General features: G+C 70.3%; 51 protein-coding genes, 3 pseudogenes and 1 riboswitch (1 of these 55 cut by a window edge). Of the genes and pseudogenes, 30 read left to right on the top strand and 24 right to left on the bottom strand.

The window, feature by feature from the left end:
* Window positions 1-732 carry the 3' portion of a MocR-like pyridoxine biosynthesis transcription factor PdxR gene (pdxR, locus tag AQJ84_RS30620; RefSeq protein ID WP_053191802.1) on the top strand. 654 nt of this gene lie to the left of the window's left edge, so 732 of the gene's 1386 nt are visible here — the last part of the coding sequence; the start codon falls outside the window, past its left edge; its stop codon occupies window positions 730-732.
* A 392-nt stretch (window positions 733-1124) separates the two neighbouring features.
* Here pdxR and AQJ84_RS30615 read toward each other — a convergent pair.
* Window positions 1125-1937: pseudogene (locus AQJ84_RS30615) on the bottom strand (hypothetical protein); the annotation flags it as partial.
* A gap of 133 nt (window positions 1938-2070) precedes the next feature.
* Here AQJ84_RS30615 and AQJ84_RS30610 point away from each other — a divergent pair.
* The 3 genes from AQJ84_RS30610 (at window position 2071) to AQJ84_RS30600 (ending at window position 5483) form a co-directional block, all read left to right on the top strand.
* Window positions 2071-2454, top strand: a complete 384-nt coding sequence (locus AQJ84_RS30610) for a hypothetical protein (protein ID WP_030043223.1) — start codon at window positions 2071-2073, stop codon at window positions 2452-2454.
* 31 nt (window positions 2455-2485) lie between these two features.
* The gene (locus AQJ84_RS30605) at window positions 2486-3670 is read left to right on the top strand and encodes a glutathionylspermidine synthase family protein (RefSeq protein WP_030043224.1); all 1185 of its coding nucleotides are present in this window, start codon (window positions 2486-2488) and stop codon (window positions 3668-3670) included.
* Window positions 3671-3915: 245 nt separating this feature from the next.
* Window positions 3916-4003, top strand: a riboswitch (ZMP/ZTP riboswitch).
* Between the two features lie 31 nt (window positions 4004-4034).
* On the top strand, window positions 4035-5483 hold the full coding sequence (locus AQJ84_RS30600; protein ID WP_030043225.1) for a glycine hydroxymethyltransferase: 1449 nt from the start codon (window positions 4035-4037) through the stop codon (window positions 5481-5483).
* A gap of 191 nt (window positions 5484-5674) precedes the next feature.
* Here the strand turns inward: AQJ84_RS30600 and AQJ84_RS30595 are convergent, their stop codons facing one another.
* From AQJ84_RS30595 to AQJ84_RS30585, 3 genes are all read right to left on the bottom strand, one after another.
* A complete protein-coding gene (locus AQJ84_RS30595) occupies window positions 5675-6448 on the bottom strand; it encodes a hypothetical protein (protein WP_225877377.1) in 774 nt (257 codons plus the stop codon).
* Window positions 6449-6546: 98 nt separating this feature from the next.
* Entirely contained in the window at window positions 6547-7527 is a 981-nt protein-coding gene (locus tag AQJ84_RS30590; protein ID WP_053192528.1) for a hypothetical protein, read from the bottom strand.
* A complete protein-coding gene (locus AQJ84_RS30585) occupies window positions 7514-8116 on the bottom strand; it encodes an RNA polymerase sigma factor (protein ID WP_198536376.1) in 603 nt (200 codons plus the stop codon). Before AQJ84_RS30585 ends, AQJ84_RS30590 begins: the two co-directional genes overlap by 14 nt.
* Window positions 8117-8216: 100 nt before the next feature.
* Here AQJ84_RS30585 and trpS point away from each other — a divergent pair, with 100 nt between their 5' ends.
* Together trpS and AQJ84_RS30575 are read left to right on the top strand one after the other, a co-directional pair.
* A complete protein-coding gene (gene trpS / locus AQJ84_RS30580; protein ID WP_030043228.1) occupies window positions 8217-9230 on the top strand; it encodes a tryptophan--tRNA ligase in 1014 nt (337 codons plus the stop codon).
* Window positions 9231-9368: 138 nt separating this feature from the next.
* Window positions 9369-9947 carry a 2'-5' RNA ligase family protein gene (locus tag AQJ84_RS30575; RefSeq protein ID WP_030043229.1) on the top strand — a complete coding sequence of 193 codons (579 nt, stop codon included), beginning with the start codon at window positions 9369-9371 and terminating at the stop codon, window positions 9945-9947.
* A gap of 65 nt (window positions 9948-10012) precedes the next feature.
* Here AQJ84_RS30575 and AQJ84_RS30570 read toward each other — a convergent pair whose 3' ends face one another.
* Together AQJ84_RS30570 and AQJ84_RS30565 are read right to left on the bottom strand one after the other, a co-directional pair.
* Window positions 10013-10768, bottom strand: coding sequence for a decaprenylphospho-beta-D-erythro-pentofuranosid-2-ulose 2-reductase (locus AQJ84_RS30570; protein WP_030043230.1), 756 nt, complete (start codon window positions 10766-10768; stop codon window positions 10013-10015).
* A gap of 45 nt (window positions 10769-10813) precedes the next feature.
* The gene (locus AQJ84_RS30565; RefSeq protein ID WP_030043231.1) at window positions 10814-12169 is read right to left on the bottom strand and encodes an FAD-binding oxidoreductase; all 1356 of its coding nucleotides are present in this window, start codon (window positions 12167-12169) and stop codon (window positions 10814-10816) included.
* A gap of 133 nt (window positions 12170-12302) precedes the next feature.
* Between AQJ84_RS30565 and AQJ84_RS30560 the strand changes: the two genes are divergently transcribed.
* Genes AQJ84_RS30560 through AQJ84_RS30545 form a run of 4 tightly spaced genes read left to right on the top strand, consistent with a single transcriptional unit; the run spans window position 12303 to window position 15175 of the window.
* On the top strand, window positions 12303-12812 hold the full coding sequence (locus tag AQJ84_RS30560) for a phosphatase PAP2 family protein (protein ID WP_030043232.1): 510 nt from the start codon (window positions 12303-12305) through the stop codon (window positions 12810-12812).
* Window positions 12805-13797: a decaprenyl-phosphate phosphoribosyltransferase gene (locus AQJ84_RS30555; protein WP_063753166.1), complete on the top strand. Its 993-nt coding sequence runs from the start codon at window positions 12805-12807 to the stop codon at window positions 13795-13797. Before AQJ84_RS30560 ends, AQJ84_RS30555 begins: the two co-directional genes overlap by 8 nt.
* Window positions 13794-14267 (top strand): GtrA family protein, encoded by a 474-nt coding sequence (locus tag AQJ84_RS30550; protein WP_051870149.1) that lies wholly within the window; start codon window positions 13794-13796, stop codon window positions 14265-14267. The genes AQJ84_RS30555 and AQJ84_RS30550 overlap by 4 nt, the downstream gene beginning before the upstream one ends.
* Complete coding sequence (locus tag AQJ84_RS30545) at window positions 14255-15175, top strand: YihY/virulence factor BrkB family protein (RefSeq protein ID WP_030043235.1); 921 nt, start codon at window positions 14255-14257, stop codon at window positions 15173-15175. Before AQJ84_RS30550 ends, AQJ84_RS30545 begins: the two co-directional genes overlap by 13 nt.
* On the opposite strand, the gene AQJ84_RS30540 is transcribed toward AQJ84_RS30545, so the two are convergent.
* Window positions 15123-16445: a D-alanyl-D-alanine carboxypeptidase family protein gene (locus AQJ84_RS30540; protein ID WP_030043236.1), complete on the bottom strand. Its 1323-nt coding sequence runs from the start codon at window positions 16443-16445 to the stop codon at window positions 15123-15125. The two genes, AQJ84_RS30545 and AQJ84_RS30540, sit on opposite strands and share 53 nt — an antisense overlap.
* Before the next feature lie 91 nt (window positions 16446-16536).
* Here AQJ84_RS30540 and AQJ84_RS30535 point away from each other — a divergent pair, with 91 nt between their 5' ends.
* The 3 genes from AQJ84_RS30535 (at window position 16537) to AQJ84_RS30525 (ending at window position 19845) form a co-directional block, all read left to right on the top strand.
* The gene (locus AQJ84_RS30535; protein ID WP_030043237.1) at window positions 16537-16776 is read left to right on the top strand and encodes an SCO4848 family membrane protein; all 240 of its coding nucleotides are present in this window, start codon (window positions 16537-16539) and stop codon (window positions 16774-16776) included.
* Between the two features lie 75 nt (window positions 16777-16851).
* Window positions 16852-18108, top strand: a complete 1257-nt coding sequence (locus tag AQJ84_RS30530; protein ID WP_030043238.1) for a metallophosphoesterase — start codon at window positions 16852-16854, stop codon at window positions 18106-18108.
* Window positions 18109-18291: 183 nt separating this feature from the next.
* Window positions 18292-19845, top strand: a complete 1554-nt coding sequence (locus AQJ84_RS30525) for an ABC transporter substrate-binding protein (RefSeq protein ID WP_053192531.1) — start codon at window positions 18292-18294, stop codon at window positions 19843-19845.
* Window positions 19846-19873: 28 nt separating this feature from the next.
* Here the strand turns inward: AQJ84_RS30525 and AQJ84_RS30520 are convergent, their stop codons facing one another.
* The 4 genes from AQJ84_RS30520 to AQJ84_RS30505 form a co-directional block, all read right to left on the bottom strand.
* Window positions 19874-20632 carry a TetR/AcrR family transcriptional regulator gene (locus AQJ84_RS30520; RefSeq protein ID WP_030043239.1) on the bottom strand — a complete coding sequence of 253 codons (759 nt, stop codon included), beginning with the start codon at window positions 20630-20632 and terminating at the stop codon, window positions 19874-19876.
* A gap of 10 nt (window positions 20633-20642) precedes the next feature.
* Window positions 20643-21167 (bottom strand): thiol-disulfide oxidoreductase DCC family protein, encoded by a 525-nt coding sequence (locus AQJ84_RS30515; RefSeq protein WP_053192533.1) that lies wholly within the window; start codon window positions 21165-21167, stop codon window positions 20643-20645.
* A gap of 4 nt (window positions 21168-21171) precedes the next feature.
* A complete protein-coding gene (locus AQJ84_RS30510) occupies window positions 21172-21579 on the bottom strand; it encodes a hypothetical protein (RefSeq protein WP_030043241.1) in 408 nt (135 codons plus the stop codon).
* A 118-nt stretch (window positions 21580-21697) separates the two neighbouring features.
* On the bottom strand, window positions 21698-22108 hold the full coding sequence (locus tag AQJ84_RS30505) for a VOC family protein (RefSeq protein WP_030043242.1): 411 nt from the start codon (window positions 22106-22108) through the stop codon (window positions 21698-21700).
* Window positions 22109-22237: 129 nt separating this feature from the next.
* Here AQJ84_RS30505 and AQJ84_RS30500 point away from each other — a divergent pair, with 129 nt between their 5' ends.
* Window positions 22238-22678, top strand: a complete 441-nt coding sequence (locus AQJ84_RS30500; protein WP_053192534.1) for a hypothetical protein — start codon at window positions 22238-22240, stop codon at window positions 22676-22678.
* 393 nt (window positions 22679-23071) lie between these two features.
* Here AQJ84_RS30500 and AQJ84_RS30495 read toward each other — a convergent pair whose 3' ends face one another.
* A complete protein-coding gene (locus AQJ84_RS30495) occupies window positions 23072-26551 on the bottom strand; it encodes a DNRLRE domain-containing protein (protein ID WP_059198887.1) in 3480 nt (1159 codons plus the stop codon).
* A 473-nt stretch (window positions 26552-27024) separates the two neighbouring features.
* Here AQJ84_RS30495 and AQJ84_RS30490 point away from each other — a divergent pair, with 473 nt between their 5' ends.
* A complete protein-coding gene (locus tag AQJ84_RS30490; protein ID WP_107082800.1) occupies window positions 27025-34116 on the top strand; it encodes a polymorphic toxin-type HINT domain-containing protein in 7092 nt (2363 codons plus the stop codon).
* 14 nt (window positions 34117-34130) lie between these two features.
* Complete coding sequence (locus AQJ84_RS41505; RefSeq protein ID WP_078632264.1) at window positions 34131-34955, top strand: barstar family protein; 825 nt, start codon at window positions 34131-34133, stop codon at window positions 34953-34955.
* A 114-nt stretch (window positions 34956-35069) separates the two neighbouring features.
* On the opposite strand, the pseudogene AQJ84_RS30480 reads toward AQJ84_RS41505, so the two are convergent.
* The 3 genes and pseudogenes from AQJ84_RS30480 to AQJ84_RS30470 all read right to left on the bottom strand — a co-directional run bounded on the left by AQJ84_RS30480 (window position 35070) and on the right by AQJ84_RS30470 (window position 38285).
* Window positions 35070-36379: pseudogene (locus tag AQJ84_RS30480) on the bottom strand (tyrosine-type recombinase/integrase).
* Window positions 36379-36567, bottom strand: a complete 189-nt coding sequence (locus AQJ84_RS30475; protein WP_030043249.1) for a helix-turn-helix domain-containing protein — start codon at window positions 36565-36567, stop codon at window positions 36379-36381. Before AQJ84_RS30475 ends, AQJ84_RS30480 begins: the two are co-directional and overlap by 1 nt.
* Window positions 36564-38285 (bottom strand): replication initiator, encoded by a 1722-nt coding sequence (locus tag AQJ84_RS30470; RefSeq protein WP_053192538.1) that lies wholly within the window; start codon window positions 38283-38285, stop codon window positions 36564-36566. Before AQJ84_RS30470 ends, AQJ84_RS30475 begins: the two co-directional genes overlap by 4 nt.
* Before the next feature lie 313 nt (window positions 38286-38598).
* On the opposite strand from AQJ84_RS30470, the gene AQJ84_RS30465 reads away from it, so the two are divergent.
* On the top strand, window positions 38599-39015 hold the full coding sequence (locus tag AQJ84_RS30465; RefSeq protein ID WP_225877378.1) for a winged helix-turn-helix domain-containing protein: 417 nt from the start codon (window positions 38599-38601) through the stop codon (window positions 39013-39015).
* 653 nt (window positions 39016-39668) lie between these two features.
* Here the strand turns inward: AQJ84_RS30465 and AQJ84_RS45270 are convergent.
* The 3 genes from AQJ84_RS45270 to AQJ84_RS44415 form a co-directional block, all read right to left on the bottom strand.
* On the bottom strand, window positions 39669-39752 hold the full coding sequence (locus AQJ84_RS45270) for a DUF7848 domain-containing protein (RefSeq protein ID WP_450370795.1): 84 nt from the start codon (window positions 39750-39752) through the stop codon (window positions 39669-39671).
* 279 nt (window positions 39753-40031) lie between these two features.
* Window positions 40032-40223, bottom strand: a complete 192-nt coding sequence (locus AQJ84_RS30460) for a DUF7848 domain-containing protein (RefSeq protein ID WP_225877379.1) — start codon at window positions 40221-40223, stop codon at window positions 40032-40034.
* The gene (locus AQJ84_RS44415) at window positions 40220-40462 is read right to left on the bottom strand and encodes a hypothetical protein (protein WP_404818005.1); all 243 of its coding nucleotides are present in this window, start codon (window positions 40460-40462) and stop codon (window positions 40220-40222) included. Before AQJ84_RS44415 ends, AQJ84_RS30460 begins: the two co-directional genes overlap by 4 nt.
* Before the next feature lie 281 nt (window positions 40463-40743).
* Here AQJ84_RS44415 and AQJ84_RS30455 point away from each other — a divergent pair.
* The 4 genes and pseudogenes from AQJ84_RS30455 (at window position 40744) to AQJ84_RS30445 (ending at window position 42810) form a co-directional block, all read left to right on the top strand.
* Window positions 40744-41454 (top strand): annotated as a pseudogene (locus tag AQJ84_RS30455) (XRE family transcriptional regulator).
* A gap of 11 nt (window positions 41455-41465) precedes the next feature.
* Entirely contained in the window at window positions 41466-41936 is a 471-nt protein-coding gene (locus tag AQJ84_RS30450) for an NUDIX hydrolase (RefSeq protein WP_030043252.1), read from the top strand.
* 131 nt (window positions 41937-42067) lie between these two features.
* Window positions 42068-42400, top strand: coding sequence for a hypothetical protein (locus AQJ84_RS43230; protein ID WP_128092338.1), 333 nt, complete (start codon window positions 42068-42070; stop codon window positions 42398-42400).
* A complete protein-coding gene (locus AQJ84_RS30445; RefSeq protein WP_030043253.1) occupies window positions 42397-42810 on the top strand; it encodes a hypothetical protein in 414 nt (137 codons plus the stop codon). Before AQJ84_RS43230 ends, AQJ84_RS30445 begins: the two co-directional genes overlap by 4 nt.
* Window positions 42811-43270: 460 nt before the next feature.
* Here the strand turns inward: AQJ84_RS30445 and AQJ84_RS30440 are convergent, their stop codons facing one another.
* The 5 genes from AQJ84_RS30440 to AQJ84_RS30420 all read right to left on the bottom strand — a co-directional run bounded on the left by AQJ84_RS30440 (window position 43271) and on the right by AQJ84_RS30420 (window position 47481).
* Window positions 43271-44050 (bottom strand): succinate dehydrogenase iron-sulfur subunit, encoded by a 780-nt coding sequence (locus AQJ84_RS30440; protein WP_030043254.1) that lies wholly within the window; start codon window positions 44048-44050, stop codon window positions 43271-43273.
* Window positions 44050-45804 carry a succinate dehydrogenase flavoprotein subunit gene (gene sdhA, locus AQJ84_RS30435; RefSeq protein WP_030043255.1) on the bottom strand — a complete coding sequence of 585 codons (1755 nt, stop codon included), beginning with the start codon at window positions 45802-45804 and terminating at the stop codon, window positions 44050-44052. Before sdhA ends, AQJ84_RS30440 begins: the two co-directional genes overlap by 1 nt.
* A gap of 23 nt (window positions 45805-45827) precedes the next feature.
* Complete coding sequence (locus AQJ84_RS30430; RefSeq protein WP_030043256.1) at window positions 45828-46322, bottom strand: succinate dehydrogenase hydrophobic membrane anchor subunit; 495 nt, start codon at window positions 46320-46322, stop codon at window positions 45828-45830.
* Between the two features lie 9 nt (window positions 46323-46331).
* Window positions 46332-46712, bottom strand: a complete 381-nt coding sequence (sdhC, locus tag AQJ84_RS30425) for a succinate dehydrogenase, cytochrome b556 subunit (protein WP_078632266.1) — start codon at window positions 46710-46712, stop codon at window positions 46332-46334.
* 190 nt (window positions 46713-46902) lie between these two features.
* On the bottom strand, window positions 46903-47481 hold the full coding sequence (locus AQJ84_RS30420) for a 2-oxo-4-hydroxy-4-carboxy-5-ureidoimidazoline decarboxylase (RefSeq protein ID WP_030043258.1): 579 nt from the start codon (window positions 47479-47481) through the stop codon (window positions 46903-46905).
* Between the two features lie 225 nt (window positions 47482-47706).
* Between AQJ84_RS30420 and AQJ84_RS30415 the strand changes: the two genes are divergently transcribed.
* The 9 genes from AQJ84_RS30415 to AQJ84_RS30375 all read left to right on the top strand — a co-directional run bounded on the left by AQJ84_RS30415 (window position 47707) and on the right by AQJ84_RS30375 (window position 55525).
* On the top strand, window positions 47707-49329 hold the full coding sequence (locus tag AQJ84_RS30415; RefSeq protein WP_225877380.1) for a beta-N-acetylhexosaminidase: 1623 nt from the start codon (window positions 47707-47709) through the stop codon (window positions 49327-49329).
* A 125-nt stretch (window positions 49330-49454) separates the two neighbouring features.
* Window positions 49455-49970, top strand: a complete 516-nt coding sequence (locus AQJ84_RS30410; protein WP_030043260.1) for a hypothetical protein — start codon at window positions 49455-49457, stop codon at window positions 49968-49970.
* A 76-nt stretch (window positions 49971-50046) separates the two neighbouring features.
* The gene (locus AQJ84_RS30405) at window positions 50047-50613 is read left to right on the top strand and encodes a hypothetical protein (RefSeq protein WP_030043261.1); all 567 of its coding nucleotides are present in this window, start codon (window positions 50047-50049) and stop codon (window positions 50611-50613) included.
* Between the two features lie 165 nt (window positions 50614-50778).
* Complete coding sequence (locus AQJ84_RS30400) at window positions 50779-51174, top strand: hypothetical protein (protein ID WP_079022730.1); 396 nt, start codon at window positions 50779-50781, stop codon at window positions 51172-51174.
* Between the two features lie 167 nt (window positions 51175-51341).
* A complete protein-coding gene (locus AQJ84_RS30395; protein WP_030045940.1) occupies window positions 51342-51773 on the top strand; it encodes a hypothetical protein in 432 nt (143 codons plus the stop codon).
* Window positions 51774-51936: 163 nt separating this feature from the next.
* On the top strand, window positions 51937-52566 hold the full coding sequence (locus AQJ84_RS30390; protein ID WP_030045939.1) for an RNA polymerase sigma factor: 630 nt from the start codon (window positions 51937-51939) through the stop codon (window positions 52564-52566).
* Window positions 52563-53453 carry a hypothetical protein gene (locus AQJ84_RS30385; protein WP_107082803.1) on the top strand — a complete coding sequence of 297 codons (891 nt, stop codon included), beginning with the start codon at window positions 52563-52565 and terminating at the stop codon, window positions 53451-53453. The genes AQJ84_RS30390 and AQJ84_RS30385 overlap by 4 nt, the downstream gene beginning before the upstream one ends.
* A 315-nt stretch (window positions 53454-53768) precedes the next feature.
* A complete protein-coding gene (locus AQJ84_RS30380; protein WP_053192542.1) occupies window positions 53769-54431 on the top strand; it encodes an RNA polymerase sigma factor in 663 nt (220 codons plus the stop codon).
* Window positions 54431-55525 carry a hypothetical protein gene (locus AQJ84_RS30375; protein ID WP_030045934.1) on the top strand — a complete coding sequence of 365 codons (1095 nt, stop codon included), beginning with the start codon at window positions 54431-54433 and terminating at the stop codon, window positions 55523-55525. The genes AQJ84_RS30380 and AQJ84_RS30375 overlap by 1 nt, the downstream gene beginning before the upstream one ends.
* Window positions 55526-55760: 235 nt before the next feature.
* Here AQJ84_RS30375 and AQJ84_RS30370 read toward each other — a convergent pair whose 3' ends face one another.
* Entirely contained in the window at window positions 55761-56645 is an 885-nt protein-coding gene (locus tag AQJ84_RS30370; protein ID WP_030045932.1) for a L,D-transpeptidase family protein, read from the bottom strand.
* Between the last annotated feature and the right edge of the window lie 287 nt (window positions 56646-56932).

The following is a 56932-nucleotide window of genomic DNA, read 5'->3' as shown; positions in this document are numbered from 1 at the left end:
CCGCCCCTCCCGTTCGACGCTCTGGGCACCGATCCCTCGCACCTCACCGACGAGGGGGCCGTCCTGCTCACCCCCGCCCACCAGTTCCCCATGGGCGTGCCGCTGCACCGGGACCGGCGGGCCGTCGTCGTGGACTGGGCGCGGCGCACCGGCGGACTGGTCCTGGAGGACGACTACGACGGCGAGTTCCGCTACGACCGCCAGCCGGTCGGCGCCCTCCAGGGCCTCGACCCGGACCGCGTCGTCTATCTCGGCACCGCCAGCAAGTCCCTCGCGCCCGCCCTGCGCCTGGCCTGGATGGTGCTGCCGCCGGATTTGGCGGACGCGGCGGCGCGGGCCAAGGGCGGCATCGACACCTGTGGCGTCCTCGACCAGCTCACCCTGGCGGAGTTCATCACGTCCGGGGCCTACGACCGCCACGTGCGCGGCGCCCGTCTGCGCTACCGCCGCCGCCGGGACGCCCTGGTCAAGGCCGTCGCCACCGAGGCGCCCGACGTCCGGGTCACGGGCATCGCGGCCGGTCTGCACGCCGTGCTGGCCCTGCCCGCCGGCACCGAACAGTCCGTGATGCAGGCCGCGACCTGGCAGGGCCTGGCCGTCTACGGCCTCTCCTTCTTCCGCCACGAGTCGGCGGCCGCCGAGAAACTGGACGCGCTGGTGGTGGGGTACGGGACCCCGCCCGACCACGCGTGGGCGGGGGCGTTGGAGGCGCTGTGCAGGGTGTTGCCGTGAGGGGGCGGAGGACGGTGGAGTGCGGGGTGGTGGCGTGGCGGGCCGTGGGCGGTTCGCGGAGGTGAGCCCTTGAGCGCGGGGGCGGCCGTAGGGCTGCTGCCGGTCGCGCTGGAGCGGCTGCTGTCCGTCGAACCCGACCTCCGAGCGCCCGGCCGTGGCCGTCGTGCGTACGTCAGCGGCTCGTCGTAAGGGGCGGCAGGTCAGTTCCGGGACCTCCGGGTGGAGCCCGGGGAGACCCCGGGGCCGGCCGGGGGAGGGGTCTTCCCGGGTGGGGCTTCGTGGGGTGGGACCTCCTGGGTCTGCGGGGTCTGCGGTGTCTCTGATGTCTGCGGTGTCTCCTGGGTCTCCTCGGTCTGTGGGGTCTCCGGGGTCTGTGGGGTCTGTGGGGTCTGCGGGGGTGCCTCCCCGAACCGCGCCAGCGCCAACGCGCCCGCCACGGCCACGAGGAACCCCAGCACCGCCACCCACGCCATCCCCTCCCGCGTACGGTCGCCCAGCCACACCACGCCCACCGCCGCCGGCCCGATCGTCTCCCCGATCACCATCGCCGCGGTGGCCGTGGTCACCGAGCCGCGCTGCAGCGCCGAGGTCAACGACAGGAACGCGGCCCCGCCGCCCAGCAGCAGGGCGTACGTCGCGGGGTTCGCGAGCAGGTCGGAGGGCGCGAGCGAGTCGATCAGGCGGACCGAGACCTCCACGACCCCGAACCCCAGCCCGGCGCCCAGTCCGAGCACCGACGCCCGCCCGCGCTCCGGCAGCCGCCCGCCGCACAGCCCGAGCAACAGCACGGCCACGGCGGTGGCGAGCATCGCGTACTTCAGTGCCGTCGACCCGGCCCGGTCCCCCTCGGTGCCCGACGCGACCCCGAGCAGTGCGAGTCCGGTACACACCAACGCCACCGCGCCCCACTCGCCGCCGCTCAGCCGCACACGCAGCAGCCGTGCCGCGACCACCGCCGTCACCGCGAGGCTCGACGCCAGGGCGGCCCCGACCGTGTAGAGGGGAATCGACCGCAGCGCGGCCACCTGCAACAGGAACCCCAGCCCGTCCAGCGCCAGCCCGGCCAGATAGCGCCACTGACGGACCGCCCGCAGGAACAGCGCCGCCTCGCCGCCGCCCTCCCCGGTGTTCGCCGCCCGGGCCGCCATCGCCTGCAACACCGTCGCCGTACCGAAGCAGACCGCGGCACCAAGGGCGCACATCATTCCAAAGAGCACATAGCGACTCTAGGGGAGGACATGACAGGTGGGCCGCCCGCACGCCCGCTCTTACCGATCTCTAGGCTGACCGCCGTACAACGCAGCGGGCCACCGGCCCGACCAACGGGGAGACATGAACATGGCAGACGCACGTCGGCAACTCCGCTCGGGCACGGTCGCACTCGGCGGCGTGGGACTGCTCGCCGCAGCCCTGACAGCCTGCTCCTCGGACCCCGACAAGCGTTGCGTCGACCGCGACAGCTACACCGCCTCCAAGGGCTACGAAATCGTCGACGACCGCAACTGCAAGTCCGCCACCACCGTCAACGGCGCCTACTACTACGGCGGCAAGAAGAAGAGCGGCTGGATCAAGGGCGGCTCCTTCACCAAGTCCGGCAAGAAGTCCGGCAGTTCGAGCACGAGCGGCAGCAGCGGCAGCAGTGGCAGCAGCGGGGGCATCGACCGCGGCGGCTTCGGCAGCGGTGACAGCGGCGGCAGCGGCAAGGGCAGCTCCGGCGGCTGACCGACCAACCCCCGAGGAAGCGCAGCGCCGCATGAAACGCCACACCATCGAGCCACGCCCCGGCTGGCAGCAGACCGTCGAGGCCCAGGGCCTCATCTATCCGCTCACCCGTTACCCCGACGACTCCCTGCGCCCCTACTGGGACGAGAGCGCCTACTACTCCTTCACGCTCGCCGAGGTCGAGGCGCTGGAGGAGGTCGTCGAGGAACTCCACCGCATGTGCCTGACGGCAGCCGAGCACATCGTCGCCACCGAACGCTTCGCCGACCTCGGCATCACCGACCCCCGCGTGGCGGAAGCGGTCGCCGAGGCCTGGCACCGCCGCGCCGAACTCCCCTCCGTCTACGGCCGTTTCGACCTCCGCTACGACGGCAGGGGCCCGGCGAGGCTCCTGGAGTACAACGCCGACACACCCACCTCCCTCGTCGAGGCGGCCTCCCCCCAGTGGTTCTGGATGGAGGAGCGCTTCCCCGGCGCCGACCAGTGGAACTCCCTCCACGAACGTCTCGTCGACGCCTGGAAGAAGCAGTCCGCCCTCCTCCCGCCCGGCAGCCCCCTCTACTTCGCGCACTCCTCCGCCGACGAACTCGGCGAGGACCTCATGACGGTCGCCTATCTGAAGGAGACCGCCGAACAGGCCGGCCTCGACACCGACTGGATCTCCATGGAGGAGATCGGCTGGGACCCGCTCTCGGGCCGCTTCGTCGACAACCAACTCCGCTTCATCCGCAGCTGCTTCAAGCTCTACCCCTGGGAATGGCTCACCACCGACCGCTTCGCCGACCACGTGCTCGGCACCCTCGACAACGGCGGCGGCACGGGCAGCACCCTGTGGATCGAGCCGGCCTGGAAGATGCTGCTCAGCAACAAGGCCCTGCTGGCCATCCTCTGGGAACTGTTCCCAGGACACCCCAACCTCCTCCCCGCCTACCTGGACGGCCCGCGCGAACTGGCGACGACGACCGGCTACGTCGCCAAGCCCCTGCTGGGCCGCGAGGGCGCCGGGGTCACGGTCCACGAGCCCGAGACCGCCCCCGCCCCTCGCGAGGAGGCCTGCTGCTACCAGGAGTTGGCCCCCCTTCCCGACTTCGACGGCAACCGCGTCGTCCTCGGCGCCTGGGTCGTGGAGAACGAGTCCGCGGGCCTGGGCATCCGTGAGTCCTCCGGCCTGATCACCGACGAGTACGCCCGCTTCCTGCCCCACGTCATCCGCTGAGCCCACCGGGGCCGGCCGGGGCTGCGCAGGGCCCCGCGGCCCCGGCGCGGCACAGCCCGGCGAGCTGGTGGGCATCGGCAGCGCCGAGCAGCCGGACCGCATGGCCACGAGGCCGTCCCGGCCGTCGCGAGCGGCCTCTCCCGGTGCCTTCGCGAGCTCTCCCCGGCGTGGCAGCGGCCCCCTTCCCGCCGTCGCTCGCATGGTGGACGCGGGAGCCGCCCGCTCCCACCCGCCCGGTAGGCTGACCGGCGGGTCGTGACTGGCGCGCTGGGATGGGACGGACCATCGGGGAGCGGCCCGAGGAACCGAGTGCCGTGCGCCTGGGCCGTACCGTGAACGCTGAACACGACGTCCGGAGGTCCCCATGCCAGCCGAACCCCTCTCCCACGAGTCCACCGCCTTCCGTGCCGCCCTCGACGTGATCCGCGCCGTCGAGCCGCGCGTGGCCGACGCCATCGGCCAGGAGGTCGCCGACCAGCGCGAGATGCTCAAGCTGATCGCCTCCGAGAACTACGCCTCCCCGGCCACCCTCCTGGCCATGGGCAACTGGTTCAGCGACAAGTACGCCGAGGGCACCATCGGCCGCCGCTTCTACGCCGGCTGCCGCAACGTCGACACCGTCGAGTCCCTCGCCGCCGAGCACGCGCGCGAGCTGTTCGGCGCCCGCCACGCCTACGTCCAGCCGCACTCCGGCATCGACGCCAACCTTGTCGCCTTCTGGTCGGTCCTCGCCCAGCGAGTCGAGGTCCCCGCCCTGGAGAAGGCCGGCGTCCGCCAGGTCAACGACCTCTCCGAGGCCGACTGGGCCGAGCTCCGCCGAGCCTTCGGCAACCAGCGCATGCTCGGCATGTCCCTGGACGCCGGCGGCCACCTCACCCACGGCTTCCGCCCGAACATCTCCGGCAAGATGTTCGACCAGCGCTCCTACGGCACCGACCCCGCCACCGGCATCCTCGACTACGAGGCCCTGCGCGCCACGGCCCGCGAGTTCAAGCCGCTGATCATCGTCGCCGGCTACTCCGCCTACCCCCGTCTCGTGAACTTCCGGATCATGCGCGAGATCGCCGACGAGGTCGGGGCGACCCTGATGGTCGACATGGCCCACTTCGCCGGCCTGGTGGCGGGCAAGGTACTGACCGGTGACTTCGACCCGGTCCCGCACGCCCAGATCGTCACCACCACCACCCACAAGTCCCTGCGCGGCCCGCGTGGCGGCATGGTCCTGTGCGACGACTCCCTAAAGGACCAGGTCGACCGTGGCTGCCCGATGGTGCTCGGCGGCCCGCTCCCGCACGTCATGGCCGCCAAGGCCGTCGCCCTCGCCGAGGCCCGTCAGCCTTCCTTCCAGGACTACGCCCAGCGCATCGTGGACAACTCCCGCGCCCTCGCCGAGGGCCTGATGAGGCGCGGAGCCACCCTCGTCACCGGCGGCACGGACAACCACCTCAACCTGATCGACGTCGCCTCCTCCTACGGCCTCACCGGCCGCCAGGCCGAGGCCGCTCTGCTCGACTCGGGCATCGTCACCAACCGCAACGCCATCCCCTCCGACCCCAACGGGGCCTGGTACACCTCCGGCATCCGCATCGGCACCCCCGCCCTGACCACGCGTGGTCTCGGCACTGCCGAGATGGACGAGGTCGCGGGCCTCATCGACCGCGTCCTCACCTCCACGGAGGCCGGCACCACCAGCAAGGGCGCCCCTTCCAAGGCCCAGCACGTCCTCGACCCGAAGATCTCGGACGAGATCTCCCACCGGGCCACCGACCTGGTGGCGGGCTTCCCGCTGTACCCGGAGATCGACCTCGGCTGACCTGGCGGGCGGGTCCTGATCCGCCCCTGTCGTGGTCCCACCCGCGGCGGTCCGGCACCCGGCCGGGCCGCCGCGCGGCGTATCCGCAGCGCGCTCGCCCACGCGGCGGCATATCCACATCCCCTCCCGCCCTCCGTCGTCCCGCCCCGTCCGCACGCCCTGGCCCTGCCATCCCCCCATCTCGTCCGTCCTCACCCGTCGAGCAGCTCCTGCCTCGGTTCCTCCACCCGGCGTGAGCGGTGCGGCGGCCGCCGGGAGGTGAACGGTCGCAGGATGAGTGCCAGCCCCGCCCCCGCCGCCGCGCCGGGAAGCGCCCACCACCACCCGATGCGGTCTTTTGCCCCTGACATCGCCGACGGGGAGGCCGCCGTCTCCGGGCCCGTCTGTCCCGCCGTGCCCGCACTGCCGGTAGCGCCCGCGGCGGTCCCGGCCGCCGCATCCTCCTCGGCCTGCCACGGAGCGGGGTAGGCGATACCGGAGGAGCCGTCGGGCGAGGCCCTGCCCATCAGGCCCAGCTCCTCGAGCAGGCCGTGGAGCCGATCCGGGTGCCCGGCGCGGTGCCAGACGCCGGCCGGCAACGCCGGCTCGTTCGCCGCCGTGTGTATCCAGGCCTCCCTCCCCTCGTCGGCCATGAACACCCGATCACGCCGCCACGGCGTCACGTCGTGCACCATCCACGTGACGTTGATCTGCCGACTCTCGGCCAGATCGGCCTCGGGCGGCCTGTCGACGACGCCCTTGTCCGGTGCGCCGAGCAGCTGCGTGAGCTCCTCGTACTGCCTGTCGGAGTGGTACAGCGACGCCGTCTCGGTGCTCCGCGGCGAGACCAGCAGTACGCTCGTCGGGCCGCCGGCCGACGCCGGTGACGCGCCCGCCATCAGGAGCGCGAGTGCCGTGACCGACATCCCCGTCCACACCGCCAGTTCACGACGCCTGTCCCGCCTGCGGACTCCGCTCCTGCGCATCAGTGCCCCCCCACCAGACGATCCGTGCGGCCCGTCCGCGAGCCGCGTGTCACTTCTGGTACACCGCCCGACCCCTCGGGGTTCCCACCCCGGGCGCGCTATTTCGGCGACTGTCCCCGGGGCCCCTCGAAGGACTTCGCGATCTCCACCGCCCGTTCCTTCGAGGCCACCCCCTCCAGTCGCAGCGTCACGTCCGCACCGCCGGCTCCGTGCATCCACAGCAGCGTGGGCCCGGCGGTCCGCTGCTCGCGGGTGTAGCGGGTGCCGCCCGCGTCCACCAGCCAGAAACCCAGCAGGTGCGGGCGCGGAAACCACAGGGCGGTGTCGCCGGTGGAGCCGACGTCCGACGGGTTGTCGCTCAGCGAGATCCACAAGGGCTGCTCGGGCACGCTCTTGGCGAAGCCGATGTCGAGACGGGCCGGGTACTGGTCCAACCGGACGGTGTGCCCCCGCTCCCGCCAGCACAGGGTCACCAGGAACCGCCCCCGCGGCTCGTCGGTCACCGACACCGCGTCCGGTACGCCCAGCGCCGGGGGCACCAGCGGCTCGAACCCGGCCTCCCGGCCGGCCCGCGCGAGCGACACCGACCGCCCGCAGCCGGGCACCTCCGCGCCGGCCGAGGGCGCCGCCGACGGGTCGTGGCGCACCTCGACCCCGCCGAAGTCGAACCAGTCGAGGACCGCCGCCCGCACCGGGGGCGTGAGCACGAGCACCGTCAGCAGGCCGCACAGCGCCGCGGTCAGCGACCGCCACCGCGTCCGCGTCCAGTACCGGGCAGCCCGTAGTCGCTCACCGGCCCCCGGCGGCTCGGCCACCGGAGCCGGCACCCGCTCGGCGAGTATCTGCTCCAGCACCCGCTCGACCATCGACTCCGACCCGGGGCCACTCGGCGGGTCCAGCGAACGCCCCAGCGCCCGCAACTCCGCCGGCAGCCGGGCGGCCTCGTCCCGCCGGTGCCCGGACGCCGCTCCCTCTCCGGCGCCCCGGTCACCGGCCCCGACCGCACCGCCGTCCGCATCCTGCCTCCGGCCCGCCGCACCGCCGCACTCGTCCCCATCCCGCTTCTCACTCACGCTCATCACCCCCTTCCCGGGGCTGGAAATCCGGCAGCAGACGGCTCATCTTGCGCAGCGCGCGGTTCAGCCGGGACTTGACCGTGCCCCGCGGCCAGCCCAGTGCCTGGGCGGTCTCGGGCTCGTCCATCTCCAGCAGGTAGCGGTAGGTGACGACCAGGCGGTGCTCCTCGCTCAGCTCCTCCAGGGCGGTCAGGAGGGCTGCGCGGCGCTCTGCCTCCAGTGTGGCCACGGCCGGGTCCGCGGACTCCGGTATCAGCGGCTCAGCCTCCGCGAGCGCCGCCTCACGGCCGGCGAGCGTCCGCTGACGGGCCGCCGTCCGCACTGTGTTCCTCGTCTCATTGGCCACGATCGACAGCAGCCACGGCTTGAACGACGCGCCGTCCTTGAACCGGCCCAGCGCGCAGTACGCCTTGACGAAGGCCTGCTGCACCACGTCCTCCGCGTCCGCCCCCGCCCCGAGCGCGGCGGCCGCCCTGAGCGCGAGGCCCGTATGCGCCCGCACCAGCTCCGCATACGCCTCCGGCTCTCCGGCGCGTACGCGTGCGATCACCGCGGCCTCATCGACGATGCGGCCCCCCTCCCGCGTCCTCACATTCTTGGTACACCGCCCGGGGCGGATCGGTTCCCACCTGTGTCACATCTGTTTCCGACCAGTTCCGGATCGCCCCCGGAGACCTGAGAGAATGGTGGGCATGGCCTCTGACCGACCCCGCGTGCTCTCCGGAATCCAGCCCACCGCAGGCTCGTTCCACCTCGGCAACTACCTCGGCGCCGTCCGCCAGTGGGTGGCCCTGCAGGAGTCCCACGACGCGTTCTACATGGTCGTCGACCTGCACGCGATCACGATCCCGCAGGACCCCGCGGACCTGCGCGCGAACACCCGCCTGGCCGCCGCCCAGCTCCTGGCGGCCGGTCTCGACCCGGAGCGCTGCACGCTCTTCGTCCAGAGCCACGTCCCCGAGCACGCCCAGCTCGCCTGGATCATGAACTGCCTCACCGGTTTCGGCGAGGCGTCCCGCATGACCCAGTTCAAGGACAAGTCCGCCAAGCAGGGCGCGGACCGGGCGTCCGTCGGCCTGTTCACGTACCCGATCCTCCAGGTCGCGGACATCCTGCTCTACCAGGCCAACGAGGTCCCGGTCGGCGAGGACCAGCGTCAGCACATCGAGCTCACCCGTGACCTCGCGGAGCGCTTCAACGGCCGGTTCGGACAGACCTTCACCATCCCGAAGCCGTACATCCTCAAGGAGACGGCGAAGATCTACGACCTCCAGGACCCGTCGATCAAGATGAGCAAGTCGGCGTCCATGCCGAAGGGCCTCATCAACCTCCTCGACGACCCGAAGGCCACCGCCAAGAAGGTCAAGAGCGCGGTCACCGACACCGACACCGTGATCCGCTTCGACGCGCAGAACAAGCCGGGCGTCAGCAACCTGCTCACCATCCACTCGACCCTCACGGGCGAGGCCGTCGCGGACCTGGAGCAGAAGTACGAGGGCAAGGGGTACGGCGCCCTCAAGACGGACCTCGCCGAGATCATGATCGGGTTCGTGACGCCGTTCCGTGAGCGCACCCAGCAGTACCTGGACGACCCGGAGACGCTGGACTCGATCCTCGCCAAGGGCGCGGAGAAGGCACGTGCCGTCGCCGCGGAGACCCTCTCCCAGGCGTACGACAAGGTGGGCTTCCTGCCCGCCAAGCACTGAGGCGCACCACCGCACAGCCGCACCACCGGGCAGAGCGCTGCACATCACTACGGTTGCGCCTGCCCACAACACACCCGTGGCCGTACAGTCGATAGCCGGACGGCTGGGAACGAAACCGACAGGACGACAGGAGACGACGTGGGGACCCTAACGATCGGCGTGTCGATCGCGGTCCCGGAGCCTCACGGCAGCCTGCTCCAACAGCTGCGCGCGAGCTTCGGCGACGCGGCAGCGCACGGCATTCCCACGCACGTCACCCTGCTGCCGCCGACGGAGATCGACGACACCGCGCTCCAGGCCGTCGAGGCGCACCTGACCGAGGTCGCCGCGGCCGGCCGGCCGTTCCCCATGCGACTGGCCGGCACGGGCACGTTCCGGCCGCTCTCGCCGGTGGTGTACGTCCAGGTCGCCGAGGGCGCCGAGGCCTGCACCTGGCTGCAGAAGCAGGTCCGGGACGCCTCCGGCCCCGTGGCACGCGAACTGCAGTTCCCGTACCACCCGCACGTCACCGTCGCGCACGGCATCGACGACGACGCCATGGACCGCGCCTTCGAGGAACTCGCCGACTACCGGGCCGAGTGGCCCTGCACCGGCTTCGCCCTCTACGAACAGGGCGCCGACGGCGTGTGGCGCAAGCTGCACGAGTACGTGTTCGGCGGCGCGGTCGTCCCACCGCAGGCGTCGGCCCCGTCCGAACGAGGCCTGCCGGCGCACTGAGCGCCTCCGCCGGCCCGTCGGCACCCTCACGGTGTCCGGACGCCGTGCAGGGCCGCCGGGCGGCGTCAGACCGGCAGCCGCCGGAACAGGCTCCTCGGCACGTGCCGCAGTGCCGACATCACCACGCGCAGCGCGCCGGGCACCCACACCGTCTCCGAGCGGCGCCGCAGCCCCAGCTCGATGGCCGTCGCCACGGCTTCCGGTGTGGTCGCCAGCGGTGCCTCCGGACGGCCCGCGGTCATCTTCGAGCGGACGAACCCGGGGCGTACCACCATCACGTGTACGCCGGTGCCGTGCAGGGCGTCGCCCAGCCCCTGGGCGAAGGCGTCGAGGCCGGCCTTGCTGGAGCCGTAGATGAAGTTGGAGCGGCGGGCGCGCTCGCCGGCCACGGAGGAGAGCACCACGAGCGAGCCGTGGCCCTGGGTCTGCAACGCGCGCGCGGAGACGAGGCCCGCCGACACCGCGCCGGTGTAGTTGGTCTGGGCGACCCGTACCGCGTTGATCGGTTCGCGTTCGTCGTGCGCCTGGTCGCCGAGGATCCCGAAGGCGAGCAGCACCATGTCGACGTCGCCCTCGGCGAAGACCTTGCCGAGGGACGTCTCGTGGGAGTCGGGGTCGAGCGCGTCGAAGGGGACCGTGCGCACGTCGGCCCCGAGGCCGCGCAGCTCGGCCGCGGACTGCTCCAGGGCGGGGGAGGGGCGCCCCGCCAGCCACACCGTGCGGGTGCGGCGGGCGATCAGCCGGCGTGCGGTGGCGAGCGCGATCTCCGACGTACCGCCGAGGACGAGCAGGGACTGGGGGATACCGAAGGCGTCCTTCACGACAGCTCCTAACGAATGCCCTCCGGGCCCGGCGGCCCTGAGGGGCTAGAGGTTGAGGCGGCGGGCCAGGTCCGACACGAACACCCCGCGCGGGTCCAGCTCCGCGCGCAGCGCGCGGAAGTCGTCCAGGCGGGGGTACATCGCGGTCAGCAGTTCGGGGCGCAGGCGGGAGTCCTTGGCGAGGTAGACGCGCCCGCCGGCGGCGGCCACCTCCTCGTCCAGCTCGTCGAGGAAGGCGCCGAGGCCGGCCATCCCCGCCGGGACGTCCAGGGCGAGCGTCCAGCCGGGCACCGGGAAGGAGAGCCATCCCGGGTCGGCGTCCCCGAAGCGCTTGAGGACGGCGAGGAAGGAGGGACAGCGGCGCTCGGAGATGCGGTGGACGATCCGGCGCAGGGCGTCCTCCTGGCCGTGGCCGACGACGAACTGGTACTGCACGAAGCCGCCGCGGCCGTAGATCCGGTTCCACTGGGGCACCCCGTCCAGGGGGTGGAAGAAGGCGGACATCCTCTGGAGTTCGCCGGTACGCGCGCGTGGGGCCCTGCGGTACCAGAGCTCGTTGAAGAGCCCGACGCTCGTGCGGGTGAGCAGGCCCTCCGGGAGGAAGGCCGGCGCGGCGGGCAGGCGGGAGGTGCGGAAGGCCAGCGGGTCCCTCCGCGCGCGTGTGCGTTCCGGCAGGGCCTCCAGGGGAGCGTGGTCGCCCCGGGTCAGCACCGCGCGGCCGGTCGCCGTGCCACGCGCCAGCAGGTCGATCCACGCGACCGAGTAACGGTAGTGGTGGTCGGTGGCCGTCAGACGGGCCATCAGGTCGTCGAGGTCCCGCGCGCGTTCGGTGTCGACGGACATCAACGAGGTGGCGACCGGCTGGAGCTGGACCGTCGCGGTGAGGATCACTCCGGTCAGGCCCATGCCGCCGGCTGTCGCGTCGAACAGGGGCGTGCCGCGGCCGACCGTGCGGATCTCGCCGTCGGCGGTGAGGAGTTCGAGCGAGAGGACATGCCGGGAGAAGGACCCCGACACATGGTGGTTCTTGCCGTGGATGTCCGCGCCGATCGCGCCGCCGACCGTGACGTAGCGCGTGCCGGGCGTCACCGGCACGAACCAGCCGAGCGGCAGCAGCACGTGCATCAGCCGGTGCAGGGAGACACCCGCGTCGCACAGCACGATCCCCTCGTCGGCGTCGATGGCGTGGACACGGTCCAGACCCGTCATGTCGAACACCGCGCCGCCGGCGTTCTGCGCCGCGTCCCCGTAGGCCCGCCCCAGGCCCCTGGGGATGCCTCCGCGGGCCCCGCAGTCCCGGACGGCGGCCGCGGCCTCCTCGTACGTCCGGGGGCGGACCAGACGCGCGGCGGTGGGAGCGGTGCGGCCCCAGCCGGTGACGGAGACGGTGTCGGCAGACATGTCGGCGACCGTATCGCCCCTCTGTGGGCGATTGGTTTTGAAACATTCACCCCCTCCCCGAAATGGGTGATTAATGGGATGTCGCTCTATATTGCCGGAGTTCTGACGGCCTTGACGTGAACAGTGAGTCCACATGGACGATCTCGACGACATGGACCACCGGATCCTTTCGGCGCTGAGGGCGTACGGCAGCGACCCACGCGTCGCGAACACCGCGCGCGTCCTGTCCCGGGTGGGCGAGCACGGCGCGCTGTGGCTCGCCGCGGGTCTCGCGGGCGCGGCCCTGGACGGCCCGCGGCGCGGTGTCTGGTTGCGCGGGACGGCGCTCACCGCGGGCGCCCACCTCGTCAGCATGGGAGTGAAGAGGGTGGTGCGTCGGCCTCGCCCGGCGCACGTCGAGCCCCTGGTGCGCACCGCCGGCCGGCACTCATTCCCGAGCTCGCACGCCACCTCGGCCGCGGCCGCCGCGGTCGCCTTCGGCGCGCTGGGCGTGAACGCCGTCCCGCCGCTGGCCGCCGCGATGTGCGTGTCACGCCTCGTCGTCGGCGTGCACTACCCCTCGGACGTGGCGGCGGGCGCCGCCCTGGGGGCGCTGACAGCGCGGATCGGGGCACGTTGGATGCGAGGGAGCGCGCATGACTGAGACCGCGCCGATGACAGGCGGTGCGCGCCCCGGCGAGGCGACGCTGCTGGAACAACGCTCGCCCCTACGGCGGTCCGCGGCCTCCCGAAGCGGCCCTCTCCGGGGCGGCCTCCTGGGCGGTCTCCTCAGGACCGCGCGCCCCAGGCAGTGGGTCAAGAACGTCCTGGTCGTCGCCGCCCCGGCCGCCGCCGGCGAGCTGTTCTCCCGGCACGCCCTCACCCGACTCACGCTCGTCTTCGCGCTCTTCACCGCCTGCGCCGCCGCCGTCTATCTGATCAACGACGCCCGTGACGCGGAGGCCGACCGCGCCCACCCCACCAAGCGCCACCGCCCGGTCGCCGCCGGCCAGGTCCCCGTACCCGTCGCGTACGCGGTGGGAGCCGCCCTGGGCGTCCTCGCGCCGGCTCTCGCGGCCTGGCTGGTCTCACCGGCCGTCGCGGCGCTCCTGACGGCGTATCTGGGCATGCAACTTGCCTACTGCGTCAGCCTCAAGCACGTCCTGGTCATCGACCTCGTCGTCGTGACGACCGGGTTCCTGATGCGGGCCGTGATCGGCGGCCTGGCGCTCGGCATTCCGCTCTCGCGCTGGTTCCTGATCACGACCGGGTTCGGAGCGCTGTTCATGGTGTCGGCCAAGCGCTACTCCGAGGCCGTCCAGTTGGCCGGGAACGCGGGCGCCACGCGCGCGTTGCTCACCGAGTACACCACCGGCTACCTGCGCTTCGTGTGGCAGCTCGCGGCCGGCGTCGCCGTCCTCGGCTACTGCCTGTGGGCCCTGGAGGAGGGCGGCGTCCCGCACACCGGCGTCCTGCCGTGGCGCCAGCTGTCCATGGTCGCCTTCATCCTCGCCATCCTCAGATACGCCGTCTTCGCCGACCGCGGCACCGCCGGCGAACCCGAGGACGTCGTCCTGCGCGACCGGGCCCTCGCCCTGATCGCCCTGGCCTGGGCCGCGATGTACGCCCTGGCGGTGGCCAATTGGTGAGTACGCGCGCGTGGGCGGCCCGCGGCGCACCCCCGCCCGCGCGCACGAGGGCCGGCCGCCGGGAACTGCTCGGCTTCGCCGCCGCCGGCCTGCTCGCCTACGCCGTCGACCTCGCCCTCTTCACCCACCTGCGCGGCCCGGCCGGGCTCGACCCGCTCGCCGCCAAGGCACTGTCCTTCGTCGCGGGCTGCTCGGTGGCGTACGCGGGCAACGCCCTCGGTACGTACCGGGACGCCAGACCCAGGGGACCGCGCCCGTACGCCGTCTTCTTCGCCGTGAACGTCGCCGGCGCCCTCGTCCAACTGCTGTGCCTCGCCGTCAGCCACTACGGCCTCGGCCTCACCTCCCAGCGCGCCGACACCGTCTCCGGGTCGGGAATCGGCATGGTCCTCGCCACCGTGCTGCGGTTCTGGGGCACCAGGGCATTGGTCTTCCGCAACGAGGGCAGAGTCGGATCATGGACTGGCTGAAAAAACTCCCCGGCGTCGGGCCGCTGGTCGTCCGCGTGACCGCCACGCACGCGTGGCGGTCGTTCGAGCGGTTGGACCGGGTGAAGTGGACACGGCTGGCCGCCGCCATGACGTTCACCAGCTTCGTGGCGCTCTTCCCGCTGCTCACCGTGGCCGCCGCGATCGCCGCGGCGACGCTCAGCAAGGAGCGGCAGGCCACGCTGGAGGACAAGATCGCCGAGCAGGTGCCCGGCATCTCCGACCAGCTCAACATCGACGGCCTGGTGCAGAACGCCGGCACCGTCGGCCTCATCGCGGGCGCCGCCCTGCTGTTCACCGGTATCGGCTGGGCCGGCTCGACGCGCGAGTGCCTCAGGGCCGTGTGGGAGCTGCCCGACGAGGAGGAGAACGCGGTCCTGCGCAAGGCGAAGGACCTGGGCATCCTCCTCGGGCTCGGCGGGGCCGTGCTCGTCACCCTCGCCACCTCCACCGTCGCCTCCGCGATGGTCGGCTGGATCACCGAGCAGCTCGGCATCGACAAGGCGGGCTGGGGCAGCGTCCTGCTGCGGATCGCCGCGTTCGGCGTCGCCGTACTCGCCGACTTCCTGCTCCTGCTCTACGTCCTGACCCTGCTGCCGGGTGTCGAGCCGAGGCGCCGCCGCCTGGTCGTCGCCGCGCTGACCGGCGCGGTCGGCTTCGAGCTGCTGAAGCTGCTGCTGAGCGGCTACATGCAGGGTGTGGCCGCGAAGAGCATGTACGGCGCGTTCGGCGTCCCCGTGGCCCTGCTCCTGTGGATCAACTTCACGGCGAAGCTGGTGCTGTTCTGCGCCGCCTGGACGGCGACGCAGAGCAAGGAGGACGAGGAGCGGGGCGAACCTACGGGCGAGGCCGGCGACGTACCAGATCCGGCAGCGGCCAGCGGCGGTTGACCAGGAACGCGGCGCCCGCGAGCAGCACCAGCAGCCCGCCGGTGATCGAGAGGGCGATGCCCATGCCGCCGGAGCCACCCCCGGCCGTGGCGGAGGCCACCGGCTTCGACGAGGCTCCCGCCCCGCCCGTGCCGCCGTCGCCGCTGTCCGCGCCTCCGGCCTCGCCGGAGGCGTTGGCCCCCGGCTGGGCGCTCGCCTGCGCGGCACTCCTGGGCGGCACCAGCTCGCCCACCGGCTCCACCTTGCCGGCCGCCTTGAAGCCCCAGTCGAAGAGCTTGGCGGTCTCCTTGTAGACCTCGTTGTGCTCGTCCTTCTCCGGGTTCATGACGGTGACCAGCAGCACCTTGCCGCCCCGCTCGGCGACACCGGTGAAGGTGGCGCCGGCGTTGGTGGTGTTGCCGTTCTTGACGCCCGCGATGCCCGGGTAGACGGAGACGTCGGAGTCGCCGGTCAGCAGCCGGTTGGTGTTCTGGATCTCGAAGGTGTCGCGGCGCGTCTTGCCCTTCTTGCGGACCGTCGCGCCCGGGAACTTCGCGGACACCGTGGAGCTGTACTCGCGGAAGTCCTTCTTCTGCAGCCCGGAACGGGCGATCAGGGTCAGGTCGTAGGCCGAGGACACCTGGCGGGGTTCGTCGTAGCCGTCCGGGCTGACCGCGTGCGTGTCGAGGGCCTGGAGCTCCTCGGCGTGCGCGTTCATCTCCGCGACGGTGTTGTCGACGCCGTCGTTCATCGCGGACAGGACGTGCACGGCGTCGTTGCCGGAGCGCAGGAAGACGCCGAGCCACAGGTCGTGGACCGAGTACGTCTCGCCCTCCTTTATGCCGACCATGCTGGAGCCGGAACCGATGCCGGCCAGGTCGGTCGGGACGACCTTGTGCTTCGCGGTCTTCGCGAACTTCGGCAGGAGCGTGTCCGCGAACAGCATCTTCAGGGTGCTCGCCGGGGGCAGCCGCCAGTGCGCGTTGTTGGCCGCCAGGACGTCACCGGACTCGGCGTCGGCGACGATCCACGAACGCGCGGTCAGCCCCTTGGGCAGCACCGGAACCCCGCTCGCCAGGTTGACCTGCGGCCCGGCCTGGCCCAGGCGTGCGCCGCCGACGGTCGACATGTTCGCCGGGGGAGTGACCGACGGACTCGCGGACGGACTCGGTGAGGGACTCGGGGCCGCCACGGCGACAGGAGCGGTCAGCGCGAGCGACGACACGACGGACGACAGGGCGACGGAAGTGACCAGCAGGGATCGCCTGACGGTCTTCTTGGGAGCGGGCACGGTCAGGAACGTACATGCCACAGGGCGTGAAGTCCCGTCACCCTCCCCACCCCGGCCAAGGAACCGGACACCGGGCGGCGATACTGGAGGCATGAAGCTCAGCCGCCCCGTCTCCTGGTTCCTGCTCGCCTTCGGGGTGTGGAGCTGGGTCATCTGGGTCACTTTCGTCAAAAACCTGATCAAGGACAGCAGCGGGCTCGCGTTCGACGACGGTCACCCGACGGCGTACTTCTGGGTGCACCTGCTGCTCGCGGTCGTCTCCTTCGTATTGGGGACGGTCGTCGGGGGCATCGGGTTGCGCGGAGTACGCGCATTGCGCCGGACGTCATAACCACAGACCGGACGTCATCACTCAGCCGGACGTCATCACCACAGAGCTGACACCCACAACGGGGGACACGAGACCGTGGTCATACTCTTCGTACTAGTCGCGCTGGTCGTCCTGGGCATCCTGGTGACGGCCAACTGGTACCTGTGGAGACGCCTGTTCCGCGACACGACCCGAGCCCCGGGCCTCGCGCGCCGCGCGGGTGCGGTGCTGATCGCCGGCGGCTGGGTGCTGGCGATCACGGCCCTCGTCGCCGAGCGCACCGGCGCCCCCTTCTGGCTCCAGCGCACCCTGGCGTGGCCGGGCTTCCTGTGGCTGGCCCTGTCGATCTACCTGCTGCTCGGCGTGATCGTCGGTGAGGTCGTACGGCCGCTGCTGCGGCGGTTCCTGGAGCGGCGGGACCGGCGGAAGGCGGCCACCGCGGTCGCCGTGCCGCGACCGGAGCCCGTCCCTGCCGGGGCCCCGCCCCAGGAGCCCCCGGCCGCCGCCTCGCCCCGCCTGGTCGCCGCCCCCTCCCGCCGTCTGTTCGTCTCCCGGGTCGTCGGCGGCGCCGCGGCCGCGGCCGCCCTCGGAACCGTCGGCTACGGCACGTACGGCGTCCTGAACGGCCCCACCGTCAAGCGGGTCACGGTCCCGCTGGCCAAGCTCCCGCGCGCGGCGCACGGTTACCGGATCGCGGTGGTCAGCGACGTCCACCTGGGCCCGGTGCTCGGCCCGGGCTTCGCGCAGAAGGTCGTCGACACGATCAACGGCACCCAGCCCGACCTGATCGCGGTCGTCGGCGACCTGGTCGACGGCAGCGTGAAGGACCTGGGTCCGGCCGCCGCGCCCCTGGCCCGGCTGAAGGCGCGGCACGGGTCGTACTTCGTCACCGGCAACCACGAGTACTTCTCCGGCGCCGAGCAGTGGGTCGAGGAGGTACGGCGGCTGGGTCTGCACCCGCTGGAGAACGCCCGTACGGAGATGCCCTGGTTCGACCTGGCGGGCGTCAACGACCTCGCGGGCGAGAGCGAGGGCCAGGGCCCCGACTTCGCCAAGGCGCTCGGCGACCGCGACCGGGCACGCGCGTGCGTGCTCCTCGCCCACCAGCCCGTACAGATCCACGACGCCGTCAAGCACGGCGTCGACCTCCAGCTCTCCGGCCACACCCACGGCGGCCAGCTCTGGCCGGGCAACTTCGTCGCCTCGGCCGAGAACCCGACCCTCGCGGGCCTGGAGCGCTACGGCGACACACAGCTGTACGTCAGCCGCGGCGCCGGCGCCTGGGGCCCGCCGACCCGGGTCGGCGCCGAATCCGACATCACGGTGATCGAACTGGCGTCCAAGCAGGCCTGAAACCGCCGCCCCCCAAGCTGTGAGATCCCTGTGGAATCTCGCAGAAAGCGCTTGCGGTAACGTCTTTCCCAACTCCCCGGATCTCTCTTCCCCCAGGTGAAACACCTGTGGTTAATTGAGCCGCGTCGCCAGAGGTGCGGCATTTGTGCGGCGGCCCGGACGGGCCCTGGGGAGGGCAAACCGATGCGGTCGGTTCGCACGCGGATACTCGCGACACTGCTGGTGCTGGCGGCGGCCGGTGTGGGTGGCTGGCAACTGCTGCCGTCCCAGAGCGGCAACGGCAAGACCATCACGGTCGGTACGACCGACGCGGTCACGTCGCTAGATCCGGCAGGCGCCTACGACGCCGGCTCATGGGCGTTGTTCAGCAACGTCTTCCAGTCCCTGCTGACCTTCGAGCCGGGCGGCGCCACGCCCGTCCCGGACGCGGCGAAGAGCTGCGCGTTCGTCGGCGGCCTGCGCACCTACCGCTGTGAGCTGCGCGAGGGCCTCACGTTCCCGAGCGGCCGCGAGGTGAGCGCGCAGGACGTGAAGTACTCCTTCGACCGGGTCAAGAAGATCAACTCCCCGGTCGGTCCGGCGTCCCTGCTGAGCACCCTGCGTTCGGTCGAGGCCAAGGGCCGCACCGTCACCTTCCGGCTGTCCTCGGCCGACGCCACCTTCCCGTTCAAGGTGGCCACCGGGGCGGGTTCGATCGTCGACCGCACCGAGTACCCGGCGGACAAGCTGCGCACCGACACCGGCGTCGACGGGACCGGACCGTACGACCTGACGACGTACACGAAGGACAAGAAGGCCGTCCTCGCGCCCAACGCGCACTACGACGGTGCCCTCAAGGACACCGGGAGCCCCGTCGAACTGCGCTACTACGCGGACGCCGACCAGCTCGAAGCCGCCTGGAAGGCGAAGCGGATCGACGTCGCCGCCCGGCAGCTGCCCCCGTCGGTCCTCGCCGGTCTGAACCCCAGCGACCCCGCCCAGCGGGTGTCCGTGGCCGACAGCTCCGAGACCCGCAACCTGTACCTCGACACCCGTTCGGGTTCACCGCTGCACGACACCCGGGTCCGGCAGGCCATGGCCTGGCTGATCGACCGAGACCGGCTGGCGGCCACGGTCTACGACGGGACGGTCGATCCGCTCTACTCGCTGATCCCGACGGGCATCACCGGCCACACAACGTCCTTCTTCGACCTCTACCCCAACCAGGACACCGACAAGGCGAAGCAGCTGCTCGGCGAGGCGGGCGTGACCCTGCCGGTCCGCTTCACCTACGGCTACGCCGAGGGGCGTGGCTCCGCCGCCGCGGAGGCCGCCGAGATCAAGCGGGAACTGGAGGCGAGCGGCCTGTTCAAGGTGACCGTCAAGGGCTACGAGTGGACCGACTTCCAGAAGCGCTGGACGTCCGGGAAGCTGGACGCGTACGCCGTCGGCTGGGTGGCCGACTACCCCGACCCGGACACCTTCGGTTCCCCGCTGGTCGGCACCGGCGCCACCATGAACACCGGCTACCACAACAAGACCGTCGACCGGTTGATCCAGGGGAGCCAGCGGTACGCCGACCGGGCCGAGGCCGCACAGGACTTCAGCGAGCTGCAGGAGGCCGTCGCCCAGGACGTCCCGGTCATCCCGCTGTGGCAGGCCAAGGAGTACGTCGTCAGCGACGAGAACGTCGGCGGCGGCCAGTACCTCGCGGACGGCACCGGTGTCTACCGCCTCTGGCGCCTGACCTGGATCTGACGTGACGGCGCGGTACCGGCCGTCGGGCTCAGGTACGCCCCTCGGAGGGCGGAGTCGCCGCCCTCCGCGCCGGATCCGGAAGCGCGTTCGTCATGCCGGGCAGGAAGTCCGTGAACAGCTCGTGCACCTCCCGCACCAGCGGCCGCAGCACCCGGAACCGGGCCAGTGACACGCCCCGGGCGGTGAGCCGGGCGCCGCGCTCGGCGAGCCGGTAACTGCGCTCCCGCCCCTCCGTCCGGTCGAAGATCCAGTACAGGACGAGCCCCATCTGGGAGAGCCACATCAACTCGGGCAGGACGTCCCGCAGTTCCTCCGGCACCTTGGTTTTCGCGCCCGCGAGCACCTGCCGGTGGACGCTGATGGCCTCCACGCGCGCGTGCTCCGACTCGGGGGAGAAGGGGCTGAGCGGGCTGTCCGGGTCGGCGGCGTTCTTGAAGAACTGCACCGCGAACTCGTGGTACGGGGTCGCGATGTCCAGCCACGTCCTCAACACGCCCGCCAGCCGCTCCTCCAGGCCGGTCTCGCGGGCCAGCACCTCCCGGACCGCCACCTGGTGCTCGGCGGCGAGCCGGTCGTAGAAGCCCTGGATCAGGTGCTCCTTGCCCGCGAAGTAGTAGTACGCGTTGCCGACGGAGACCCCTGCCTCCTTGGCGATGGCCCGCATGGTCGTCTTGTCGTAGCCCCGCTCCTGGAACAGCCGCATGGCCGTCTCCAGGATGAGCGCGCGGGTCTGCTCGGACTTGCTCGGGTTGCCGCCCTCGTCCGGGGCGTCGTTGTTCGCAGGCACGACCAGGAGCCTAACCAGTGGCGCAGGTACCGCTGTCGCAGGCCGGTGGGCTGTACGTCCATCCCCGCGTGGGGTCGTACGTCCATCCCTCCGCGCTGCGGTACACCTTCCCGCCCCACTGGTCACGGCCCCAGGCGTTGCCGGGCACCCCCGCCCCGCCCCAGCCCCACTGCCCGCCGCGCCACTTGGCGGCGGCGAGCACCGCGCCCTTTGCGAGCCGCGCCCCGGAGGGCGTGCTCAGGCGGTGGGCGAGCGGCCGGTGGGCGCGCAGGGCCCACAGGGTGACGATCCAGGCGGCGGTGTCGCGGTAGACCTGCCCCGCGTCACCCACGACGGTGATCTCCTCGAGGGTGACGCGGTGGTCGAGCCCCGGAAACCGGCGCCGGGCCTCGGCCGATCCGGCGGGAACCAGGTCCAGGGGCACCAGTTGCGGCTGCCGTACGAGCCAGTCGCGCAGGAAGGCGCACAGGGAGCACTCGGCGTCGTACAGGACGGTGAGCCGGCGGACGGGCGCGACCGCTGCCGTGGCGGACATGTCCTCAGGCCCCGGCCGTCGGGGCCACCCAGCCCTGCGGCGCGACCGGCGGCACCTGCTCCCGCTCCATGACGCCCCGCCGCCGGATCCGGTTGAGCACGAACACGTTGGCCAGGTGCATGACGCCCAGCACCAGCAGCACCACACCCAGCTTGGTCGACAGGGCCTCGAAGATGCCGCGGGTGTCCGCGATGGTCCCGTCACCGCTGAGGTAGAGCGCGACGAAGCCCAGGTTGACGAGGTAGAACCCGACCACCAGGAGGTGGTTGACGGCGTCCGCGAGGCTCTCGTTCCCGCGCAGCACGTCGGCGAGGAAGATCCGCCCGTTGCGGCTGAGCGTGCGGGCCACCCAGACGGTCAGCCCGATGCTGACGACCAGGTAGATGACGTAGGCGACGACCGTGCGGTCCATTGCCTTCCCCCTTCTCACTTCTTGAACGCGTTCAAAACGCTGACAGGGGAGACTCTAGACCTGCATTTGAACGTGTTCAACTCACTTCCCGCGCAAGGGGCGTGGGATCTGCGTCACGTCAGGCCCGTCGCGCGAGCTCCGGCCGCTTGCGGTAGTCCGTGAACCCGACGACGTTCCCCCAGGGGTCGGCGAACTCGACGGTCCAGCCGGTGGCGACCGGGAAGGGCTCGTCGAGCGGGACGATGCCCGCGGCGGCCAGCTCCCGGGCGGCACGTCGCACGTCCGGCACCTCCAGCCACACGCGCGGAGAGGGCCAGGACGGCGGCCGGTGCCCGAACCCCTCCTCCTGCCGGAGCAGGATCCCGGGGGTCTCGCCCCCGACCTTGAGCAGCGCGATCCCGCCCTCGTCGAACCGGAACCCCACCGCGAACCCGGCGCGCTCGTAGAACCCGACGGCCTCGGCGAGGTCGCCGACGGGCAGCAGCACGTTGTCGAAACCGAGCAGTTCGTACGACTCGTCATCTGACATGCCATCAGATTAGGTGCCAGGGTGCCGCGCACCGGGCGGGCTGACCGCGGGGTCACTCAATGAGCGGAGGGGCGGCCCCTCGCGCCGCTACCCTGAAACGCCGTCACGGCTGCGACGCAGGGGGCGCGAATGGTTCCGGGGGTCAGGGTCTTCTTCACCGAGGTGCGTGCGACCTGCGCCGACGCCGCGGCGAGACTGGGCCTCGACGGCCCGGACGAGCGCGCGTCGGACCGGCCCCTGGCCGTCGCCGCCTACACCGGCTCCGGGGTGACGTACGAGGTCGTCCTGGGGCTGTGGGACGGGCACGTCGAGATCCACGCCTGCCGCGAGACGGAATCCACCCTGTGCAAGGTGAGCGTCGAGAGGCTGGCCGTCGCCGCGGGCGTCGTCGACCGGCGGGGCCGCGTCTCGTTCGGCGCCCGCAGCCTCAGGCAGATGCGGAAGTCCCTCGCCGGCCAGGTGCGTTACGTCGAGCTCGTGCATCCGCTGGTGGCCGGCGACGCGGACGCGGCGGTCGAGCTGATGCGTGGGGCGGACGCCCGGGAGTGGAGCAAGCCGACCGTGAGATGAGCCCGCGGGGCCTTGGCGGGGGGCGTTGTCAGTGACGCTCGTACTGGCTCGGACCCCGACGGCCCCTTCCGGGACTACCGGATGTCGTACGGGCTCGGCGAACGCAGCCGGAGCACCGAACCCCTGTCGCGTGATCCTGGACTGCTGGTGACCAAGACCCGCGAACGCCGACCGCTGCACGCCGGGGGCCGTTTCCTCCTTGTGCAGGGCGAACGCCAACTGCCGTACGGGGCGACCGGATGCCGGCGGTGATCCTGAGCAAGGCGATGATGCCGGCCGACGACACGGGAATCACGGATCCGGCGTTCCCGAGCCGGCTGCAGGTGAGCGCCGAACGCCGACGAGGAGCGTCGGACGCGCATGTCCGACGTCCCTCGCTCGGCGCCCTTCGGGTCACCCGATGGCCATGCGTGTCGCCCAGTAGCCCGCCTTGCCGATGATTTCCGTACCAGCCCCCGACAGGGCGGTCTTGCCGCCCACGTGGAAGCGCACGGAGCCTTCGGATCGCACAGCCCATATGTCGGGGACGGAGTCGCCGTTGGCGTCGGGCGTGCCCATCAGCAGCGGGACGTCGGCACGCGACCAGCCGGTGGCCCCGTACTCGGTGTCCAGCCCTCCGGAGGAGTTCGCGGCGGACGCGAGGGAGTCCAGGTCGACTCCGCCGCCACTGGCGGCCACGCCCTTGCGCAGGAGCAGCCGCCCGGACGCGTCCGACCGGTAGACGAGATCGGCGACGCCGTCGCCGCTGACGTCCGCGGCGGTCACCAGGTCGCGCTCGGTCCAGGCGGAGGCGGCGGCCAAGCGGATCGCCTGGTCGACCGTGGCTCCGTGATAGCCGGTGAAGGCCCACAACTCGGTGCCGGCGAGAGCGAGGAAATCGGTGCGGCCGTCGCCGGTGATGTCACCGGCCGCCACGATCTGGGTGAGAGCGGAGGGATGGGGAGCTCCCGTCGGCAGCAGGATCTCCTGGCGGCGGTCGATGTTGACGGCGCCGTAGCCGTCGCCCGGATACACCCAGAGTCTGTCTCCGACCCGGGCCACGAGATCCTGGAGGCCGTCTCCGCCGTAGATATCACCGTTGTGGGTGATCAGCGCGTTCTTGAAGTGGCCGCTCGGTGCGCCGACGTAGGGAGGTAGATCATCCCCGTTGGGATCCTTGGCGGGGTTGGCCCGGTAGGCGCCGGGCATCGAGTACTGCAGGTCGCCGGTGCCCTTGCCCAGAGCGCCGGTGGCGGGGTCGACGGATGCCTGCGAGGGGTACAGCACGAGGTTGGCGGACTCGGTGACCACCATCATGTCGGGCAGCAGATCACCCGTGAAGTCGCCGGCCTTGTCGGCCTGGTCGCGCGGAGTGACGTAGAAGAAGTACTTGGCCGCTTCGGAGACGTTGCCCGAGCTGTCGACAGCACGGACGTAGAGCACGTTGGGTCCCGCTGCCGGAGGCTTGGCGCCGCTGATGGTGGCGCTGACACTGGTGGCCGTGCCGTTGGTGCGGTTGAGACTTCCCGTGTAGGTAGGGGAGTTGTAGCCGAATTCGTAGCGCACGACGTCGGTGTTCACGGCGCGCACGGTGAAGGTGCCGGCGGTGCCGAACTTCTTCGTGGACCAGTTGGCGTCCTCGGCGCCGCTGCCGAAGCCGTTCTCACTGCCGTCGGCGTTGGGGAAGTCGGTCGAGCTGACCTTGGGAGGGCTGGGCGCGGTGGTGTCGAGGACGAACCTGCAGGGTGACTTCGGATACCAGCCGGAGGTCGTGCCGGCGTCGTCGACCGCCCGCACCCGCCACGAGTAGGTTGCGCCACTCTTGAGTTTGCTGGTGGCGAACTTGTCGGTGGTCCGCAGCGCCGCGTCGCCGTCGCCGCCCGCGGAAACCTTGCCGGTCGACTTCAGCAGGTCGCCGGCTTCGGCCCACTGACCCATCTGCCACAGGTCGAAGTCGAAGTAGTCGAGGTTCTTGTCCTTGTCGGTGGCCTTGGCGGTGAACGTCAGGTCACCGGAGCCCATGCGGACGTACGGCTTCGTGGTCGTGCACTTGCCGTCGGGGCCGAGGTCGAGGGAGTTGGTGACGATCGACGGCTTGCGGTTGTAGACGAGTTCAAGCACCGGCGCGTAGTCACCATTGGCCTGGACCTTCTTCCACGCGTACTGGGCGTTCTCGTCCCGGGCGCGCATCCCGAAGGTGATCATGTCCCGGCCGTTGTCGGCGGCCTTCTGGGCACCCTTGCGCACGTCGAAGGTCTCGAAGTCGTCGCGGCAGCCCGACTTGTAGCCGTGGGCGAAGCTCTTCGTGGCCAGCTTGTTGCCGTCGTGCAGCTTGGGGGCGTTCTTCCAGTTCGTGTGCCCGTTGATCTCGCTGGTGAGGTGGACGCTCATGGAGCGCGCCTGGCAGGACCAGGAGTAGGTCTCCAGCACCCGTAGTCTCGCGCTGGTGATCTTGGTGCCCTTGAGGTCCTTGTCGAAGAGGATGTTGAAGTGCGACCGTGAGGTGCCCCAGGTGTCGGACTCGAAGCCGATGCGCGCCTCGTGGGTACCACCCCGGTTGAAGCCCCTGCCGTTGTAGAACGTCGCGTTGGGGTGCCGGTTGTAGGCGGTGGTCCAGTTCTGTGTGTGCTTCTTGACCGAGGGGTCGATGAAGACCGGGTAGGTCGTCGCCGGGTCGTCGAGGAAGTCCTGGTCGGGGGTGAGCATCCACTTCCCCGTGGCCAGGTCGGTCTCGACGAGCTCGCCTCGGGAGTCGGGGGAGGGCCCGTCGAGGGAGGGCAGGCTCAGCGTCGCGGCCGAGCCGGTATGCGCCGGTGCCGGTGTCGACTCGGCCGGCGCGGACGGCAACGGAGCCTCCGAAGCGGTCGGTGCCGGGCCGTCGATCGCCGACGGCAAGACCTCGACGTCGGTGTCGCTCTGTTCGTCCGACTCGACCTCCCCGTCCGTCGGGGCCGGGCTGTCGCCGGGGGAAGGGTCTTCCGAGTCAGTGGGATCCGGGGATTCGGATTCGGTCGGCTGAGCCGTGGCACCCACGGCCCCGTCGGTGACGGCAGGCTGCCCGCTGTTGTCCCACATGAGCGGGGTGGGGGACATCGCCACTTCCGCGTCGTCGGCGTTCTCGGCGCTGACGATCCCCGAAACGGGGTCGAGGCGGAAGGTCAGGCGGGTGGAGTGGAGGCCGTACACGAGCTGCCGCACGTGAGGATCGGCTGCGGCCTGGCGGTTCTTCAGAACGACGAGCTGCCCGAAGCCGTCGTCGTCGGCCGTCAGGACGAGGTCGGCGCCCGGGAAGATCTCCGGGTACAGCGCGCGGTTGCCATCGATGATCGGGGTCGGGACGGGGCCCGGCCAGGTGAGCTGTATCTCGTACTCGGAGGCATCGCCGACGTACAGCGTGACCAGGGGAGTTTCGGTGTCGTCTGCCGCGATGGACTGCACCAGGGACGTGCGTCGCACGGTGGAGCGGGAGGAGCGCTGTGCGTCGCGCCCCTCGGAACCGGACGAGAAGACCATTCGGGTGGTGGTGGCCGCCGGCTCCCAACCCGCCGTGGTGCGCCGCAGACTGGGGTCGATCCTCTTCCACTCGCCGTCCACTTCGGCAAGGACGGGCGACGAGTAGAGCCGCTTCGTCATCAGGCCGTCTGGGCGGGCCCAGGTAGTGGAGCGCGCGGTGCGCGCAGCCGTCACCTCGACACTCTTGCCGGTCCGTGCCGCCTTGGCGAGGGCAGTGGTTTCAGTGACTGTCTTCGAGCGCCGGTCATTGCCGCTGCTGTCATGGGCGGTACCGCCGTCCAGCCGGAGCCCGGCACAGACGATGCCTGTGGTGGCGACCACCGTGGCCAACAGTGCCGCGCCGGTCCGACGGCCGGGTGTCCGGCGCCAGTTGCGCGTCATCGGGCGAGTTCCCCTTCCCCCTTGTCTTCCTCGGCAGCGGCGCATGACAGGACGCGGCCGAGCCAGCCGATGATGACCCATGGGGGAACTGTCGTCACCCTATGGAGATTTCGCGTGCTGTTCCGGATGCGCGAGAGCTGACGGGTGGCTGGGCCGCCCAAGCGGGCGACTGGCGGGCACAAACGAGGCAAATGGCGGCATGCGTCGGTGAATTGAGGGCGGCTTCGTTGGATTGCCCGACCTTGATGCACCTCTGGGTGCATTCGTAGCGTGATAACTCGTTACGTACGGTGACGATCATCACATCGCCTCGACGCCTCTGGTGATTCTTTACAGGGTGATCACAGAATCTTTGCTGTCTGGTAAGTCGCCACGCGTGGTCCGTCATCGGTCCCGCTTCAAGTGGTCCGGGGGACCTCGTCGTGTTCGATCGACTTCCGCATGCTCACAGGCGGCGCCTGGCGCGCACAGCTGTGCCCCTCACCGCCGCCGCGCTGCTGGTGGGGCTGCTGCCCGTGCAGGCCTTGGCGCTGCCCCCTGATCCGGCGGCGGAGGAGATCGGCCGGGAGGCGGTGTCCCTGGAGGAACTCGAGCAGGAGGCGCCCGTTCCCGGCAAGGACGCGGGTCGGCACCTGGAGTCGCTTCGGGCCGATGTCCCCCCTGACCTCCTCGCGGCACCGGCCAACACCACGACCACGCCGGTCGGTACGGGAACAGTCGCCTTCGGCTCGACTGCGGCTCCCGCCACGGCCCGAACCGCAGCCGCCGTCGGTACGGAACAGGCGGCACTGAGCCCGGCTGGCAGTCTCCCCGTCAGCCTCGGCCAGGCCCCCGACGGGCCGGCGCCGACGGGTACGTGGCAGGTGACGATCCCGGAACGCACCTCGGCGACAGGCCAGGGCGTGGACGGTGCCGTACTGGTCGTCGAGGCGCCCACCACCAGCTCCGTCCCGGTCTCCGTCAAGCTGGACTACACCAAGTTCAAGAGCCTCTACGGCGCCGACTGGGCATCCCGTCTGCGCTTCGTGCAGTTCCCTGACTGCTACCTGACCACGCCGGACGACGAGGCCTGCCAGACGTACGAGGAACTGGAGACGACGAACGACACGGCGGCGAAGTCCCTCACCGCCACGGTCGATCCGGCGGCCGACGACACGGTGACGCCCGCGTCCGCCACGTCGAAGCCACCGCAAACCTCCGGTGTGATCCAGGCGTCGTTCGGAAAGTCCACCTCCGCCACTCCGGTCGCGTCCCTCGGCTCGGGTACGGCTGTCGTCGGCGCGGTCGACTCCGGGGGCGGTGGCGGAGGCACCTTCAAGGCCACGCCTCTCGCCTCGAACGGCAAGTGGGAGGCAGGCGGATCGTCGGGTGCGTTCACCTGGTCCTACCCGCTGACCGTCCCGAGCCCGCCCGCGGGTCCGGGGCCCAAGATCTCCTTCAACTACAACTCGCAGGCCGTGGACGCCCGTACGGGCGTCTCCTCGCCCCAGGCCTCCTGGATCGGCGAGGGCTGGTCCTACGATCCCGGTTACATCGAGCGCCGGTACCGCTCCTGCCAGGACGACCGCAAGACGCTCAAGGCGGGCGCGCCCAACAACACGGCCAAGAAGGACAAGACGTCCGACCTGTGCTGGGCGTCGTACAACGCGGTGATGTCGCTGGGCGGCAATACCACCGAACTCGTCAGGGCCGCAGCCTCCGGCAGCGATCCGGAGAAGGACACCGAGGTCTACCGTCCCCAGCAGGACGACGGCACCCGCGTGGAACACCGGGTCGGCGGCACGAACGACGACAACAACGGCGAGTACTGGGTCGTCACCACCACGGACGGCACCCGGTACTACTACGGCCAGAACAGCGTCGGCGGCGGCCACGCCACCACCGACTCCGTCTCCACCGCACCGGTCTTCGGCAACCACCCGGGCGAACCCTGCCACGCCACCGCCTTCGCCGACTCCCGCTGCGGCGCGGGCAGGCAGCAGGGCTGGCGCTGGGGTCTGGACAAGGTCGTCGACGTCCACGGCAACACGATGATCGTCAACTGGACGCAGGAGACGAACTACTACGCCGTCCGCAAGAAGTTCAAGTCACCCGAGCAGTACGACCGTTATGCCTACCCGTCCTCCATCGAGTACGGCATGCGCCCGGACAGCCTGACCAAGCCGTCGGCGACGGTGGACTTCGGCGTCAAGCAGCGCTGCCTGAAGTCGGAGACGGCGTGCACCGCGGCCAACTTCGCCAAGACCGACGACCCGGGCGCCTACCGCCCCTGGTGGGACACCCCCGGCAATCTCAACTGCAAGTCCACGTCCAAGCTTTGCCCGCCGTTCCCCTCGTTCTGGACGCAGCTACGCCTGGACACGGTGACGACGAAGGCGGCTCGCGTAGGCCAGACCGGCCTCGGCCCGGTCGACAAGTACACGCTGCGCCAGTCCTTCCCGGAGGACTGGTACGACACCTCCCCGGGCCTGTGGCTCAACTCGATCACCCGCACCGGGTACGCGCCCGGTGACACCACCGGCACGCTCCAGTCCAAGGACGGGATCAGCTTCGCGCAGTACACGGTCGGCTCCACCTCACCTCTGCGCGCCCGCCTGAAAGACCGGCAACTGCCCAACCTCGTCCGGACCGGCAAGAGCGACCAGCGCCCCGGCTTCACACGCCCCCGCATCGGCACGGTGTCCACCGAGTACGGCGGCGACATCGAGGTCGAGTACACCGGCGGCTGCGCCACCGAGCCGACGGAGGACAAGGGCAAGGGCAACGGCACCTGCTTCCCGGTGCGCTGGTCACCGGACGGCGACGAGAAGACCCCCGCGAAGTCGTGGTTCAACAAGTACGTCGTCGCCTCCGTCACGGAGACCGACAAGGTCACGTCGCACGGTCGGCCAGTCGTCAGCAGGTACAAGTACTCAACCCCGGCCTGGGCCAAGAGCGACGACGAGTTCAGTCGCCCTGCACTCCGCACCTACAGCGACTGGCGTGGCTACCGCCAGGTCCAGGCCACCAAGGGAAGCAAGTCCACCTCGGAGGTGGGTGTCCCCCAGACCCAGTCGCAGTCCGTCACACGCTACTTCCAGGGCACCGGCGGCGAGGTCAAGGACTCCACCGGCGCGTACACGCTGTTGTCGGACGACGCCCCGCAGTACGCCGGCATGACCGCCGAGGCCATCACGTACGTCGACTCCGACGGCGAGATCCTCAAACGCACCCTGAACTATCCCTGGTCCAAGCAGACCGCGACCCGTGCCCGTGAGAACGAGGACGCGACGGACGCGGACCCGCTGCTCGCCCACCGCAGGGGCGTCAAACGATCGGATGACGTCCAGACGGTCGGAACCAGCTGGCGTGCCGTCCGCACCCTCACCACACCTGACGACACGTACGGTCTCCCCACCCAGGTGGAGACGGCTGTCGTGAAACCGAGCGGCACCGCCGAAGTGCTCTCCGACCAGACCTGCACCAAGACCTCGTACCTGCACAACACCTCGGTATGGCTGATCGGCCTGCCCAAGGAGCAGCGCACCACGGGCACCTCCTGCGCGGGCTACGCCACCGCCGACCCCGCGACCAAACTCAAGGCGTCGGTGCAGAACACCTACGACGAGCTGACCTACGGGGCGACGCCGACCAAGGGTCTGCTCACGTCCGTGGCCGACATCAACGGGGAGGGCACGGCACACTCCGTCGTCACCGGGACGACGTACGACAGCCTGGGACGTGTCCGCACGATCACCAAGCCGGGCGTGGGGCCGACCGAGACGGAGTACACGCCGGCGGAGGGCGGCCCGGTCACCGCGACCAAGACGATCAACGCCAAGGGGCACACCGTCATCGCGGCCTACGACCCGGGGCGCGGTATGCCGCTCACGGTCACCGACGCCAACAACCGGGTCGCCCGCACCGAGTACGACGCCCTCGGGCGCGTGGTGAAGGGCTGGTCCCCCTCGCGTTCCTCGGGCGGCAAGTCGCCGAACGTGATCATCGACTACCAGCCGGCCATCGCCTCCCAGAGCGAGAACCGCCCGGCTTCGGTCGTCGTCGACAGACTCAAGGACGACGGCTCCTACGCCCGTGACGTCACCCTGTACGACGGCCTGATGCGTGAGGTCCAGAAGCAGACCGAGGCCCACGGCCCCGGCCGGATCATCACGGACACGGACTACAACGACCACGGCCTGGTCGTCGAGAAGAGCGCCGGCTACCTGGCGAAGGGTGAGCCCGATACGGAACTCTTCGCACCGCGATCCGAGTCGTTGATCCCGAGCTCGACCCAGTACCGCTACGACGGCCTGGAGCGCGAGCACCGGGCGTCGGTCTACCACGGCAGCGCCTACAAGTACGCGACGTTCCGCTACTACGACGCGGTCAGCTCGACGGTGAACCCGCCGGGCTCGACGGCGCCGAAAACGAGGACGTACGTCGATGCCCTCGGCCGGGTCACCTCGATCAAGCACTTCACGCAGGATGCCTCCACCTCGATCGCGGGACGCACGACGACGTACGGGTACGACGCCCGGGGCAACCGCGACAAGGTCACGGACCCGGCGGGCAACGTATGGTCCTACACCTTCGACACCCGTGGCCGCCAGACGTCCGCCACCGACCCCGACACCGGGACGACGGGTACGTGGTACGACGCGGCAGACCGCCCCAACCGGGTCAAGAACGCACGCCAGCAGGAGATCTTCACCGAGTACGACGTCCTCGGCCGTGTCAGGTACGTCCGGCAGGGCTCGGCCACCGCGACTCCGGTCAAGGAGTACACGTACGACGACGCACCGGGTGGCATCGGCCAGCCGTACCAGTCCATCCGCCACACGGACACCGGCGACTACGTCAACCAAGTCACCGGCTATGACGCCGACTACCAGGCCACCGGCAGCGAGACGGTCATCCCGGCCAACGCCATGACGACGGGCCTCTCCGGCACGTACGCCTACTCGTACGCCTACACACCCACCGGCAAGCCGCAGTCGGTCACGCTGCCGGCCAAGGGCGGCCTGTCCCAGGAAAAGGTCGTCACCCGCTACAACAGCGACGGTCTGGCGGAGTCGACCTCGGGCCTCACCTGGTACACGGCCGATGCCACCTACTCGCCGTACGGCGAGGTGCTGCGCACGGTCTCCGGTTCCCAGCCCTACCGCGTCTGGACGACGAACTTCGTCGACCCGCACACGGGCCGCCTCCAGCGGACGGTCGCGGACCGCGAGACGGCGGGCCCGCACCGCATCACGGACAGCTACTACTCCTACGACGCCACCGGCACGATCACCTCCAACGCCCGCCAGCTCAGCGACGCCTCGGGCAACACCTGGGACACCCAGTGCTTCACGTACGACGTGATGGGCGAGCTGGTCCACGCCTGGACGTCGAAAATCGCGCCGACCGGATCCGGCACCGGCTGCAAGTCGGCAGGCGGCACGACGTGGGGCCCCCGCACCACGTACGCCACTTCCTCGGGCCCCGTCGCGGACGCTCCGGACGCGGCAGCGGACGCACTTAGCCCCGACGAGACTCTCACCGCGTCGCTCGCCGCGGCGGCCCCGGACGCCTCGACCGTGTCCACGGGCTCGACGGCCTACCGCCAGTCGTACACGTTCGACTGGATCGGCAACCGGGCATCGATGACCGAGCACGACGCCGCGGACGCGACGAAGAACCTCACGTACAAGTACGGCTACGGCAAGGCGGTCACCGGCAACACCCTCGTCCAGCCGCACACGATGGTGTGGGCGACCTCGACCCCTGAGGGCAAGGGCAGCTCGTACTCGTACGACGCGACGGGCAACACCACGGCCCGCGACCTCCACGACACGACGCAGGACCTGGTCTGGTCGCCGGACAACCAACTGGAGTCGATCACCGACGACGGCGCGAAGACGACCTACGTCTACGACGCCGACGGCAACCGCCTCCTGGAGAACTCGGCCACAGGCTCGACCCTGTACCTGGGCGACGCCGAACTGACGACGGACGCCACGGGCACCATCACCCGGGCCTCACGCTCCTACGGCCAGGCCGGCGCCCCGACGGTGGTCCGCACGACGACCAACGGCGCGACGACGGGCCACAAGCTCAACGTGATGATCGCCGACCACTTGGGCACGGCGAACACCACGGTCGAGCTGTCCGGCACCCAGCCGGTGACGCGCCGCGCCTTCAAGCCGTACGGCGAACTGCGCGGGCCGAAGCCCTCCAACTGGCCCAACAAGCGCAGCTACCTGGGCGTGGGGGTCGACGACGCGGCGACCGGACTGACGCACATCGGAGCGCGCGAGTACGACCAGAACACAGGCCGCTTCCTTTCGGCGGACCCGATCATCGACATCGCGGACCCGTTGCAGATGAACGGGTATGCCTATGCCCGCAACAGCCCCATCTCCACATCCGATCCTGATGGACTGAAGCCCGTCGGCGTGTGCGAGCGCGACACCTGCGACCCCATGACAAAGGAGTGGTTCACCCAGGACGATCAGGGGCGCTGGGTGCATCACATGGTGGAGACCGATGTCGTGAGCCGCGACGACGGATCCACGCTGTACACGTATACGTACAGTTCGGGGGGAACGAAGTCCAAGGCCTATGCCACGGTCGGTGATTACGGCATTTACTACGGCGTGGCGCCCGTGGGCGAGAATCTGAGAAAAAGGCAAGCAAAAGACCTGTTCGACTTCTTCGTGTTCGACACCGAGGAGGCCGGCCAGTGCGTGACTGAGGTTTCCCTGGGAAACTGTGGAGGCCTGGCTGTCGATCTGCCCTTCCTCAAGGTCTTCAAGTTTCTGAAGCTCGGAAAACGTGCGGACGAAGCTGCTGACGGGGCGGATATCCCGACCGGCTGTAAGTGCTTCCTCGCAGGCACGGACGTGCTCATGGCCGACGGGTCCACCAAGGACATCGAAGACGTCAGGCTCGGAGACGAGGTCTTGGCGACGGATCCGAAGACCGGTGAGACGGCGCCTAAAAAGGTCACCCGCCTCATTCGCACTGAGGGTGACAAGTATTTCAATGAGCTCTCCATTGCCACCGAAGTGGGAATCGAGAAACTCACGGCGACGCACGAGCATCCAATCTGGTCACCGTCCGAGCGCGCGTGGATCACCGCAGGCGACCTCAAGCCGGGCATGACGCTGCTCACCGACGATGCCGAGACTGTCATCGTCACGGGCAATCGCCCGTTCACCAAGCACGCGCGTACGTACAACCTGACGGTCGACCACCTGCACACGTACTATGTGCTGGCGGGCGAGACTCCGGTACTCGTTCACAACAGCAACTGTCCCAAGGGGAAACTGTCTGACGGTTTGCCTCAAGGGATGAACAAGAAGATTGCTGAGGCGTACGATGCGGTCAGGTTGGGGGAAATCAGATCGCATAACACGTACAGTGGTCGGGAGCATTCATGGTGGGCAGGCGCCAAGGAGTATCGAGTTCCGGGGCGCCCGGAGACTGACCGGATCCTGGTCGTGGAGAAAAATGGCGTCGAGGTCTACGGATGGACATCGACTCACTACAGGAAAATTCAGAAATTCAGCGCGCCACACTTCCCTGATTCCGGCTGGTAAATAGCCTGGTTCGAGTGATACGCCGTAGCGGCATCTTGCTGATGCCGCTACGGCGTATCACAAACTGGCGTAATGTAGAGGCGATTGGTCGACCCTTCATGGAGTTTGAGAGTTTCCCGCTGTATCGGCTCATCGATGATGAATCTCAGGACCTGATTGTTTTGGCGGAAGATGTCCGCGGGTTCTTTGGTGATCAAGAGGTACACCCTCCGGAAGTTACCTTCATTCGCGTTCACCAGATCGCGAATGCCAGGCGGAAGGTCGAGGATGCGAATCTCGAGGTCGTGAACTCTCAGGGGGTGAAGATTGGCGACTACTGCATCGGTCGGGTTGTCCGAATCGGCCGCCATGGCTTGGTGGAGAATTCTCCTTCGAATGCGACTTATCAGTTCCTTGGTGGCGTATGTGAATACTCTGCGGCGGGAGAAGTGTGGCGGCATTGGGCATCAAAGGTCGAGGGCGCGATGGATGAGTGGCTTCAGTGGCCGTCGCGCTACCATGAAACTTGGCTTCATGTTGTCCAGAATTCATGGTTCGCTTCTGGCAAGAAAGCCGCGAGCTACGGACTGGATGAAGTTGTTTATCTCGATGGGGCGAATATCTTCACGAAGTCGAGTTTCTACTGCGCCTTGGGAGAGGCGGTAAATGGCCCCAGGGGCTATTTTGGGTCGAACCTCGACGCTGTCGCAGATTGCCTATCTCCTGAGGGAACGGCTTCTCTGTCCAGTATTGTGTGGCGTAACTATCAGGCATCACGTGATCATCTAGGGGATGACTTTATGGAGTCGATCCATTCAGTCATGCGCGAGTTTCATGTGGAGGTCATTGCCCGGCAATGACAGGCCTCTGGCAGCATTCTCGCCAGCAGAAGGTGCGGTTGCAAATTTGATGCCCCGTCAGGTATGTCCTGGCGGGGCTTTTGCGTGGGGTGACGGCAGCAGTTGACGGCAACGTCAGCGGACGAGTGAGGCGCAGGGTGGCAGTTCGTCGCCGTTGGAGCGTGCTGTCTCGGTGGTCTCCCGGCCGACGAGCGCGCCGCCGAGGGCGTCGATGGCGTCACGCTGGAGGCGGAGTCTGACGTGGGCGTAGACGGTGGCGGTGACGCCGATGTGGGCGTGGCCGAGGAGTTCCTTGATCACGACGAGTTCGACGCCCTGTTCCAGGAGCAGCGTGGCCGTCGAGTGCCGGAGGTCATGAAAGCGGATGCGGCGGAGGCCGGCCTTGCGGAGAGCGTGGTGAAGGCGCGGGTGAGGTTGGTCGGGTCGATCGATCCGCCCTGCACCGTGGTGAACACATGCCCGCTGTGCTGCCACGCGGTGCCTGCGGCCTCACGCTCGCGCTTCTGCTGCTCGTGGCGGAGCTTCAGCGACTGGACGCAGCGAGTGGGGAGGGCGATGCGGCGCTCGGAGGCCCGGGTCTTGGTAGGCAATGTGATGAGTCCGCCCGTGCTGGTGCGCTGCAAAGTTCGGCGGATGGCAGCGGTACCGGTGTCGAGGTTGAGGTCTTCCCAACGGAGGCCGAGAAGTTCGCCCTTGCGGAGGCCGGTGTGGAGCGCGAGCTCGAACAGGGCATGCAGCCGGTGATCGTACGTGGCGCTGAGGAACTGGCGGGCTTCGTCTGCGGTGAGCGGTGCGAAGCGTCGGGGGCGGGGCGTGCCGGTGCGGACGTTGCGGGCGACGTTGCGAGGGATCTCCTCTTCTCTGACGGCGTGCTCCAGGGCGGATTTGAGGACGGAATGGAGGTAGGCCAGCGTCAGCGGGGAAAGCCGCTTGGAGCAGCAGGCTCCGGTGGCGCAGCAGCGGGGCTGGTCGCGGTCGGCGTCGAGGCGACGGGTGCAGCACTGGCAGGTGGTGCGGAGCTGGTTGAGCCAAGTGCGGACGTCCTTGGCGGTGAGCTTGCTGAGCTTCTTCTTGCCGAGGCCAGGGATGAGGTAGCGGTTGACGCAGGCGGTGTAGCGGGTGTGGGTGTTCTCGCGGAGATGGTGGACGGCGACGTTCTCCAGCCAGTACGTCAGGTACGTGGCCAGGCTGCCCTGCGCGGAGGGGGCGGGGAGGCCGCGGTTGCTGGCGGCGATCTTCTCGGTGAGCTTGGCGAGGGCTTCCTTGCGGGTGGTGCCGTAGACGCGGATGCGCTTGCGGGTGTTGCCGGGGGCGAGGACGTATCCGGCGGCCTCCCAGCGGCTGTCCTTGCGCTGGTAGACGGTTCCGTCGCCGTTGGCTCGGGCGCGGCGGGAGGCGGGGGTGTCGCGGGGTGTGGTGGTCATCAGGCGGCTTCCTGGTCGAGGCGGGTGCGGATGAAGTCGGCCAGCGCGTGGGCGGGGATGCGGCGGGCGCGGCCGAGGGTGATCGAGGCGAGCTGTCGGGTGCGGAGCAGGTCGTAGACGGCGGAGCGGCCGAGCTGGAGGAGTTCCATGACCTGGGGGACGGTGAGAAGTTCCGTGCCGGCGGTCACGCGACGGCCCCCGGCCGGACGGCACTGGTCAGCCGATCAGTGGAGTGACCGACCGAGTGACCGGCGCGGTCACTGGAGCGTTCCGAGCGCCGGGTTCGGGTCGGTTGCTCGGGTCGGGTCTGCCGCGTCGCGGCCAGGAGGTCGGCGAGGTGGGCGAGTTCGGGCAGGAGGCCGGTTCCGGCGTACTGCCAGTGGGAGATGACCAGCGTCGTATCCGAGTCCACGCGCTGACTGGCGGTATCGCGGTGACCTGTGGGGTGGCCGTGACCGGCGGTCAGGGCGGTGGGGTGACCGGCCCGGTCACCGACCGGGTGCCTGTCGGTGCGGTGGTCAGCGGTCGGCATGTCGGCTGCGGCGTCGAGTCGGCTGAGGCGCCAGGCGGTGCGTTCGGCTCGGAGGTGGGCGAGGGTGGTGGAGTAGTGGCGGGTGCGGGTGGAGAAGTGGCCTCGGAAGCCGAGCATGTGGGCCCATTGGCGCAGGCGGAGGTGGGCGTGCTGGGGTTGGGTGGCGAGGCGCCAGGCGGTGTGGATCAGGCGGCGGGCGTGGTCGGTGATGTCGTGGGTGGCGAGTTCGGCGAGGAGTCGGAGGCGGCGGTCGAGGGTGCCGGTGGTGGTCTCGGCGCCCTTGGTGGCGTACTTGGCGATGTAGGCGGCGACGTGCCGCTCGGTTACCGGGCTGTCACCGGTGAAGTCCGTGCTGCGGATCGCCCGGACGTCGATCTGCCGCCCGAACCGGAACACCAACGGCCCCGCCCGATCTGAGACTTGAGGCGGGGACGCGGGGATGTCCCCGGCGGGCTGCGGCTGCCTCGGCGGTTCGCCCTCGTGGTGGACGCGGGTGCGTGCGGCGGCGGCACGGACGGCGTGGTCGAGGAGTTGGGTGGTGGCCCAGGCGGGCGGGGTGCTGCCGGGGCCGGTGGATCCGTCGAGGCGGATGACGGCGTGGAAGTGGACCTGGCCGCGCTTCTGGTACTCGGCGACCTTCGCGTAGGAGAGGGTGGCGTGGTGGCGCAGGGTCCGCTGCGTCAGTCCGGCGGCCTTGGCGATCTCGCGGCGTAGGTGGGTGGTGAAGCGGGCCCACAGGGCCGGGGCGTGCGCGTTCCACAGGACCGCGCCTATGTAGTCGTAGTGCTCGGGGTTGAGCGGGGTGCCCAGCAGCCGGTCGTTGTCGGGGTGGGTGTGGCCGCAGTGGCAGCGGCCAGTGTCGGGCTGGTTGTGGACGGGGCCGAAGCCGGGGGCGGTGAGGGTGGCGAACACGCGCGGGTGCGCGGCCACGCTTGCCGGGACTGTTTTGCCGCCGCGGAGTCCGGCGGCGATGAGCTGGTAGGTGTCGTAGCGGTAGACGGTGGAGCAGGCGGGGCAGCGGGTGGCGCGGCGGTTGCCGCAGCGGACCAGCAGTTCGCCCGCCGGGAGTTGACCGGAGTCGAAGTGGTCGTGGATCTCGCCGGTGGCGGTGTCGAGTCGGGTGCGGTGCCCGGTCAGGCGGATCGGGTGCGCGCAGCCGCCGAGTCCGGTTATCTGCCGCGCGAGGGGGGCGAGGTGACCGGTGGCGGCGAGCTTCGCCAGCTTGGCGGTGAGCCGGGCGCGACGCTCCAGCGCCCGCCCTGCCGCCGCAGAGGCGGGGACATCCGCCGGGCAGGTCGGCGTTGTGAACGCCGACGACGGACGCGATGCGGCTGGAACGGTCGCGGGATACGGGAGCTGAAGCTGTGCGGGCATGCGGAGAATGGCCTTTCGGCGGGAGCGCGGAAGCGGTACGGCGCGGGTGACGCGGGCAGGTCGAAGTGATCGGCTCACAGGGGAACGGGGGCGCCTCGACGTTGGGCGCGGGGGCCGGACCAGTGGGGGCTTGGTCGGCGGGGCGCGGTGGTGATCACCGGGGGGTGCGTGACGTTAACACCGCCCCACGGGCGCATTCAAGTACATCCCTCCTCATTCCTTTCTGCGGGCGGCGGGACGCGGGTAGTGTGGGGCCGGTTTCCCGGTTTGGGCGGGCCGGAAATAGCTGATAGACGGCACGGAAGGCGGCGGGGTGGCGGGCGTAAAGGCGATGCGGCGCGGGCGCAGGCCGACGGGTGACGGGGTGCAGCTGACGTTCGAGGTCATCGCCGAGACCCTGCGGGAGCAGATTCGCTCCGGCGGGCTGCGGCCGGGTGACGCGCTGCCGACGCAGGCCGTGCTGATGCGGGAGTTCGGGGCCTCCAGCCTGACCGTGCAGAAGGCCATGACCCTGCTCAAGCAGGAGGGGTGGGCGGTCTCCCGTCCCGGCAAGGGCGCCTTCGTCGCTCACTACGACCACACCAAGGACGAAGGCCCGGGGGAGGCGAGCGCTCCTGCGGGCGGAACCACGGCCCGCGTTGAGGCATTGGAGCAGGCGCTGGCCGAGGCCGTCGAGCAGCTCGCCGAACTCCGTGCCCGTGTCGAGTCCCTCGAGACCAGCGACTGCTGACCCCCTTGCCGGATGAGGGCGGAGGGCGTGCGTTCAGATTTTCTCTACGAGGTTCAAGGCGGGACCCGCCCGCATTGGCTGACCGCCGTCGCCGACAAGCCCGCCGTTCGCTCGGGAGGCCAGCCGCCCCGGCAAGGGAACGGTCCAGGACTGCGAGAGCGGCAACCGGTCAGATTGCCGGGATGACCGGAACCGGGCTCCTGGCGGAGCAAGTTGTCGCCGACGACCGTCCTACGGCCGGATCGCAGGCACAGGGCCGACCAGGGGCCGACCCTTCCTGTCCGTCACCGGGCTCACCGAGGGTGGTGGCCGGCGTCGGCGGCCGGGCACCCGAGAGGCCGCCCGGCGGGCTCGTGCCGTCCCGGACGCCCATGCTTGCCGCATGGCGGGGGCCGTGACGATGGAGAAAGCTGGGCTGATGCCGGTGCGGGGTTGAGCGAGACACACATGGCGGGTGATCAGTCGGCACGCCCGCCGTCGTGGCTGACTTTCTGTGGCTGGGGCCAGAACCTCATGGCCATGGGCCCGGCACGTACGTGAGGGCCCGTCCCTGCCGGGGCTGACGAGGACGGGGGAGCCTCGATCGGCTGTGCCCGGCAGGGGCGGGGGTCGGGTGGGTCAGCGTGGTGCGGTGAGTGGGCCGGCGGGGCGGGTCACGTCTGCCGCCAGGTCCTCCAGGGCCGGGTGATGATCTCCCGGTAGGTGTGGTGGGACGGGTTGATGAGGCTTCGTGAAATTCCCCAGGGCTGCTCTTCGTTCCCCAGTCGGTTGCCGTGGGCGACGGGGGCCGGGGCCGCCCGCTCGTGGAGTGTGCGGGCCGTGCCGAGTGGTCAAGGGCGCCTTCGGCGGCGCTACGCGCTGAGCTTCGCTCACCCTGGACAACTCGCCCCGCCCCTGGACCTGGCTGGCTATCGGCCGGCCCCTCCCTTGTGGCGTCCGTCCGCAGGTCAGCGCGCCGGGGGTGGGGAATCTCGGTGAGCAGGTCTGTCCCATCCCTGAGCACGGGGTGGGGATATTCAACGAGCGTCATCAGGGTTCTGGCCGCAGTGCCGCAGCACCCAGTCCTGTGGTTCGGCGAAGTCCTTGCTTGCCGGTGAGGTCTCTCCGTCCACGGCGCACTGCATTGCGTACAGGACAGGCTCCGCGTCCGGTTCGCGGTCGGGCTGGAGAGTCCAGGTCTCGTAGCGCAGGACAGAGCGAGGGGTCACCGTCCCCACCTCCGATTGGCCACGGCCACCTTCGCGCTCAATTCCTCGCCCGGGGTCGGCGGACGTACATCCTCGGGCGGCACGTCCCACTCCCGGCCACCACACGGCGGCCGAAGCTGCACATACGTCCCCACATGCCCCATCACCACGCCGACCTTGCCGTTCCGCCGGTCGACCACCAGGGCGCCCACACCGGGCGAGGCAGTGTGCTCGACCGCGTCAGGGTTGCGGGCCGTCATCGTGACCACCCCGGCGAGGCGGACCGCGACCAGGCATCCAGTCGCAGGAAGGGAACACAAGTGGTCGCGCTCTTTCGCACGTTGACACTCCTCGACGGCGTGGACCGCGCCCCCGGGCGTATCGGTGCCACAGGGTCGACACCGATCCTCACGCCGGTCACCGGGACGAAGGAACCTCCACCAAACCCCACTCCGGGACGTCCCACACCATGTAGAACGTCCCTGGTGCCGTCCCGAGACTAAGGGGGAGACTCGTGCCGAACGAGAGACTACGAGCCGTCATGGCAGCCGGAGGCTGGACGTACGCCACCCTCGCCCACGAGGTCGAGATCGACCCCAAGTCGGTCGAACGCTGGGTGAACCTCGGGCGCACCCCACGCCGTGCCACAGCCCTCCAGGCGGCCAAAGCCCTGGGAGAAGACGTGCACGCACTCTGGCCGGCACTTCGCCAAGCCCGCCCCGCCCGCGCCATCAGCCCCGAACTGGTCGCGCTCTACGAGCAGCGGGCCGACATCCCCGTCTCGACGTTCACCCACCTGATGGCCTAGGCCCGGGAACAGATCGACATCCTCGTCTACGCGGCCGTCTTCCTCCACGAGGCATACCCCCGGCTGAACGAACTCCTCACCGAACGCGCCGCCGAAGGCTGCACCGTACGCATCGCGATCGGGGACGCCGACAGCGACACCGTCCAGGCCCGCGGCCAGGAGGAGCGGTTCGGCCACGGCATTGAATCCCGCTGCCGCCTCGCGCTCATGCACTACAGGCCACTCGCCTCCACACCCGGTATCGAAGTCCGCACCCACGGCACCACGCTCTACAACTCCCTCTACCGCGCCGACGACCAGCAACTCGTCAACGCACACGTCTGGGGCGTCAACGCCTACGCTGCCCCGGTGTGGCATCTTCGCCGCCACGAGGAGAGCGGCATGTTCGATACCTACGCAGAGAGCTTTAATGCCGTGTGGGCGACGGCAACCCCCGTACGATAGGAGGGCTGACCGTGGCCCGCACCGAGTATTACGACGATCCCACGGCACCCAAGCCGAACAGCATGGTCGTCGCCGCCTCCGCCGTCGTCACCGACGACCACGGCCGCATTCTCCTCCAGCGTCGCCGCGACAACGACCTGTGGGCACTGCCCGGCGGCGGCATGGACCTCACCGACTCCCTGCCCGGCACCGCCGTCCGAGAGGTCAGGGAAGAGACCGGCCTCGACGTCGAGATCACCGGCCTGGTCGGCACCTACACCGACCCGAAACACATCATCGCTTACACCGACGGCGAGGTCCGGCGACAGTTCAATGTCTGCTTCACCGCCCGCATCACCGGCGGCCAGCTGGAGATCTCTGACGAGTCCACAGAACTCCGGTTTGTACCGCCGGAAGAGATCCAGCAGTTGCCGATGCACCACACCCAACGGCTCAGGCTCCAGCACTTCCTGGAACAGTGCGAGAAGCCGTACCTGGGTTGAACCGTCTGACGGCAGTAGCTGACGGCAACAACCCCGCACAACCACGGACACCCACGCACGTCACCGGACCAGCAAACTGCGCTTGACCAGCGAAAAAGCAGGTCGAGGGGTTCGCGTAGCACACGTACTATGTGCTGGCGGGCGAGACGCCGGTACTCGTTCATAACAGCGACTGTGATGTTCCTGGCCGAGGACTTTGGCGGCTGACGAAGGAAGGCTCAACGAAACTCCTGAAGGGAGGTCCGTTCAAGACCACCTTCTACAAGAGTGCCTCGGACGGTACCTGGTGGACTCCGGACGTAACCGGCCACGGTGAATCGGCGTTCAAGGTGTATCGGGAGACCAGTAAGGGCCTCGAATGGATCTCGGATGCCGATAAATACGGCGACTACATGCCTGACAAGTGGAAGGGTGATACGGGGAAATTTATACCGAACAGCAATTTGCGGGGCGTCAAGAGATGATCGAGACTGCTGACGAGTTCGTACGGCTGTGCAACAGCTCAGATCCGCAGGAATGCCGCAGGGCGGCAGTTGAGGAGGTGCCCGCGCAGGTATGGATGGAGATTGTCGATCGATATCCGGAAGAACGGGTGGCAGTCGTCCAGAACAAGACGGTGCCATTGACTGTTCTGGAAATATTGATCGACGACCCTGATCCCCGCGTCCGCTTCATGGTTGCCATGAAGCGGAAACTGTCACCGGACCTTCTCGAGCGCCTCGCTCACGATGTGGACGAATCGATCAGAATGAGAGTCGCGCAGCACAGAAATACGTCGAGGGCGACATTGGAATCCCTTCGGCAGGACCCCTGGAGCGAAGTTCGCGCGGCTGTGGACGACCGACTAGGCGGCACTGGCAGCGATCTCCTTTGAGGTGAGTCGATCGGCCGAAGAGCCCCACCGAGTTGTGTTTCGGTGGGGCTCTTCACGGTTCGACGGCAACGTCAGCGGACGACGGCTGTGGTGGATGGGTCGTCGGGGAGGTCGGCGACCTCGCTGAGTGTGAGTCCTCCGTACCGGTGGGCAGCCAGAGCCCGATGCCCTGGAGCACCTGTGAATCTGCTCCGTGCAGTCCGGCTGCGAGGAACGGGACCATGAGGTCGGCACTGGCGTGGGCACCGTCCGGGGGGTTGACACCAGGATCTGGCTGCCGATGATCTTGGATCAGTCGGCGGTCGTCGCAGGGCCGCTCGACGGATACTGCGGTGGCCTGCGGGTGTCCCGATCACGCCCGTCCACCCGATCACGCCCGTCCACCCGATCGTGGCCGGGCACGCGCGTGGGCCCCGTTCCCGGTAGGAACGGGGCCCACGTCGACGTACCGGAAGGGACGTCAGAAGCGGCGCGTGATCAGTGCGCGCTTCACTTCCTGGATCGCCTTCGTGACCTCGATGCCGCGCGGGCAGGCGTCCGTGCAGTTGAACGTCGTGCGGCAGCGCCAGACGCCGTCGCGGTCGTTCAGGATCTCCAGGCGCTGCTCGCCCGCTTCGTCACGGCTGTCGAAGATGAAGCGGTGGGCGTTGACGATCGCGGCCGGGCCGAAGTACTGGCCGTCGTTCCAGAAGACCGGGCACGAGGACGTGCAGGCCGCGCAGAGAATGCACTTCGTCGTGTCGTCGAAGCGCTCGCGGTCCTCCGCCGTCTGGAAGCGTTCCCGCGTCGGCTCGTTGGTGTCCTTGGTGATCAGGAACGGCATGACGTCGCGGTACGCCTGGAAGAACGGCTCCATGTCGACCACGAGGTCCTTGAGGACCGTGAGGCCCTTGATGGCCTCGACCGTGATCGGCTTCTCGGGGTTGATGTCCTTGATCAGGGTCTTGCACGCGAGGCGGTTCTTGCCGTTGATCCGCATCGCGTCCGAGCCGCAGATGCCGTGGGCGCAGGAGCGGCGGAAGGTGAGCGTGCCGTCCAGGTCCCACTTGATCTTGTGGAGGGCGTCGAGGACACGCTCCTTGGGGTCGATCTCCAGCTGGAAGTCTTCCCAGGTCGCCTCGGCCGAGACCTCGGAGTTGAAGCGCCGGATGCGGAAGGTGACCGTGATGTACGGGGAGTCGGCGAAGCCGGGCTCGGGTGCGCCGGCCGCGTCCGCCTTGTCCAGGGTCGGGGTTGCCATCAGTACTTACGCTCCATCGGCTGGTAGCGGGTCTGGACGACCGGCTTGTAGTCGAGACGGATGGACTCGGTGCCGTCGTCGCCCACCTCGCGGTACGCCATGGTGTGGCGCATGAAGTTGACGTCGTCGCGGTTGGGGTAGTCCTCGCGGTAGTGACCGCCGCGGGACTCCTTGCGGGCGAGGGCCGACACCGCCATGACCTCGGCGAGGTCCAGGAGGTTGCCGAGCTCGATGGCCTCGAGCAGGTCCGTGTTGAACCGCTTGCCCTTGTCCTGGATCGAGACGTTCTTGTAGCGCTCGCGCAGCTCGGCGATCTTCTCCACGGCCGTCTTGATGGTCTGCTCCGTGCGGAACACCATGACGTTCGCGTCCATGGTCTCCTGGAGCTCCTTGCGCAGGGTCGCCACCCGCTCGGTGCCCGTGGCGGAGCGCAGCCGCTCGACCTGGCCGACCACCAGCTCCGCCGGGTTCTCCGGCAGCTCCACGAAGTCCGCCTTCTGCGAGTACTCCGCGGCCGCGATACCGGCCCGCTTGCCGAACACGTTGATGTCCAGCAGCGAGTTCGTGCCCAGACGGTTGGCGCCGTGCACCGACACGCACGCGACCTCGCCGGCCGCGTACAGGCCGGGGACGACCGTGGTGTTGTCGAGCAGGACCTCACCCTCGACGTTCGTCGGGATGCCGCCCATGGCGTAGTGCGCGGTGGGCTGGATCGGGATCGGGTCCGTGTAGGGCTCGATGCCGAGGTAGGTGCGCGCGAACTCCGTGATGTCGGGCAGCTTGGCGTCCAGCTGCTCCGGCGGGAGGTGCGTGAGGTCCAGGTAGACGTGGTCGCCCTCGGGGCCGCAGCCACGGCCCTCGCGGATCTCCGTGTAGATGGAGCGCGAGACGACGTCACGGGACGCGAGGTCCTTCATGACCGGCGCGTACTTCTCCATGAAGCGCTCGCCGTCCTTGTTGCGGAGGATGCCGCCCTCACCACGGGCGCCCTCCGTCAGCAGGATGCCCATGCGCCAGATGCCGGTCGGGTGGAACTGGAAGAACTCCATGTCCTCCAGCGGCAGGCCACGGCGGTAGACCGCGGCCTGGCCGTCACCGGTCAGGGTGTGCGCGTTCGACGTCACCTTGAAGAACTTGCCGCAGCCGCCGGACGCGTAGATCACGGCCTTCGCCTGGAAGACGTGGATCTCGCCGGTGGCCAGCTCGTAGGCGACCACACCCGCCGACCGCTTCACGCCGTCGACCTCGGTGATCAGCTGGTCGAGGACGTAGAACTCGTTGAAGAACTCCACGCCCTCCTTGACGCAGTTCTGGTAGAGCGTCTGGAGGATCATGTGGCCGGTGCGGTCGGCCGCGTAGCAGGAGCGGCGGACCGGGGCCTCGCCGTGGTTACGCGAGTGACCGCCGAAGCGGCGCTGGTCGATCGTGCCGTTCGGGGTGCGGTTGAACGGCAGGCCCATCTTCTCCAGGTCGAGGACCGAGTCGATGGCCTCCTTCGCCAGGATCTCGGCGGCGTCCTGGTCGACCAGGTAGTCACCGCCCTTGACCGTGTCGAAGGTGTGCCACTCCCAGTTGTCCTCCTCCACGTTGGCCAGCGCGGCGGCCATGCCGCCCTGCGCGGCGCCCGTGTGGGAGCGGGTGGGGTAGAGCTTGGTCAGCACGGCGGTGCGGCTGCGCTTCGTCGACTCGATGGCCGCGCGCATGCCCGCGCCGCCGGCGCCGACGATGACGGTGTCGTACTTGTGGATCTTCATGAGTGGTTGCCTCAGCCCCGTGCCTAGCGGATGTTCGGGTCGAAGGTGAAGATCACCAGCGTGCCCAGCAGGATGGTGAACACCGTGGCGGTGTAGAGCAGGCCCTTCAGCCACAGCCGGGTGTTCGCGCGCTCCGCGTAGTCGTTGATGACCGTGCGCAGGCCGTTGGCGCCGTGCAGCATCGCGAGCCAGAGCATCAGCAGGTCCCAGACCTGCCAGAACGGGGACGCCCAGCGGCCGGCCACGAAGGCGAAGCCGATCTTGGAGACGCCGCCGTCGAGCACCAGCTGGATCAGCAGGTGGCCGATGACCAGGACGACGAGCACGATGCCCGACAGCCGCATGAACAGCCACGCGGCCATCTCGAAGTTGCCCCGCGTGGACTTCGGGGACTTCTTGGTGCGCTTGCGCGGGGCCTCGATGAGGGGGGCCGGGTTGTCGACGCTGTAGAGGGACGCACCCTCGACGGGGCCGATGCCGGACGCGGCGGTCTCGGTGGAGACGGTGTTGTTTGACATGTGCGCGCGTCAGCTCCCGAACAGTTCACGGTAGGCGTGGCCGAGCACGGGGTAGATCGCCCCGATCATCAGCACGACCCACACGCCGACGACGCTCCAGAGCATCTGCTTCTGGTAGCGGGGGCCCTTCGACCAGAAGTCGACGGCGATGACGCGCAGGCCGTTGAGCGCGTGGAACAGGATGGCGGCGACGAGGCCGTACTCCAGGCACGCGACGAGCGGGGTCTTGTAGGTGGCTACGACCTTGTCGTAGTCCTCGGGGGAGACACGCACGAGCGCGGTGTCGAGCACGTGGACGAACAGGAAGAAGAAGATGAGGACGCCGGTGACTCGATGAGCCACCCAGGACCACATTCCTTCCCGGCCGCGGTACAGCGTTCCAGCCGGCACGGAAGAACCCTCCGGGAGCGGGGATTGGGGCCTGCCGGCTTCGGCGTCGGACGGGCCCGGCCGGGTACGGTCCACCGGCCCCCAGCATCGTAGCGATGCGCTGCCGCTCGGCTTAGCCGGGGCCTACGGGTGTGATCAAAGTGGCACGCGTATGGGTGAGGGGCGGCGGCTTCTGGGGTGGACTGTCCGGTTATCTGCCGGGTGCGGTGCCGTTGTGGCTGGTCGCGCCGTTCCCCGCGCCCCTCAGGAGCGTCATCAGCCGCTCCTTCGCGAGGCGCCGGAGTTCCTCCGCCGTCACCACCCGTTCCTCCTCGGGATCGTTTGCCAATCGTGACCGGATGCCCTCGAGGACCCGGTCCAGGGACTCCTCCGGAGCGACTCCGTCCAGGCAGATGACGAACACGTGTCCGAAGCGGTTCTCGTACGCCGCGTGTGCCGCGCCCAGGGCCATGTGGGCGGCCCCGTAGGTGTCGGCCGGCAGTGCCGGCAGCGTCTCGCCGGCCAGCGCCTCCGCCTGGTCTCCCGCAGTCAGGTCGTAGGCGGCCTCGTCCGACGCGGCGAGGAGGGAGTCGACGTCCGGGTAGGGGCGGTGGGCGGCGATGCGGGTGGCCCACCGGTGGCTGTGGAGGCAGGTGAGAAGGGTGCGCCGGATCTCGTCGGCGGGAATGGTGTTGAAGTGCTGCAACGGGGCAGTCGTGCCGGGCGTGTCCCGGGTCTGCTCGGGCAGCGACGGTATGGCCACTGGGCCAGGGAGATGTGTGGGCGTCACGTGGGGTTTCGGCAGAGGATGATGTGAGAGATGTGACGTCACGCTATCGAGAGCAGGCATGACATGTCTGAAGGATGCTCGAATTTCATCCGAACGGGAGAGTTTCAGAACGTGTGGTGGACGCTACCCGGATGTCACAGGGCCTAGGTTGACGCCGTGAGTCAGCGAAGGCGGAGTCAGCACAGGCGGAGTCAGCGCAGGCGCCCGACGTCGGCGCAGAGCGCGTTGAAGCAGACCTGGGTGCTGATCCTCGCGGTGGTGGTCGTGACGGTCGCGGCCGGGGTGAGCCTCGGGCTGCTGGCCTCGGACGGCGGCGACGGCGCACCCGTGGGATCGGCACAGGGACAGTCCTCGGCCGGAGCCGTGGAGGGCTCGTCGCCCACCGCCTCGAAGACCCCGAGCCCCACCCCCACGCGCTCCTACCCCCTGTCGCGGACGCCCCGCACCATTCCCGCGGTCCGCGCCCACACCCCGGCGCGCGGCCCCGGCTGGCAGCCGGAAAAGGGCCAGCGGGTCGTGGTCAGCGACGGCGACCTGGCCGACGAGGGGCGGCTGCTCGCCGGTGAGCTGGGGCTGACGTACGCGGGCGAGAAGGACGACGTGCGGGCCGGTGACGTACGGCTGGCGCTCAACGACGACGAGGGCGCTGACCCGGAGTCGTACTCCATGACCGTGCGCGGCGGGCGGGTGACCATCAGCGGCCCGGCCGACGCCGGGGTGTTCTACGGCACGCGCACGCTCAAGCAGGAGGTGCACGGCGGCGGTACGGCGCCGGAGGGTGTCGTGCGCGACGAGCCGGCCAAGCCGGTGCGCGGGCTCATGCTGGACATCGCGCGCAAGCACTTCACGGCGGGCTGGATCGAGGACCGGGTCCGGGAGCTCGGCGACCTGAAGTACAACCAGCTGGGGCTGCACTTCTCCGACGACCAGGGGTTCCGCATCGCGTCCGACTCCCATCCGGAGATCGTGTCCAGGGAGCATCTGACCAAGGCGCAGGTGAAGCGGATCGTCGACCTCGCCGCCAGCCGGCACATCACCGTGGTGCCCGAGATCGACTCGCCGGGGCACCTGGGCGCCGTGATCGCCGCCCACCCCGACCTCCAGCTGCGCAACGCGCAGGGCGTGGCGACCCGCGGAGCGGTCGACATCTCCGATCCGGACGCCGCCGAGATCGTCGACGACCTGCTGAACGAGTACGCCGACCTCTTCCCGGGCGGCCAGTGGCACCTCGGCGGCGACGAGTACCAGGCGCTGACGGTGTCCGACCCCGAGGCGTCCTTCCCCCAGCTCGCCCGCGCAGCCACCGAGGCCTACGGATCCGGCGCGGGAGTGGCCGACCTGACCACCGGCTGGCTCAACGACCGGGCCGACACCGTCCGCGCCCACGACAAGACCCCGCGCGCCTGGAACGACGGCTTCTTCGCCGGTACCTCCGTGCAGGCCGACAAGGACATCCAGGTCGCCTACTGGACGGGCAAGGAGATCGGGGCCCGGCTGCCGGCCGAGTACCTGAGCGCCGGCCGCAAGGTGATCAACTACAACGACGAGTTCCTCTACTACGTGCTCGGGCAGCCGCTGACCTTCGTCTACCCGACCGGGCAGCGGATCTACGAGCAGTGGACGCCGCTCGTGGTGCGCGGCACGCAGGCGGTGCCCGCGAAGTACGACGACCAGATCCTCGGCGGGTCCTTCGCGGTCTGGTGCGACCTGGCGAACTCCCAGACCGAGGCGCAGGTCGCGGCCGGGATCCGGATGCCGCTGCGGGCGACGGTCCAGAAGCTCTGGGACCCCGGGAAGCCCGAGCTGTCCTGGACGGAGTTCAAGGCGCTCGGCGACAGGCTGGACTGAGCAGGGGCACGCCACGGGGCGTGCCGGGGGCGGATTGTCCCGTCCGGCTGCGAACGGCAGTACGACTGTGGTGTATTCGGGCCGAGCCGCACCCATACGCACCGAGCAGCCGGGGGGAACCGGACATGGGTTACTGGGGATATTTCGTCGTGGGGCGCGGGGAGCGTCCGCTCACGGAGCTGGAGCCGTTGTCGGACGTCGGCGACATGACGCTGCTCACGTCGGCGCCCGGCGGGTGGCAGGTGTGGGAGTACCCGAGCGGTGACGGCGACGTGGGGAGCATGAACGCCCTCGCCGTCGGGACGGGCGCGCCCGCGCTCTTCGGGTACGTCATGGACAGCGCCGCCGTGGTCGTCGAGGCGGCGGCGCCGGAGAGCGGGACGTGGACGACCTGTCTGGGGCGGGCGGCCATGGCCACGTATCTCGGCGCCGGCCAGGAGGGGCCCGCCCTGGAGGACTACTTCCTGGAGCCCGGGGACGCCGCCCGACGGGCCGTCGCCTGGGCGGCGGAGGCGGGGCACGAGGTGGACGCCGGGCCGGTGATCGACGTGCTGACCGCCGACCCCGACCCCGAGGCGGGCGTGCCGGCCGAAAACCTGTTCTTCCGGTTCCTCGACCGGCTCGGCGCGGTGCCCCTGTGACACTCCCGGGCCGTCGCACGCAGTAAGGGGAAGTGCGGCCTCCGTAAGGGACGACCGCGTGGCGAGGGGGCGTGGGATGAGCCTGGTGGAACTGATCGCGCAGGCCGACGAGCGCGGACTGGCCGTCAGCGGGCTGGCTTGTTTGGATCGGTGTCTGCCCCTGCTGGGCGGCGACGAGGAGGTCCTGCGGCCGCTGTGGGCGGGGCTCGCGGACGGCGGTGACGTCGACGACTGGGGTGTCCGCATCGCCCAGGCGCGCGACAAGCTGGGCGACGCGGGGCCCGCGGAGGCCGCCGGTGACGAGGCCGCGCTGCTGGCCCGCCGGATGCTGGTCGCCGCCCCGGCCGAGCCCTCCGCGAGCGGGATACGGGTGTGGGCCGACGCCTGCTCCGTCGCCTCCCTGCACATCCACCGCCTGCTCGACCCCGCCGCCGCCCTGGCGTCCTCGGTCGACGCCCGCCGGGAAGGCCGTACGGAGGGTATGTCGCCCCTGGTCGCCGCCGAACTGCGCCGCCAGGTCACCGTCCTGGAACTGCTCGCCGGGCACGGCGCGGGCGGGGTGCGGCGGGCGCTGGACGTGTCGACGGAGGGGCGGCGGGTGCTGCGCGCGGTGGTGTCGCGGCGGGCGCGGGGGAAGGGCTGATCGCCGGGCTCTCGGGGGCGGGGTAAACCTCGATTCCTGGGAGAGTCCTGTGACCGTCGTGCGCCGGATGCGGCCGAGCTGGGGCGGTCCTGCGCCGGTCTGGGTTCGAGCCCGGATCCGCGTGACGAAACGCTGTCCGACCACGCTTTTCCTCGTGTGACGACTGTGACGACACATCAGGAACCCCGGCCCTCCGCCGCGACCCGGCCCGTGCGTTGGGCGGCCGACGTGGTGGCCACCCTGCGCGAGGGCGCGCGGCTGCGGCTCGACTACTCGGCGCAGAGCCTGTGGCGCGTCGACCGGATGATCGAGGAGATACGGCGGGAGGGAACGCCGCCCGCCGCCGTGGAGACGGTGCTGCGCGGGCTGGGCGCCTACGCCGGTGAGGTGATCGTCCGCCAGACCGGAGCCGAGTGGTGGGCTTCGGGCGGCGAGCACTGGATCCGCACCCCCGACGGCCGGCTGTGGGACCCGGTCGACGAGGCCCGCCGCTGCTTCGCCGGGGACGGGTCACTGCGCCTGCTGTGCCGGGACGCGACCGACGGGACGCGACGGCCGTAGCCGAACGCGACCGACGGCCGGGGGTGCGGGCCCGGTCGAGCGGCCGGGTTCTCGCACCACATCTGCGAGGCGGAGGTGAACAGTGATGTTTGTGAGGCCGCGGCCGCTTGGTCTACGGGGGGAGTGCCGAAGGCGGGAGCTCCCGAAGCCGGGCGAAGGGGTCCTGCATGGGCAAGGTCGGGGAACGAGTGCCGGGTGCGAGAGAGATGCGACCGTACGCGACGGACTTCGTCGCCCGCGTCACCGCCCGCACCAGGCTGCCGCTGGACTACTCCGTGGCCAGCCTGCGGGTCGTCGACTTCCTGATCGACGGGCTGCGCAAGGGCGGCGCCGACCACGAGCGGGCGCACGAGACGCTGCTCGGACTCGGGGCGTACGTCGGTGAGGTGCTGGTGCGCCGGGCGGGGGCGGTGTGGGTGGACCTCGACGTCCACCAGCGCGCGTACTTCGCGCAGCCGGTCGGCGTGCGCATGCCGGACGGACGGGTCTGGAACCCGCTCGGCAAGGTGCGCAACAGTTTCGACACCGGCGGTCCCGAGGAGTCGCTGCGCACCTTCTACCTGACCCTGCACGGACGGGCCCGGCGGGCCGTGGCCTGAGGTGCTCGCACAGCCGGGGTCGCCGACGGCGGCGGGGTGTGGGGGGACCGCCTGTGACACTTCGGCGAGGTCCGGCGCTGATCACCGTGGGGGACATGGGCAGGGGCGGCCTGATCCGCATCGTGCGGATCGGCCGCCGACCGGGTACGGACGAGGACGGTTCTTGGGCCAGGGAGGGGAACCCCGGCGGGTGCAGGCGTACGACGGGGAACTGGGCGCGGCCGTCGCGCGGGCCCAGCAGGGCGACGAGGCGGCCTTCGCGGTCGTCTACCGGCTGGTTCAGCCGGGGCTGCTCGGGTATGTGCGCGGACTCGTCGGTGACGACGCGGAGGACGTGGCGTCCGACGCCTGGCTGGAGATCTCCCGGGACCTCGGCCGGTTCAAGGGTGACGGGGCGGGGTTTCGGGGCTGGAGCGCGACCATCGCCCGGCACCGGGCCCTCGACCACCTGCGCCGCCAGAAGGTGCGGCCCCGGCCGTCGGTGCTCGAACAGGACGTCCTCGATCTGGCCGGCGGGCAGAGCACCCACGAGCAGGCCCTGGAGTCCATCTCCACGCGACACGCCCTCGAGCTGGTCCGGGGTCTGCCCCGCGACCAGGCGGAGGCGGTCCTGCTGCGGGTCGTCGTCGGTCTCGACGGCCCCGCCGCCGCCCGCGTGCTCGGGAAGCGGCCGGGCGCGGTGCGCACCGCCGCCTACCGGGGTCTGAAGCGGCTGGCCCGCCAGCTGGGCGACGAGGGCGCGGGCGAAGGTGTGACGGATGACGGCCCCCGGACGCTGGGGGAGTCGACATGACCGGCGACCGCGGCAGGGCGGCCGACGGCGACAGCACGGGCGGCGGCGACCGGACGCCGGGCGGGCCGCACAGGAACGGACACGGTATGGGTGAACGGCAGTACGGCAGCGGGGTCCCCGGCCGCCGACCCGTACGCCCCGACGGGCGGGCCACCGGCGACCGCGCGGCCGGCGTCGCCGCCCTGGAGGCCCTGCTCGCCGCCGCCCTCCGCAAGGGCACGGTCGGCACCGAGGCCGAGCAGCGGGCCGTGGCAGCCTTCCGGGCCGCCCGGGACGGGGGTGTGCACCGGGCCCGTACCCGGCGGCGGGACGACTGGCGGCCCCGGGAGCAGCGGCGCGCGGCGCGTTCGCTGAGGACCACCCTCTCGGTGCTCCTCGCGAGCCTCACCCTGGGCGGTGTCGCGGTCGCCGCGATCGGCTCGGCCGGGTCCTCCTCCGGTGGCCCCGGCGCAGACCGCGGCCGGGTCCGCGCCCCCGCGAGCGCCGATGCCGAGCCCGGCGGCCGGCCCTCGCCAACGGACTCCGGGCCCACGGACCGCCCGGCCACCGCGCAGGACACCGAGGCCCACTGCCGTGCGTACGAGCGCGTCCGGGGCCGGGGCAAGGCCCTCGACGCGACGGCGTGGCAGCGCCTGGTCACCGCCGCGGGCGGGGCGGCCGAGGTGGCCGCCTACTGCGCCGACCAGTCGGCGCGGACGGCGACGGCCGGGAGCAAGCCGGGGGAGCCGAAGGAGCCGAAGGAGCCGAAGGCGTCCCCGGAACCGAAGGCGTCACCGGAACCGAAGGCGTCGACCGAGTCCGACGAATCGGGCAAGGCGGCCAATGGGGATGAAGGGGTCGGCGGTAACCAGGGGCAGGCCGGCGAGGCCGGGGGGAAGAAGAACTAGCGGCCCGGCGTCACCACGAGCCCCGCGCGTTGCCGCCACGGCAACGGCCGGGGCCGCCACCCCCCACAGGAGAGGCCCCGGCCGTCGCGCGGCACGGGCCGCGCGGCGGCCCGTACTCCCTACAGCGCCACGAGTGCGTTTTCTGTCACACCCCATCGCCTTGGGTGCGATATCACGGGGTAGTTGCATCTTGTACGGACATGGACGAGCAGCGGTTTCAGGTCGTAACGTGCCTTTCGCGCCGGGCGCGGACATTGCACGATCACCGCGCCCATCGGCGGCCCTGAGCCGCGACCATCGACTGAGGAACCACTGGTGCTGGGGGACGACGCGGAGCTGACTGCGGCCGTGCTTGCGGCACAGGACGGGAACGAGACCGCGTTCCGGACTGTGTACCGCACGGTGCACCCGCGGCTGCTCGGGTACGTACGGACGCTGGTCGGCGATCCGGACGCCGAGGACGTCGCGTCCGAGGCCTGGCTGCAGATAGCCCGGGACCTGGACCGCTTCGCCGGTGACGCGGACCGCTTCCGTGGCTGGGCCGCCCGGATAGCCAGGAACCGTGCCCTTGACCACATCCGGATGCGCGGCCGCCGTCCCGCGGTCGGCGGTGACGAGACCGAGCTCACCGGCAGGCCCGCCGAGTCCGACACCGCCGGCGAGGCCATGGAGGCCCTGGCCACCGACACCACCCTGTCCCTCATCGCCCGGCTGCCGCAGGACCAGGCCGAGGCCGTCGTGCTCAGGGTGGTCGTGGGCCTGGACGCGAAGACCGCCGCCGAGACGCTCGGCAAGCGGCCGGGTGCCGTACGGACGGCCGCGCACCGCGGTCTGAAGCGGCTCGCCGAGCTCCTCGACGACGATCCGGAATCCGCGGGCGGGCTCGACGCCCTGCCGCCCCAGCGAGAACCGCGCGGACGCGCGGTGACGTCCGCGAGTGTGACGGATACGCGTGCGCGGACGCAGAGGGACATGTGATGGCCGACGAGCAGTACAGGTGGCTGGACCGCGAGACGGCGGAGCGTCTGTTGCGCGGGGAGTCCCTCGAAGCTGTCGACGCGGCCGACCGCGACCGGGCCGAACGGCTTGCCAAGACCCTCGGCGCGCTCTCCGCCGACCCCCCTCGGGCCGGTGCCGAACTCCCCGGTGAGGCCGCCGCGTTGGCCGCCTTCCGCAAGGCGCGCACCGACCGTGTCGACGACTGGGTCGGCGACCTGGCCGCCGACGGGGCCGACGAGGACGCCGGTGCGCGAACCGCCCTGGGCGACCGCTCCCGGGGCCGTTCCTCCGACGCCGGACTGGTCCGGATCGGCGGCCCGGACCCGGATGGCCCGCGCCCTCGCCGGGCCCGCCCGCTGCGCCTGGGACTGGTGGCCGCGCTGGCCGTCGGCATGGTCGGCGGGGTCGCCGTCGCGGCCGGAAGCGGAGCACTGCCGTTCGGCGAGGCCGAGCCGGATCCCGCCGCCTCCGTCTCCGCCGCGGTGACGTCGGAGCGCCCGTTCGTGACGCCCTCGCCGCAGGACCCGCAGGAGAAGACCACCCCCGACGGCGCCACCGGCGACACCGGGCAGGACTCACGTGACACGGCGGGCGGCGGCTCGGCCTCACCGGACGACGGCACGGGCAAGGGCACCGAGGGCCGGGAGGACCGCCCCGGCGGCACGTGGCACGGGGCCGCCTCGGCCTGCCGAGCCGTCCGTGACGGCCGGCAGCTGAGCACCGACCGCAGGCGCAGCCTGGAGGGCGCGGCCGGCGGCTCGACGAAGGTGTGGAAGTACTGCCAGGGCGTGCTCGCGAGGGGTGCCTCCGACGAGGACGCCAGGAGCGGCGGCGAAGGCGGCAAGAGCGGCCGGGGCGACAACGAAGTCAAGGACGACCAAGAGGACCGTGACGGCCGTAACGACCGTGACGACCGCGACGGCCGGGGCTCCGGAAGGGGCGACGACGGCGGCCGGGAGGACGGGGACGGTCGGGGCGACGCGTCCTCCGGCGGCAACGGTCACCACGCGAACGGCGACCTGGCGGGCCCGACGGCCAGTCCGGCACCAGACCCCACCTACAGCGCACTCTGATCGAGAAAGAAGCCGCTGACCTGCGGTTTTTCCAACCGGGCAGGATTTGGCGCAGATTCCTCTTCCGTGGGTGTGACGTTTTCGGTCGCTGCGGCGCAGTAATGAGTGAGCCGACTGGTCATCGGCCGTCGCACAGAGCCGGGGTTCCCCCCGTACTCACGGCTCGTGCACCTCGGCGCGGGCGGGACACGTTCCCCCGGTCCCGCCCGCGCCCCGCACGTCCCCTCCCGGTGTCTCACCAGTGGACGACCACCTTGTCGCCGTCGCGCACCTGCGTGAACAGGTCCGCGATCGCCGCCTCGTCCCGGACGTTGACGCAGCCGTGCGAGGCGCCGGCGTACCCCTGGGCCGCGAAGTCGGACGAGTAGTGGACCGCCTGGCCGCCGCTGAAGAACATCGCGTACGGCATCGGCGAGTCGTACAGCGTCGACACGTGGTGGCGGGACTTCCAGTAGACGCTGAAGACGCCCTCCCGGGTGGGCGTGCCCTGTGAACCGAATCGGACGGGCACGGTGGTGACCGTCCGTCCGTCGATCATCCAGCGCAGGGTCCGGCTGGTCTTGCTGATGCACAGCACGCGCCCGGTCATGCAGCGCGCGTCCGGCGGGTCGGCCGGCTGGCCGCCCATCAGGTAGAGGTCCCACTTGCCGGGCTCGTGCGTCATTCTCAGCAGCCGCTGCCAGGTGACGGTGTCGGTCTTCCCGGTTCTGGGCAGCCCGCGCTTGCCCTGAAAGCCCTTGACCGCCTGCTCGGTCAGCCCGTCGTACGACCCCGTCGGACCGTCGTACAACCACGCGACCTGCCGCAGCCGGGCCTGGAGCTCACGCACGTCCCCGCCGGTGTCGCCCTTGGACCAGAGAACGGGCGCCGAGCTCGGCTTGTCGTCCGTGGAGGAGTCCGAGGAGTCCGAGGAGTCCGAGGAGCCAGGGGGCCCGGGGGAGTCAGAGGGCCCGGCGGAGTCGGCGTCAGGGGAGTCCGGGGAGTTGCCGGTCGCCGAAGGGCTCTTGGACGGCAGCTCTATGCGCACCGGCCCGCGCTGCTTCCCGTCGCCGTCGCCGGCCTGCACGGTGCAGCCGCAGGCCGCCATCAGGGCCAGCAGCGTGGCGAACGATCTCCCCATGCCCGTAGTACGCATCGCGGACCCCCGTCGTCTCACCGCAGAGCATCGATCTCACCTGAGATGGTTGCCCCCGGATGACTGGTTGCGAACGGCGAGGCATGGTGGTGACCGAGACCCGACGCGGCTGTGAGCAAGCTCCCAGCGTGCTCCCCTCCAAGGGACGCGCGCCCGCCGCTACAGTCCGTCGGGGATCGGACCGTACCGGCTGGTAACCAGCGGTCAACTGCTCACGGGAGGCAACACACCATGGCGCGCGAGTCGGGCGGTGCCCGATCCACCGAGAGTGG

Source organism: Streptomyces resistomycificus (assembly GCF_001514265.1).
GTDB classification, from domain to species: domain Bacteria; phylum Actinomycetota; class Actinomycetes; order Streptomycetales; family Streptomycetaceae; genus Streptomyces; species Streptomyces resistomycificus.
The sequence above is the reverse complement of the archived record's forward strand: the minus strand, read 5'-3'. Positions and strand labels throughout refer to the sequence as shown.

Bases quoted from the DNA above. Each gene is read 5' to 3' on its own strand.
- AQJ84_RS30610 (WP_030043223.1), top strand. From the start codon at position 2,071: ATGGCAGACGCACGTCGGCAACTCCGCTCGGGCACGGTCGCACTCGGC.
- AQJ84_RS30605 (WP_030043224.1), top strand. From the start codon at position 2,486: ATGAAACGCCACACCATCGAGCCACGCCCCGGCTGGCAGCAGACCGTC.
- AQJ84_RS30600 (WP_030043225.1), top strand. From the start codon at position 4,035: ATGCCAGCCGAACCCCTCTCCCACGAGTCCACCGCCTTCCGTGCCGCC.
- AQJ84_RS30595 (WP_225877377.1), bottom strand. From the start codon at position 6,448: ATGCGCAGGAGCGGAGTCCGCAGGCGGGACAGGCGTCGTGAACTGGCG.
- AQJ84_RS30590 (WP_053192528.1), bottom strand. From the start codon at position 7,527: ATGAGCGTGAGTGAGAAGCGGGATGGGGACGAGTGCGGCGGTGCGGCG.
- trpS (WP_030043228.1), top strand. From the start codon at position 8,217: ATGGCCTCTGACCGACCCCGCGTGCTCTCCGGAATCCAGCCCACCGCA.
- AQJ84_RS30565 (WP_030043231.1), bottom strand. From the start codon at position 12,169: ATGTCTGCCGACACCGTCTCCGTCACCGGCTGGGGCCGCACCGCTCCC.
- AQJ84_RS30560 (WP_030043232.1), top strand. From the start codon at position 12,303: ATGGACGATCTCGACGACATGGACCACCGGATCCTTTCGGCGCTGAGG.
- AQJ84_RS30555 (WP_063753166.1), top strand. From the start codon at position 12,805: ATGACTGAGACCGCGCCGATGACAGGCGGTGCGCGCCCCGGCGAGGCG.
- AQJ84_RS30545 (WP_030043235.1), top strand. From the start codon at position 14,255: ATGGACTGGCTGAAAAAACTCCCCGGCGTCGGGCCGCTGGTCGTCCGC.
- AQJ84_RS30535 (WP_030043237.1), top strand. From the start codon at position 16,537: ATGAAGCTCAGCCGCCCCGTCTCCTGGTTCCTGCTCGCCTTCGGGGTG.
- AQJ84_RS30525 (WP_053192531.1), top strand. From the start codon at position 18,292: ATGCGGTCGGTTCGCACGCGGATACTCGCGACACTGCTGGTGCTGGCG.
- AQJ84_RS30515 (WP_053192533.1), bottom strand. From the start codon at position 21,167: ATGTCCGCCACGGCAGCGGTCGCGCCCGTCCGCCGGCTCACCGTCCTG.
- AQJ84_RS30510 (WP_030043241.1), bottom strand. From the start codon at position 21,579: ATGGACCGCACGGTCGTCGCCTACGTCATCTACCTGGTCGTCAGCATC.
- AQJ84_RS30505 (WP_030043242.1), bottom strand. From the start codon at position 22,108: ATGTCAGATGACGAGTCGTACGAACTGCTCGGTTTCGACAACGTGCTG.
- AQJ84_RS30500 (WP_053192534.1), top strand. From the start codon at position 22,238: ATGGTTCCGGGGGTCAGGGTCTTCTTCACCGAGGTGCGTGCGACCTGC.
- AQJ84_RS30495 (WP_059198887.1), bottom strand. From the start codon at position 26,551: ATGACGCGCAACTGGCGCCGGACACCCGGCCGTCGGACCGGCGCGGCA.
- AQJ84_RS30470 (WP_053192538.1), bottom strand. From the start codon at position 38,285: ATGCCCGCACAGCTTCAGCTCCCGTATCCCGCGACCGTTCCAGCCGCA.
- AQJ84_RS44415 (WP_404818005.1), bottom strand. From the start codon at position 40,462: ATGACGGCCCGCAACCCTGACGCGGTCGAGCACACTGCCTCGCCCGGT.
- AQJ84_RS30445 (WP_030043253.1), top strand. From the start codon at position 42,397: ATGATCGAGACTGCTGACGAGTTCGTACGGCTGTGCAACAGCTCAGAT.
- AQJ84_RS30440 (WP_030043254.1), bottom strand. From the start codon at position 44,050: ATGGCAACCCCGACCCTGGACAAGGCGGACGCGGCCGGCGCACCCGAG.
- sdhA (WP_030043255.1), bottom strand. From the start codon at position 45,804: ATGAAGATCCACAAGTACGACACCGTCATCGTCGGCGCCGGCGGCGCG.
- AQJ84_RS30430 (WP_030043256.1), bottom strand. From the start codon at position 46,322: ATGTCAAACAACACCGTCTCCACCGAGACCGCCGCGTCCGGCATCGGC.
- AQJ84_RS30410 (WP_030043260.1), top strand. From the start codon at position 49,455: ATGGGTTACTGGGGATATTTCGTCGTGGGGCGCGGGGAGCGTCCGCTC.
- AQJ84_RS30405 (WP_030043261.1), top strand. From the start codon at position 50,047: ATGAGCCTGGTGGAACTGATCGCGCAGGCCGACGAGCGCGGACTGGCC.
- AQJ84_RS30395 (WP_030045940.1), top strand. From the start codon at position 51,342: ATGGGCAAGGTCGGGGAACGAGTGCCGGGTGCGAGAGAGATGCGACCG.
- AQJ84_RS30385 (WP_107082803.1), top strand. From the start codon at position 52,563: ATGACCGGCGACCGCGGCAGGGCGGCCGACGGCGACAGCACGGGCGGC.
- AQJ84_RS30375 (WP_030045934.1), top strand. From the start codon at position 54,431: ATGGCCGACGAGCAGTACAGGTGGCTGGACCGCGAGACGGCGGAGCGT.
- AQJ84_RS30370 (WP_030045932.1), bottom strand. From the start codon at position 56,645: ATGGGGAGATCGTTCGCCACGCTGCTGGCCCTGATGGCGGCCTGCGGC.